The sequence below is a fragment of the Ensifer sp. 22521 genome (genome assembly GCF_052044795.1).
GTDB lineage: Bacteria > Pseudomonadota > Alphaproteobacteria > Rhizobiales > Rhizobiaceae > Ensifer.
In genome coordinates this window covers 67,336-125,006 of sequence record NZ_JBQENM010000009.1, presented here as the reverse complement: position 1 = coordinate 125,006, position 57,671 = coordinate 67,336, and the positions used below count along the sequence as shown (strand labels likewise).

45 protein-coding genes, 1 tRNA gene and 1 riboswitch (1 of these 47 running past the window's edge) are annotated in these 57,671 nt (G+C 61.4%); of the genes, 17 read left to right on the top strand and 29 right to left on the bottom strand.

Going from position 1 to position 57,671, the window contains the following annotated elements; translation table 11 throughout:
* The 3 genes in view from gcvP to gcvT are tightly spaced (at most 16 nt apart) and all read right to left on the bottom strand, a layout consistent with a single transcriptional unit that may run on beyond the window.
* Positions 1 to 788, bottom strand: partial view of an aminomethyl-transferring glycine dehydrogenase gene (gcvP, locus tag ACTJKE_RS15655; protein ID WP_058324155.1) — the start only. 2,077 nt of this gene lie to the left of the window's left edge; 788 of the gene's 2,865 nt are visible here — the first part of the coding sequence; the start codon lies at positions 786 to 788; its stop codon lies off the left edge, out of view.
* The gene (gene gcvH / locus ACTJKE_RS15650; RefSeq protein WP_057250234.1) at positions 788 to 1,150 is read right to left on the bottom strand and encodes a glycine cleavage system protein GcvH; all 363 of its coding nucleotides are present in this window, start codon (positions 1,148 to 1,150) and stop codon (positions 788 to 790) included. The genes gcvP and gcvH overlap by 1 nt, the downstream gene beginning before the upstream one ends.
* A 16-nt stretch (positions 1,151 to 1,166) precedes the next feature.
* Entirely contained in the window at positions 1,167 to 2,306 is a 1,140-nt protein-coding gene (gene gcvT, locus ACTJKE_RS15645; RefSeq protein ID WP_440691952.1) for a glycine cleavage system aminomethyltransferase GcvT, read from the bottom strand.
* A gap of 141 nt (positions 2,307 to 2,447) precedes the next feature.
* A riboswitch (glycine riboswitch) is annotated at positions 2,448 to 2,535 on the bottom strand.
* A 162-nt stretch (positions 2,536 to 2,697) separates the two neighbouring features.
* Between gcvT and ACTJKE_RS15640 the strand changes: the two genes are divergently transcribed.
* Positions 2,698 to 3,087: a hypothetical protein gene (locus ACTJKE_RS15640; protein ID WP_058324198.1), complete on the top strand. Its 390-nt coding sequence runs from the start codon at positions 2,698 to 2,700 to the stop codon at positions 3,085 to 3,087.
* Between the two features lie 76 nt (positions 3,088 to 3,163).
* Positions 3,164 to 4,150, top strand: a complete 987-nt coding sequence (locus ACTJKE_RS15635) for a DUF1775 domain-containing protein (RefSeq protein ID WP_058324156.1) — start codon at positions 3,164 to 3,166, stop codon at positions 4,148 to 4,150.
* Between the two features lie 18 nt (positions 4,151 to 4,168).
* Here the strand turns inward: ACTJKE_RS15635 and ACTJKE_RS15630 are convergent, their stop codons facing one another.
* Positions 4,169 to 4,525, bottom strand: a complete 357-nt coding sequence (locus ACTJKE_RS15630) for a hypothetical protein (RefSeq protein ID WP_113479525.1) — start codon at positions 4,523 to 4,525, stop codon at positions 4,169 to 4,171.
* A 209-nt stretch (positions 4,526 to 4,734) separates the two neighbouring features.
* Between ACTJKE_RS15630 and ACTJKE_RS15625 the strand changes: the two genes are divergently transcribed.
* The gene (locus ACTJKE_RS15625; protein ID WP_058328229.1) at positions 4,735 to 5,196 is read left to right on the top strand and encodes a nuclear transport factor 2 family protein; all 462 of its coding nucleotides are present in this window, start codon (positions 4,735 to 4,737) and stop codon (positions 5,194 to 5,196) included.
* On the opposite strand, the gene ACTJKE_RS15620 is transcribed toward ACTJKE_RS15625, so the two are convergent.
* The gene (locus tag ACTJKE_RS15620; protein WP_058328228.1) at positions 5,160 to 5,474 is read right to left on the bottom strand and encodes a chaperone modulator CbpM; all 315 of its coding nucleotides are present in this window, start codon (positions 5,472 to 5,474) and stop codon (positions 5,160 to 5,162) included. The two genes, ACTJKE_RS15625 and ACTJKE_RS15620, sit on opposite strands and share 37 nt — an antisense overlap.
* Positions 5,471 to 6,391, bottom strand: coding sequence for a DnaJ C-terminal domain-containing protein (locus tag ACTJKE_RS15615; RefSeq protein WP_058328227.1), 921 nt, complete (start codon positions 6,389 to 6,391; stop codon positions 5,471 to 5,473). Before ACTJKE_RS15615 ends, ACTJKE_RS15620 begins: the two co-directional genes overlap by 4 nt.
* A 269-nt stretch (positions 6,392 to 6,660) precedes the next feature.
* On the opposite strand from ACTJKE_RS15615, the gene ACTJKE_RS15610 reads away from it, so the two are divergent.
* Complete coding sequence (locus ACTJKE_RS15610) at positions 6,661 to 6,903, top strand: hypothetical protein (RefSeq protein ID WP_058328308.1); 243 nt, start codon at positions 6,661 to 6,663, stop codon at positions 6,901 to 6,903.
* A 217-nt stretch (positions 6,904 to 7,120) separates the two neighbouring features.
* Positions 7,121 to 7,246: a hypothetical protein gene (locus ACTJKE_RS15605; RefSeq protein ID WP_255571446.1), complete on the top strand. Its 126-nt coding sequence runs from the start codon at positions 7,121 to 7,123 to the stop codon at positions 7,244 to 7,246.
* 175 nt (positions 7,247 to 7,421) lie between these two features.
* On the opposite strand, the gene ACTJKE_RS15600 is transcribed toward ACTJKE_RS15605, so the two are convergent.
* The 6 genes from ACTJKE_RS15600 to ACTJKE_RS15575 form a co-directional block, all read right to left on the bottom strand.
* Positions 7,422 to 9,098 carry an ABC transporter ATP-binding protein/permease gene (locus tag ACTJKE_RS15600; RefSeq protein WP_440692028.1) on the bottom strand — a complete coding sequence of 559 codons (1,677 nt, stop codon included), beginning with the start codon at positions 9,096 to 9,098 and terminating at the stop codon, positions 7,422 to 7,424.
* A gap of 26 nt (positions 9,099 to 9,124) precedes the next feature.
* Positions 9,125 to 10,444 (bottom strand): glucoamylase family protein, encoded by a 1,320-nt coding sequence (locus ACTJKE_RS15595; RefSeq protein ID WP_058328225.1) that lies wholly within the window; start codon positions 10,442 to 10,444, stop codon positions 9,125 to 9,127.
* 2 nt (positions 10,445 to 10,446) lie between these two features.
* Positions 10,447 to 14,298, bottom strand: coding sequence for a GH36-type glycosyl hydrolase domain-containing protein (locus tag ACTJKE_RS15590; RefSeq protein WP_440691951.1), 3,852 nt, complete (start codon positions 14,296 to 14,298; stop codon positions 10,447 to 10,449).
* A 22-nt stretch (positions 14,299 to 14,320) separates the two neighbouring features.
* Positions 14,321 to 16,783: a phosphoketolase family protein gene (locus tag ACTJKE_RS15585; protein WP_113479520.1), complete on the bottom strand. Its 2,463-nt coding sequence runs from the start codon at positions 16,781 to 16,783 to the stop codon at positions 14,321 to 14,323.
* Positions 16,784 to 16,994: 211 nt separating this feature from the next.
* A complete protein-coding gene (locus ACTJKE_RS15580; protein WP_113479519.1) occupies positions 16,995 to 17,660 on the bottom strand; it encodes a CBS domain-containing protein in 666 nt (221 codons plus the stop codon).
* Positions 17,661 to 17,869: 209 nt separating this feature from the next.
* Positions 17,870 to 17,945, bottom strand: a tRNA-Ala gene (locus ACTJKE_RS15575).
* A gap of 184 nt (positions 17,946 to 18,129) precedes the next feature.
* On the opposite strand from ACTJKE_RS15575, the gene ACTJKE_RS15570 reads away from it, so the two are divergent.
* From ACTJKE_RS15570 to ACTJKE_RS15560, 3 genes are all read left to right on the top strand, one after another.
* Positions 18,130 to 18,813, top strand: coding sequence for an RNA ligase family protein (locus ACTJKE_RS15570; protein WP_440636013.1), 684 nt, complete (start codon positions 18,130 to 18,132; stop codon positions 18,811 to 18,813).
* Positions 18,814 to 19,484: 671 nt separating this feature from the next.
* Positions 19,485 to 20,510 carry an alcohol dehydrogenase AdhP gene (adhP, locus tag ACTJKE_RS15565; RefSeq protein WP_058328222.1) on the top strand — a complete coding sequence of 342 codons (1,026 nt, stop codon included), beginning with the start codon at positions 19,485 to 19,487 and terminating at the stop codon, positions 20,508 to 20,510.
* A 205-nt stretch (positions 20,511 to 20,715) separates the two neighbouring features.
* Entirely contained in the window at positions 20,716 to 23,064 is a 2,349-nt protein-coding gene (locus ACTJKE_RS15560) for an ethanolamine ammonia-lyase (RefSeq protein ID WP_057250258.1), read from the top strand.
* A 245-nt stretch (positions 23,065 to 23,309) separates the two neighbouring features.
* Here the strand turns inward: ACTJKE_RS15560 and ACTJKE_RS15555 are convergent, their stop codons facing one another.
* From ACTJKE_RS15555 to uvrA, 4 genes are all read right to left on the bottom strand, one after another.
* On the bottom strand, positions 23,310 to 27,113 hold the full coding sequence (locus ACTJKE_RS15555) for a vitamin B12-dependent ribonucleotide reductase (RefSeq protein WP_112996152.1): 3,804 nt from the start codon (positions 27,111 to 27,113) through the stop codon (positions 23,310 to 23,312).
* Positions 27,114 to 27,894: 781 nt separating this feature from the next.
* Positions 27,895 to 28,698, bottom strand: coding sequence for a DUF72 domain-containing protein (locus ACTJKE_RS15550; protein ID WP_057250261.1), 804 nt, complete (start codon positions 28,696 to 28,698; stop codon positions 27,895 to 27,897).
* Positions 28,699 to 28,740: 42 nt separating this feature from the next.
* Positions 28,741 to 29,196: a GNAT family N-acetyltransferase gene (locus ACTJKE_RS15545; protein WP_440636010.1), complete on the bottom strand. Its 456-nt coding sequence runs from the start codon at positions 29,194 to 29,196 to the stop codon at positions 28,741 to 28,743.
* Between the two features lie 42 nt (positions 29,197 to 29,238).
* The gene (gene uvrA, locus ACTJKE_RS15540) at positions 29,239 to 32,160 is read right to left on the bottom strand and encodes an excinuclease ABC subunit UvrA (protein ID WP_440691950.1); all 2,922 of its coding nucleotides are present in this window, start codon (positions 32,158 to 32,160) and stop codon (positions 29,239 to 29,241) included.
* Between the two features lie 279 nt (positions 32,161 to 32,439).
* Between uvrA and ACTJKE_RS15535 the strand changes: the two genes are divergently transcribed.
* Positions 32,440 to 32,997, top strand: coding sequence for a single-stranded DNA-binding protein (locus ACTJKE_RS15535; protein ID WP_057250266.1), 558 nt, complete (start codon positions 32,440 to 32,442; stop codon positions 32,995 to 32,997).
* 122 nt (positions 32,998 to 33,119) lie between these two features.
* Here ACTJKE_RS15535 and ACTJKE_RS15530 read toward each other — a convergent pair whose 3' ends face one another.
* Positions 33,120 to 33,749, bottom strand: coding sequence for a MarC family protein (locus ACTJKE_RS15530; protein WP_057250268.1), 630 nt, complete (start codon positions 33,747 to 33,749; stop codon positions 33,120 to 33,122).
* A gap of 422 nt (positions 33,750 to 34,171) precedes the next feature.
* Between ACTJKE_RS15530 and gyrA the strand changes: the two genes are divergently transcribed.
* Both gyrA and ACTJKE_RS15520 read left to right on the top strand, forming a co-directional pair.
* Complete coding sequence (gene gyrA / locus ACTJKE_RS15525; RefSeq protein ID WP_058324169.1) at positions 34,172 to 36,949, top strand: DNA gyrase subunit A; 2,778 nt, start codon at positions 34,172 to 34,174, stop codon at positions 36,947 to 36,949.
* 274 nt (positions 36,950 to 37,223) lie between these two features.
* Positions 37,224 to 37,619 carry a YybH family protein gene (locus ACTJKE_RS15520; protein ID WP_112996154.1) on the top strand — a complete coding sequence of 132 codons (396 nt, stop codon included), beginning with the start codon at positions 37,224 to 37,226 and terminating at the stop codon, positions 37,617 to 37,619.
* A 110-nt stretch (positions 37,620 to 37,729) separates the two neighbouring features.
* Here the strand turns inward: ACTJKE_RS15520 and ACTJKE_RS15515 are convergent, their stop codons facing one another.
* A complete protein-coding gene (locus ACTJKE_RS15515) occupies positions 37,730 to 38,659 on the bottom strand; it encodes a LysR family transcriptional regulator (protein WP_440636004.1) in 930 nt (309 codons plus the stop codon).
* Positions 38,660 to 38,751: 92 nt separating this feature from the next.
* Here ACTJKE_RS15515 and ACTJKE_RS15510 point away from each other — a divergent pair, with 92 nt between their 5' ends.
* The gene (locus tag ACTJKE_RS15510; RefSeq protein WP_440636002.1) at positions 38,752 to 39,768 is read left to right on the top strand and encodes an NAD(P)H-binding protein; all 1,017 of its coding nucleotides are present in this window, start codon (positions 38,752 to 38,754) and stop codon (positions 39,766 to 39,768) included.
* A gap of 49 nt (positions 39,769 to 39,817) precedes the next feature.
* Here ACTJKE_RS15510 and ACTJKE_RS15505 read toward each other — a convergent pair whose 3' ends face one another.
* Positions 39,818 to 40,780, bottom strand: a complete 963-nt coding sequence (locus ACTJKE_RS15505) for a lytic transglycosylase domain-containing protein (RefSeq protein WP_440636000.1) — start codon at positions 40,778 to 40,780, stop codon at positions 39,818 to 39,820.
* 80 nt (positions 40,781 to 40,860) lie between these two features.
* Positions 40,861 to 41,370: an N-acetyltransferase family protein gene (locus tag ACTJKE_RS15500; RefSeq protein ID WP_440691949.1), complete on the bottom strand. Its 510-nt coding sequence runs from the start codon at positions 41,368 to 41,370 to the stop codon at positions 40,861 to 40,863.
* 37 nt (positions 41,371 to 41,407) lie between these two features.
* Between ACTJKE_RS15500 and ACTJKE_RS15495 the strand changes: the two genes are divergently transcribed.
* Positions 41,408 to 41,977 carry a helix-turn-helix domain-containing protein gene (locus ACTJKE_RS15495; RefSeq protein ID WP_058328306.1) on the top strand — a complete coding sequence of 190 codons (570 nt, stop codon included), beginning with the start codon at positions 41,408 to 41,410 and terminating at the stop codon, positions 41,975 to 41,977.
* Between the two features lie 2 nt (positions 41,978 to 41,979).
* Here the strand turns inward: ACTJKE_RS15495 and ACTJKE_RS15490 are convergent, their stop codons facing one another.
* The 5 genes from ACTJKE_RS15490 to trxB form a co-directional block, all read right to left on the bottom strand.
* The gene (locus tag ACTJKE_RS15490; protein WP_058324175.1) at positions 41,980 to 42,783 is read right to left on the bottom strand and encodes an aminoglycoside phosphotransferase family protein; all 804 of its coding nucleotides are present in this window, start codon (positions 42,781 to 42,783) and stop codon (positions 41,980 to 41,982) included.
* Between the two features lie 66 nt (positions 42,784 to 42,849).
* Positions 42,850 to 43,989, bottom strand: coding sequence for an alkene reductase (locus ACTJKE_RS15485; protein ID WP_440636148.1), 1,140 nt, complete (start codon positions 43,987 to 43,989; stop codon positions 42,850 to 42,852).
* Between the two features lie 45 nt (positions 43,990 to 44,034).
* Positions 44,035 to 44,325 (bottom strand): ArsR/SmtB family transcription factor, encoded by a 291-nt coding sequence (locus tag ACTJKE_RS15480; RefSeq protein ID WP_058324177.1) that lies wholly within the window; start codon positions 44,323 to 44,325, stop codon positions 44,035 to 44,037.
* A 618-nt stretch (positions 44,326 to 44,943) separates the two neighbouring features.
* Positions 44,944 to 45,840, bottom strand: a complete 897-nt coding sequence (locus ACTJKE_RS15475; RefSeq protein ID WP_034791460.1) for a LysR family transcriptional regulator VtlR — start codon at positions 45,838 to 45,840, stop codon at positions 44,944 to 44,946.
* Positions 45,841 to 45,957: 117 nt separating this feature from the next.
* Positions 45,958 to 46,932: a thioredoxin-disulfide reductase gene (trxB, locus tag ACTJKE_RS15470; RefSeq protein WP_057250287.1), complete on the bottom strand. Its 975-nt coding sequence runs from the start codon at positions 46,930 to 46,932 to the stop codon at positions 45,958 to 45,960.
* Between the two features lie 657 nt (positions 46,933 to 47,589).
* Between trxB and ACTJKE_RS15465 the strand changes: the two genes are divergently transcribed.
* Genes ACTJKE_RS15465 through ACTJKE_RS15455 form a run of 3 tightly spaced genes read left to right on the top strand, consistent with a single transcriptional unit; the run spans position 47,590 to position 49,921 of the window.
* Positions 47,590 to 48,060 carry an Lrp/AsnC family transcriptional regulator gene (locus tag ACTJKE_RS15465; protein WP_053247447.1) on the top strand — a complete coding sequence of 157 codons (471 nt, stop codon included), beginning with the start codon at positions 47,590 to 47,592 and terminating at the stop codon, positions 48,058 to 48,060.
* Between the two features lie 9 nt (positions 48,061 to 48,069).
* Positions 48,070 to 48,891, top strand: coding sequence for a glycosyltransferase family 2 protein (locus ACTJKE_RS15460; RefSeq protein WP_110878593.1), 822 nt, complete (start codon positions 48,070 to 48,072; stop codon positions 48,889 to 48,891).
* Positions 48,892 to 48,898: 7 nt separating this feature from the next.
* Complete coding sequence (locus ACTJKE_RS15455; RefSeq protein WP_440635993.1) at positions 48,899 to 49,921, top strand: glycosyltransferase; 1,023 nt, start codon at positions 48,899 to 48,901, stop codon at positions 49,919 to 49,921.
* Between the two features lie 41 nt (positions 49,922 to 49,962).
* On the opposite strand, the gene ACTJKE_RS15450 is transcribed toward ACTJKE_RS15455, so the two are convergent.
* Positions 49,963 to 51,021 (bottom strand): glycosyltransferase family 4 protein, encoded by a 1,059-nt coding sequence (locus ACTJKE_RS15450; RefSeq protein WP_440635991.1) that lies wholly within the window; start codon positions 51,019 to 51,021, stop codon positions 49,963 to 49,965.
* Positions 51,022 to 51,107: 86 nt separating this feature from the next.
* Positions 51,108 to 51,584, bottom strand: a complete 477-nt coding sequence (gene greA / locus ACTJKE_RS15445) for a transcription elongation factor GreA (protein ID WP_058324180.1) — start codon at positions 51,582 to 51,584, stop codon at positions 51,108 to 51,110.
* A 280-nt stretch (positions 51,585 to 51,864) separates the two neighbouring features.
* Here greA and ACTJKE_RS15440 point away from each other — a divergent pair, with 280 nt between their 5' ends.
* Complete coding sequence (locus ACTJKE_RS15440) at positions 51,865 to 53,355, top strand: MFS transporter (protein WP_113512776.1); 1,491 nt, start codon at positions 51,865 to 51,867, stop codon at positions 53,353 to 53,355.
* Between the two features lie 116 nt (positions 53,356 to 53,471).
* Here ACTJKE_RS15440 and ACTJKE_RS15435 read toward each other — a convergent pair whose 3' ends face one another.
* Both ACTJKE_RS15435 and carB read right to left on the bottom strand, forming a co-directional pair.
* Positions 53,472 to 53,747 carry a hypothetical protein gene (locus ACTJKE_RS15435; RefSeq protein ID WP_440691948.1) on the bottom strand — a complete coding sequence of 92 codons (276 nt, stop codon included), beginning with the start codon at positions 53,745 to 53,747 and terminating at the stop codon, positions 53,472 to 53,474.
* Positions 53,748 to 53,965: 218 nt separating this feature from the next.
* Positions 53,966 to 57,457, bottom strand: a complete 3,492-nt coding sequence (carB, locus tag ACTJKE_RS15430; protein ID WP_112996161.1) for a carbamoyl-phosphate synthase large subunit — start codon at positions 57,455 to 57,457, stop codon at positions 53,966 to 53,968.
* Positions 57,458 to 57,671: the final 214 nt, after the last annotated feature.

Genomic DNA, 57,671 nt, shown 5'->3' with positions numbered 1-57,671 from the left:
TCTCCGGGCGACTTCAGCAGAGCCAGCGCCAGCGGATCGGCGGCGACGGTTGCGATCGCGCCGGTCTGGTGCAGGCGGGCGATCAGGCCGGTGAAATCGTTCACGTGGCCGTAGGTGCCCGGATACTGGAAGATCGCGCCGAAAACATCGACCGGATCGAGATCGGTGAAGGGATTGCCGATGACGATCTGCCAGCCGAGCGGCTCGGCGCGGGTCTTCAGGAGAGCGATCGTCTGCGGGTGGCAGTTCTCGTCGACGAAGAAGGTCTTGGCCTTCGACTTCGAGACGCGCTCGGCCATCGCCATGGCTTCAGCTGCGGCGGTCGCTTCGTCGAGCAGAGAGGCGTTGGCGACGTCGAGGCCGGTCAGGTCGCAGACCATGGTCTGGTAGTTGAGCAGCGCCTCGAGGCGGCCCTGGCTGATTTCCGGCTGGTAGGGCGTATAGGCCGTGTACCAGGCCGGGTTTTCCAGGATGTTGCGCTGGATCACCGGCGGCGTGATCGTGCCATAATAGCCCTGGCCGATCAGCGACACGAGCTTCTGGTTGCGGTTGGCCGTTTCGCGCATCTTGTCGAGCGCCTCGCGCTCGGTCATCGGCGCGGCCCAGGCGAGCGGCGTCTTCTGGCGGATCGACGGTGGCACGGTATCGTCGATGAGCGCGTCGAGTGACGGGTAACCGACGACCTTCAGCATCTCGTCCATTTCGGCCGGCGACGGGCCGATATGACGCCGGTTGGCGAAGTCATACGGCTTGTAGTCGGTAAAGGTGAAATCCTTGGGCATGCTCATCAGGCGACGAGCTCCTTGTAGGCCGCTTCTTCGAGAAGGGCGTCGGCTTCGCTGGGATTGGCAAGCTTCAGCTTGAAGAACCAGGCAGCACCCTGCGGGTCGCTGTTGACGAGCGACGGGTCGTCGACGATCGCCTGGTTCACTTCGACGATTTCGCCGTCAAGCGGACAATAGACGTCGGAGGCTGCCTTGACGGATTCGACGGTGGCGGCGGTATCGCCCTTGGCGAAGGTCGAGCCGGTTTCCGGCAGCTCAACGAAGACGAGGTCGCCAAGCTGGCCGGCGGCGTGCTCGGTGATGCCGACGGTTGCGACACCAGCTTCGATCTTCAGCCACTCGTGTTCCTCAGTGAACTTCAACATGTGCGCTCTCTCCTGATCAGCGTTTGTAGGTTTGTTTGACAAAGGGCAGGGCGGCGACCGCTATGGGCAGGTACTTGCCGCGCACTTCCGCAAAGAGGGTGGTGCCGATTTCGATGTGGCCGGCATCGACGTAGCCCATGGCGACGGGGCCATCGACGGAGGGGCCGAAACCACCCGACGTCACCTGGCCGACAGGCGTCTTGCCCTCGGCATCGGCGAACAGATTTGCGCCGCCGCGCACGGGCGCGCGTCCTTCCGGCTTCAAACCAACGCGGCGGCGCGAAGCGCCATCGGCCAGCTGGCCGAGGATGCGATCGGCACCGGGGAAGCCTCCCTCACGGGCGCCGCCGGCCCGCCGGGCCTTCTGCATCGCCCACTCGATGGCGCCCTCGACCGGCGTGGTCGTAGTGTCGATGTCGTTGCCATAAAGACAAAGACCCGCTTCCAGACGCAGCGAATCACGCGCGCCAAGGCCGATCGGCTTGACATCGGGATGCTCGAGCAGCCGCTGTGTGACATCCACTGCGGATGCGACGGGAATGGAGATTTCGAAACCGTCTTCGCCGGTGTAGCCGGAGCGGGAAATGATGCAGGCAACATCATGCAGATCGGCTTCGGCGACGTCCATGAAGCGCATGGCCGAGACATCGGCCCACAATTCGCCCAGCACGGCTTCGGCATGAGGACCCTGCAGCGCGATCAGCGCGCGGTCGTCGAGCATGGTGACTTCGCAGGTGTCGGCAAGCCCCTTTTTCAGATGCTCGAAATCCGCATCCTTGCAGGCGGCGTTGACGACGAGGAACAGGTGGTCGCCACGGTTGGCGATCATCAGGTCGTCGAGGATGCCGCCTTCGACATTGGTGAAGATCGCATAACGCTGCCGGCCTTCGCCAAGGCCGAGCACATCGACCGGCACCAGCTTTTCAAGCGCAAGCGCTGCGTCTTCGATCTTGCCGGACTTCGGCCGGACAATGACCTGGCCCATATGGGAGACATCGAAGAGACCAGCGGCAACGCGGGTGTGCTGGTGTTCCTTCATCACGCCATCAGGGTACTGCACCGGCATGTCGTAACCGGCAAAGGGCACCATGCGCGCGCCCAAGGAAAGGTGCAGCGCATGCAGCGGCGTATGCTTCAAATGGGGATTCTGTTCCAAATCCGGCCTCCAGGTCTGGCGCTCCCGCGCCGGCTCACACTTCCGGCGTCAATCGCCGTCGATTCGAGCCCCCTCTGTCCCTTTGCCTGAGATTGTTATCCCTTCGGCGAGCGCAAAAACGCTTCTCTCCAGAGTCCTACCGGCACCTTGCTGGTCCTTTGGCCTGAGAGTTTCCGGGGCGGTTGCTCCTTCGGCACCGGTTTGAGCCGGCTTCTCCCAACAAGATCGTCTCCAGATAACGGCGAAGGCGGGAGCTTGGCAAGGGGGCGGTGTCGCGGTGAAACACATTTTTGTCGCACGACCAAAGGCCGCAGCCCGGGCGGGTGCGGCAATTCTGTCTTTGCATTCTTCTCCGGTTGAGGATAACCCAAGTGAAATACCGGGGATGACCATGACAGGGCGCGAAGGAAAATTCGGGATAGCAGTGCGGCTCGTCGCCGTATTCGCGCTCGTTTTCCTGGCCTTTGCCCACAAGCCGCTCATGGCCAAGACGCTGACGCCGGCCGAGATCGCCGCCTATCAGCTGCCTGACGGTTCGATCGCCGAAATCTGCTTCGGCCTGGACGGCGTCGACCACCAAAGCGGCAAGGGCCAATCGATGGCCCCGATCTGCGAAGCCTGCCGGCTCTCGGGTTCGATCCTCCTGCCAGTTCCGCCGACCGAGAGCGTTCGCGCCGATGCCGGCGAATGGCAGCTATCGCCGGTTCTCGCTGAGAACGCCACGCCCCATCAGCATCTGCGCCTGCTGCCGCATTCGCGCGGGCCGCCTGTGCGTTCGTAATCCTCCTCTCGCATTCCCATTACAATTCGCCGCCCTCAAGCGGCTTGGACCACCCCCGTGGTCAGGAGATTACGACATGAACACGACCAGACTGGCTTCGCTTTCGCTCGGCCTTAGCCTTGCCGCAAGCGGCATTGCCCACGCGCACGCCACCTTCGAAAACGACACGGCGCCGGTGGAGAGCACCTTCAAGGCGGTGCTGCAGGTGCCACACGGCTGCGACGGCAAGCCGACGACGGAAGTGCAGATCAAGCTGCCCGAAGGCTTCGTCTTCGCCAAGCCGCAGCCGAAGCCCGGCTGGGAGCTCGAGGTGATCAAGGGCGATTACCAGAAAACCTATGACAATCATGGCGAGAAGGTCTCGTCCGGCCCGGTGGAAATCCGCTGGAAGGGCGGCAACCTCTCGGACGACTACTACGACACCTTTGTCGTACGCGGCAAACTCTCGGGCTTCGACAAGGAAACCGTGCTTGCGTTCCCGACCACGCAGCTTTGCGGAACCGAAGGCAAGGTCGTCTGGGATCAGGTTGCTGCCGAAGGCCAGAACGCGCATGACCTGAAGAGCCCGGCGCCGACCGTGACGGTAACCATGGCCGACGCTGCCGATCCTCATGCCGGCCATGGCGGGCATATGGCTGCTGCCGACGGGGCAGCGAAACTTGGCGACCTCGAGATATCAGGCGGCTCGGTTAAGGCCATGTTGCCGGGCGCCAAGGTCGGCGGCGGCTTCCTGACGATCAGGAATGGCGGGGCAGGCGAGGATCGGCTCGTGGCCGTCGAAAGCCCCGCGGCTGCTCGCGTCGAGATCCACGAGATGAAAATGGAAAACGACGTGATGAAGATGCGCAAGCTCGATGACGGCGTTGCAGTACCGGCCGGTGAAACAGTCGAGCTCAAGGCCGGCGGCCTGCATCTGATGTTCATGGACGTGAAGACGCCGTTCAAGGAAGGTGATGCCGTTCCCGTCACGCTCGTCTTCGAAAAGGCTGGCAAGGTCGATGCGGCATTCCCGGTTGGCTCGGCCAAGGGCGGCGCGGCGGCCGGCGGCCACAAGCATCACTGATTGAGAGATTGCGACGCCTCAGGCGGCGTCGCTTTCATCCTCTTGGCCGGCCGGTTCATCCTGCCGGTCTTCGTTTTCGCGGCTCTCGGCTCCGTCGTCGTCATCGCGCATGAATTCGAGATAGCGGCGCAGCGCTTCGGCTTCCGAACGTTCCGGCAACCGGCCATCGGCGCTCATGAGCATGAAGGAGAGGGGCAGGGCGCCCTTGGTCTTGGGGATCGAGACCGGCGTCAGTGCGGGCTCCTCGGCGCGCCGGATCGAAAGCAGCGTGATCGCTTCGTCGGTCGGACCGTCACCCCGCACGCGTGCAGACGGCTTCAGCGCTTCCGCTGCATAAGCCGCTGTCGTCGCGGATACTGTGACGACCTGTGTCACGTCTTTCCTGCTTTCCCGTCGTTCAATCCTTTCTTGTCGCTCAACTCCACTTGCAGGCGTGTAAAAGCCAGCACCTGCCTTTTAATAAAATCCTAACGACAGCCAGATTCGTGGCACTTGCGGTGAACGAATCCCGAAGCGCGAACCTGTACTTGCGATATCACTAAAGTTCGCGCACACTCGCCCAGATAGAAACGGGGAGGCTTCAAATGACCGAGCGAAGCGTGTTGGAAACCAGGATTCGGGCCCTCTACCTTGCCCGCAACGTCAACGACCTCGACACCATGATGGCGCAACTCGATCCAGACTTCAGCTTCCGCATCGTCGGAAACGGCAGGCTCGGCACGATGGCGCTCGGGGTCAACACGCCGGAAACGGTGCGCAGCAGTTTCCAGGCCCTCGTTGAGAACTGGGACCTGAGCGAGATGGAGATGGTTGGCGCTTACGCTGACGGCGATACTATCGTCGTCCACCGCGCCGGCGTCGTTTGCTTCATTCCATCGCAAATCCGTCAACGGACCGAAATCATCGACAAGTTCACGTTCCGTGACGGGCGGATCGTCGATCTGACGGAGTTCGTCGACACCTTGTTCGTCGCCGAAACGATCGGGCTACTGGACGCGCGGGACGGCGACTATTCGCTCTCAACTCTGGACAGGATGAGCCTTTGAACTTCCGGCTCCTGGGCTCGGATGGCGTTCATCAACACGGCGAGGCGGCCACGCAGGCCGTGGATCTGGTCGAGCAGTCGCATGGCGACATCAACGCCGTCGTCGTTGACGCCCATTGGACCTGTCAGATCCTGGATCAGACGGGCGCGGGCAAGATCAGCGTCTTCGAAAAGCCAGCCTGCTTCCGCCTCGCGCGGCATCAGCCAACGCTGTTCGATCCAGATGCGCAAGACCTTCACCTCGATGTCGAGGTGTTCGCAGAATTCGCGGTCGTTCATGCTTGCCCTCCCATGCCTTTGCGCGGGTCTTCCGCCTTTCCGTCTGCCCAGCTTTCAACGAAGGCGGATAGCGCCGGATCGGGGGTCTGCGGCAGCACGATCTTCAGGCTGACATAGGCATCGCCATGGCCGCCACCGGACTTGTGCAGGCCCTTGCCCTTCAAACGCAATGTCTTGCCGGTGTTGGAGTGCGGCGGGATCGTGACATTGACCGCCCCGTCGATCGTCGGAACCCGGATCTTGCCGCCGAGCACCGCTTCACTCAGTGAGATCGGCACCTCATAGCGAACGTCGTCACCATCGGTTGCAAAAAGAGGATGCGGCCTGACGCGGATATCGATCAGCGCGTCGCCGGCCGGCGCACCGTTGAACCCGGGTTCGCCCTTGCCACGCAGCCGCAGCGTCTGGCCGTCGCGCGTGCCGGGCGGGATGGTGAGATCGAGCGCCGGTCCGCCGCCCGGCAGGCTGATCTCGGTCTTGGTGCCGTTGGCCGCGTCGAGAAAGCCGATCTCCATGGAAAAGTGCTGATCACGGCCGCGCTGGCGTTGCTGCTGGCCGCCGCTGCGACGGGAAAAGAAACTCGAGAAAATATCGTCCGCATCCGCGAAATCCGAAAAGCCATGTGCGCTCTCGTAGCGTCCCGCCGTATCTCCAGACGAGGCATAGTCGCGGTAGTAGTGGCGGGGTGCAGTCTCCGCACCCGTCTCGTCAATTTCGCCGCGATCGTATTTGCCGCGTTTCTCCTCGTCACTGAGGAGGGCGTAGGCCGCCGAAACAGCCTTGAAGCGGTCCTCCGCTCCTTTGTCTCCCGGGTTAAGATCCGGGTGCAATTTCTTGGCGAGCTTGCGATAGGCGCTCTGGATGTCCTTTTGTGTCGCTTCGCGGCTGACGCCGAGCGTTTCGTATGGGCTCGTCATGCGGTCTCCCTCAGGCGGCATCGATTGAGGTCGCATCGCCGACGCTCTGCGTGCGTTGCGATCATGCGTCTTCAATCACTCGCCTAAGAGCATAGGGCGGATTTTCGCGCGCGACAGGGGCGGCGCACCATGCGTGACGCATTGTCGCCGGCGCGGCCGGTTGCGGCTCTGCACCTTCGACCATTTCGCGAATTCGCGATCTCTGATACAATCAACGCCGGAAAGTTTTCTTTGGGTGCAACGTTGCCTCGAAGCTCGGGGAGGTCGAAATGTCCGTCCGCCTGCAACTCGCCATCATGGTCGGCCTGATGATCAATGCCATCCTGTTCGGGATCGGCATCGTAACGGTTTTGTCGATCCCGGTTCTCGCCGACAACGCGAAGTATTCGATCCCGGCCCTGGTCGTCGCCTGTTTTGTCACGACGCCGTTCGTCGCCTGGATCATGGCGCCACGGCTTCGCCTCAGATACTGGCAGGAGCGGGAGCAGGGGAACAAGCAGCAGCCGATCTAGCCCGCGCGCTCATCGATCATTGACCAAGATTTACACAAATTCATGGAGATTCTGGATGCGCGAGCGGCCAAGTGGTCGCCGGTACAAATTACATCTTCAACGATCAAGCGTTTTGCTATACCACCGACTAGATGCTGCCTGTCCCGTACGCTAATCCTTATATACCCACTAGTCTCAAGGACATAGCCGCTGTTAAGGCCCGAAAGGAACCGACTTCATGAGAACGATCGTATTGCTGTTCGCACTCGTCACTCTGGCCGCCTGCTCGCAGACCGGCGGCGGTGGCACGCACTATGTTGGCGGTGACGGCGATTACTACCAGGGCATCGTCGCCCCCCGGTAACAGCGGTCGTTTTCCATCGATCACTTGGCTGCCGCGAGCGCGCCTTCGCCAGAGGGAAAAGGCTCGGCTAGTCTGGTGGGCCAGCGGCCGTCGGGCCCAAAGTGACAGGCTTTGGCCGCCCCCGCATCGCGCTTGATGTCGTCCCGAGCAAGGAGTGCGGTGCGAGGCGAAGCGGTCATGCTCGGCGATGGGTCCATGTCCAACGGCCATCCTCCTGACAATCCAGCACGGCTTCGTAGAGATCACGCGCGTCGCCTTCTTCGCCATTGTTGATGCAGGTAATCGCGTTCTTGGAGAGCAGGTTCAGCACCTTCCGAAACGTTTCATGACCGAGGGTTGCTTCAAGCCGGTCAAGAAAGACATATCGCGGTCTGGCGAGAAGCACCTTGGCGACAGCCAGGAGCTGTTGCTCGCCTAAGGACATTTCTCGGTCCTGTTCCTTCTCGAGCCCGAGCGCGTCGTGAACAAGGCCGTCGAGGCCAACGCTGCGCACGACCTCGAGCATTTGACTGTCGGAGGCATCGCCCGGGTTATCCGGAGGCAGAAGAATTTGCCGAAGCGACCCCGGCGGCAGATATGGGCGCTGCGGAAGAAACATCAGGTCGTTCGGGCGCAGAATCCGCCCGGCGCCGGCGGTCGGAATTCCGGCGGTTGCCCTGAAGAGCGCTGCACCTGCAGCCCCATGCGATCCCGATATCAACACCGGTGTTCCCGGCGGGATCGTTACCGACAGATCATGTAGCAATGCGTGGCCGCCAGCCGAGCCCAACGTCACGTGGTCGAAGGCCAAATTGCCATCTTGCTTGACCAGTTCGATGCCGGTCCCACCACCCCTTGTTCGGCTCTTTTCAATGGCTTCGAGCAGGGAACTCAGCCGGGAAACCACTGCGGCGAAATTTGAGATCGAATTGAATTGCCGAACGATCAAGGAGAACGCGCCCACGAGCATGGCAAAGGCCGCGCCGGATTGCGTGATCACTCCGAATTCGATTTCCCCCCGCATGAAAGCCGGAGCAATGATCAAGTCCGGGATGATCTGAATCATCCAATTGTAGCCGCTCGTAAAATAGGCCAGGTTCCGGTTGACCGCGGTAATGGTGAGGATGTTGGCGATCAGATCATCGAGGCGCTGCATCAATCGCGTTTTTTGCTGGCCTTCAACGCTGGCCACCATCACCGATTCAGCGTTTTCGCGCACATGCATGAGGCTGGACCTGAAGCTCGCTTCCTTGTCGAGTCGCTCATAGTTCAGGCCGATGAGAGGGCGCCCCAAAACGATCGTCATGTAGGAGCCGCAAGCCGCATATAGCACGGCTACGACAAACAGCAGGGGACTTATGGACCAAAGCACGCCTGAGAACGTCACCACCGTCAGTGTACTGCTGAACAACATGATGATGTAGGAGAGGGTGGTGACCGTGAATGCCTGGATGTCTTCGGATATCCGCTGGTCCGGGTGGCTCAGCGTCCCTGAGACCTCCAGGCGATAGTAGGCCTCATTCTCCAGATAGAGATCGACGGCGCGTCTCGTCAGGAACCCGCGCCAAAGCAGCGCCAGCCGTTCTTCGACAAAGCGCGCGATGACGCCGACAACGGTGAGGACGGCAAAGACGCAGACGTAAAAGACCGCTTGCCGAACGAACTCATCCATCTGGCGCTCGGCGATCGCAGTCATGAAATTGCGGCCGACGTAATTGTTCACCACGTTGAGGCCATTCAAGCCGAAGAGCAGAGCCATGAGCCCGGCAAACATCCACCTGGCCCTGCCGCCGACTTCGGATGTCAGGAAAAATCGGACAGCTCTTGCGAAACGAAATGCGGTCGTTCTGATCGGTACTGGCTGGCTGTCCATCTGAGTACCTTTTGTTGGTTTGGCCCTCAGAGCCAGCCGCCGGAAAAACCTGCACGCCTCAATCCCACCACCACAGGCGCGCACCGGCGCATGATGTTCCACAGCAAGCCTGTTCGGTAGTTCTCGATCATCAGGACGACCGGGCCCTGGTCGATGCCGAAGTGGTAGGGGCTGACCCACCAACCGGCTTCGGTTCCTTCCACCGGAAAGCTTCGGTTGAACGATGGCTTGAAGCCGTAAAGCCTGGTCATGCCGAGCTTCATGCGGGCGCAGTTCCAGATTGTCGGGATGACGATCTCCGGCGCGAACGGCAGCGAGGCGACGACGGCCCAGGGCGACACGGTTCCGTCATCCGGGCCGAAGGGCGCGCCGCGGGCGAGATAATCGAAAAACTCCCTTTCGCTGCCGTTCACGGTACGCTTGGTCCAACCCGGCCCGTCGCTCGCCGTGAAGCCCCAGCAATGCTCGCCGTAGCCGACGAAATTCTGCGGATTGCGGATGGCATATTCCTGCTGGACGAATGTCGCGTGCCGGCTGTTCTGGAAATAGTCGCTGTTGTGCTCGCGCATGAACTCGTCACGGATCCCACGGAAATCGATCCACATATGCGAGAGCTGGTGAGTGAAGAGAGGGCCCGAATAGAGCAGCTCGCGACCATAAAGGTTCCGCCAGTCGTAGCTTTCGGTATAGGCGGCGTAAGCTTCGGCCGGCAGCGGATGGGTCGGCGAGCCGAGGCCGAGTATGTAGAGAAGCAGGCCCTCGTCGTAGCCGCGCCAGCGATAGGGAATGAAGCCGTTCTCCGGCCGCCAGCCATGGGTCAGCGTAAGTCCGTGATCGCAGGCCCAGTTCCAGTCGGCACGCTCATAGAGCGCATTTGCCGACCGGCGAATTTCGATTTCATCCGGCGTATCGCCATCAAAATAGGCGGCCACCGTCAGTGCACCAGCGAAAAGGAAGGCGGAGTCGATCGTCGACAATTCGCATTCCCAAACGCGTCTGCCGGTCTCAATGTCCAGGAAGTGATAGAAGAAGCCCTTGTAGCCGGAAGCATCCGGCTCCGGCCCTTGCGGGCATTGCAGGAGAAACTGCAGCCGTCGACGCGCGATCTTTGCGGCGAACTTGCGAATGACAATGCCCCGCTCGATAAGCACGGGGATCGTCGCCAGCGCCATGCCGATCGCCGCAATACTTGCGGGTGCATCTTCCTGTGTCTTGTCGCGCACGAGGCCGTTGTCGGGATTGGTGCAATGCAGATAGTACAGCAGCGTCGTGAACTGCAGCCGGGCAAGATCCTGCTCGGTCGGCATCCGGTTCAATTCGGGGTCTGTCGACAACAATCCCGGCATGGCTAGGCCACCACGAGGCGGACGTCGTGATCTCGTCCGTCGTCCACGAGTGGAACACTTCGGTCAGCGACCTTCCTGCCATCAAGGCTCAGCGAATAGTGCTTCTGTCCTCGTTTGGAATCTCGGCTCACCTTGATACGGTATGTTGATCTCCCATACCGAAAATCAACATCGTATGTCGACCACCCGGTGGGAATGCACGGCTCGATAAAAAGCCGGGGCCCCTGACGGCGAATGCCGAGAATGGCCTCAAGACCAACGCGGTACAGCCAGCCCGCCGATCCCGTATACCAGGTCCAGCCACCGCGGCCGGTGTGAGGAGCGGCGCCATAGACGTCGGCGCTGACAACATATGGCTCGACCATGTAGCGGTCGGTGTCTTTGGGTGACAGGGCATGGTTGATGGGATTGAGCATGCTCCAGAGCTGAAACGCCCGATCGCCATCCCCCAGCAATGCTGTCGCCAGCGCCACCCACGTGGCCGCGTGGGTGTACTGGCCGCCATTCTCCCGAATTCCGGGCACATAGCCCTTTATGTAGCCGGGCTGCAGCGCGCCCTTGTCGAACGGCGGATCGAAAAGCTGTATCAAGCCGCTGTCGGTACGAACGAGCCGCTCCCAAACCGCGCGCATTGCCTGCGCGGCGCGCTCGGCATCTGCAGCACCCGAGATAACTGCCCAGGCCTGCGGGATCGCGTCGATCTGACACTCGTCGTTCGACTGGGACCCGAGGGGAGTGCCATCGTCGAAGTAGGCACGGCGATACCAGGCGCCATCCCAGGCGTGGGTCTCCAGGGATATGCGCAGGGTCTCGGCGCGCTCCTTGCACCATTTGGCCCGTTCGTCATCTGCCATCGCCGATGCGATGGCGGCAAAGGATCCAAGGACGGTCAGAAAGAACCATCCGTTCCATACGCTCTCGCCTTTGCCTTCCGCGCCGACCCGGTTCATGCCGTCGTTCCAATCGCCCGTTCCCATAAGCGGAAGCCCGTGGCTGCCTAGCCGCAAACCTCGGTCAAGTGCCCGACAGCAGTGCTCATAGACGGTCCCGCTCTCCTGGCTGGCCGGAGGCACCTCGTAGCGCTCCTCCTCCTCGTCCTCTAGAGGCGGCGAGACGATGAAAGGAACCTGTTCGCTGAGGAGCCCGTAGTCTCCGGAGACCGATACATAGTGATGGACGACGTAGGGCAGAAAGTAGAGGTCATCCGTCATGCGTGTGCGCACGCCGGCACCCGATGGCGGATGCCACCAATGTTGAACGTCTCCCTCGGCAAACTGGCGCGAGGCAGCGCGAAGGATGTGCGTTCGCGCTTCATCGTGCGCGCAATGGACGAGGGCTGCGACGTCCTGGAGCTGGTCGCGAAATCCATAGGCGCCGCCGGATTGGTAGAACCCTGTTCGCGCCCAGATACGGCAAGCCAACACCTGATAGAGCAACCAGCGGTTCATCATGAGGTTGAAGGCCGTATCTGGCGTTCGGACCGTGACGGCGTTCAGCAGATGATCCCACTGTTGTGAAACGGCTGCCAGCGCGTTCCTGGCGCCCCTCGGTTCGGCATGTTCGCGGACGAGCCTGCGCATTTCCTCGCGGCTTTCGGCCTGCCCGAGCACGAATACCAGCTCGACGGTCACCGCCGGCGGGATTGAAACGCTGACCATGAGGGCTGCGCAGGGGTCGAGCAGAGAACCGGTTTGTCCCCCGAGATCGAAGCCTTCCAATCCCACCGGCTGAGCGATGGAACCGTTTCTGCCGAGGAACGCGCGCCGATCGCATGTGAACGATCGGACAGGCGCGCTTGAGGCGGCGAATGCGAGCGTTCCGGAAAAATCCCCTTCCCAGACGTTCCGGGCAACGATAGCACCGATCTCGCTGTCAAATTCGCATTCGACCCGGGAGCATGCGCTTTCGCGCAGCGTGCCGAGGACCCATTCAACGAAGTAGGTGGCGGTAAGGCGGCGAAGTCGTTTTCCGTCGTTGCGAATAGCAAGGCGGACAACCTTGATCGCTCCCGAGGCCGGCACGTGGACAGTCATTTCATGATGCAATGGTCCGCGACTGCTTTCGTAGCACGTGTAACCTTGACCATGCTTCGTCCTCGTCGTCGATGTCTGGCCGAGAGGCAAAGGCGTCGGCGTCCATAGCTCCGCCGTCTGCTCATCGCGCAAGTAGATAACTTCACTCGGCGGGTCCGAGACCGGATCGTTAGACCAGGGCGTGAGCCTGTTCAGTTGGCTGTTGCCCGCCCAAGTGTACCCAAGACCGCTGTCGCTCGTCAGGCAGCCAAACGCGCTATTGGCAAGGACGTTACACCACGGCGTTGGCGTCGCATCCGCTCCGATCACATATTCGCGCCCGTCTTTGGTAAACCCTCCACGGCCATTCCAAAAAAGCAGGCCATCTCGTGGGGCCTCGTGACGCCTTCCGTGCGCGGCGGAAACATTCGTCCTGGTCTCCCTCAGCGTCGGAAAAGTGGTGGCCGATCTCGCCGAAAGTTGAGCTGAAAGGGATCCTTGACTGCAGCAAAGGACGAGGCGCGCGGCGGCCGTGATCGCATTTTCTGCACTGGCCGAAACACCGGCCCTCGGTGGGAAATGAACACCCCCGGCTTTGCCGAGGGTTTGCTCCACATGGACCGTCGCCTTGGCGCTCAACTGCAAGCTTTCGCTCGCTTCCTCTTCATCAAGGACCGCGAGATCGAAGGGAAATCCGCGACTGGCAAGGAATGCGTGGGCATTGATGACATTGTCGACGAGAGCGTCCTCGTCGGTTTTGTCGATACGCAGCAGGAGAATTGGGATGGCTCCCGATAGTCCCGCCGATCCCAAGTCGTCGCGGTTCAGCCGCCTCGTGTCGGGCGCGCTGCCTTCCCTTAAGCCGGCAACAGAAAATGCCAGATGTGCTACGAGCCGATTGTAGACGGCCAACTCTTGAGGAGAGGGTGACTGGGGCGGGCCTTCATTGTTTTTCTCGGCGTCCACCAACGCTTGACGCGCGGCGTCGATATTGGCGAAGCGTCTTGCTATTGCGGCAGCGTCTACATCACTATCGGCTGAGCCCGTTACGAATGCGATCAGTTCCATTCCGGAGGGTTCCAGATCGACTGTCCGGCGCAGGCTGAAGATAGGGTCGAGCACGGGGCCCGTCGTCCCTGATAAACGGCTCCCCGGCACCAGGGCGTCAGGGTTTGAGGCCGTCCGCCGCCGGCCAAGAAATCTGTAGCGGTCCGTTTCATATTCCACCACATGGCCCTGGCGGCTTGACGCAGACACGTGTACCGCCCAGACGGGGCGCTCCGATGCACTGCGCGGCCGGCGCCGTGCGAACAAAGCGGTTGTTTCGGTATCGAACCAGGTTTCGATGAAAAGCTTGGCAAATGCCGGATGTGCGCTATCGGCGCTTCGACCATTCAGGCAGACTTCGGAATAGCTTGTCAGCTCAAGCTTTCTCGCTTTCTCACCCTTATTGCAGAGTTTCAGCAAACGCACCTCGGCATCGCAATCCAGTGCGACCGCCACGTCCCATCGAAGATCGATGTCTCCGAGCAAACAGCGATACTCGGCACGATCACCGTGAAACGTGTGTTCGTAGATCGCATCCGGATGGCAGATCGGCTGCCGGCCAATCGTCCAGACCTCGCCGCTCTCAAGGTCGCGGATGTAGCAGAACTGGCCCCAGCAATCGCGTGTGCCGTCCTCACGCCAACGCGTGATGTCGAGGCCGCGCCAGGTTTCATACCCGGCACCGGCCTCGGTCAGAAGCACGTTGTAGTGCCCATTCGAAAGCAGGATCGTGTCAGGAGGCACGCCTGCCGGACGTGTCGCACTGACGTCAACCTTGCCAGCTGGCCGGACCATCAGACCGATCCTTCATTGCGGGCTACACATTGTCACCCTCAGTCGACGTCCTGGGCTTCGCCTGTTGCGCACCCGGAACGCCCCATTTCCAACCGCTGATCGACGGCATGTCGTCACCATGCTTCTCGATATATTCGCGATGCTCGATCAGCTTGGCTTGAATTGCCTGCTTGAAATAGGCGGCGCGCGCCCCGAGCTGGGGCAGGCGGTCGATGACATCGCCGGCGAGATGGAACCGATCGAGCTCGTTGAGCACCACCATGTCGAACGGCGTCGTCGTCGTACCTTCCTCCTTGTAGCCACGAACATGCAGGTTGCCGTGGTTGGTGCGGCGGTAGGTGAGGCGATGGATCAGCCACGGATAGCCGTGGAAGGCAAAGATGATCGGCTTGTCCCTGGTGAAGATACCATCGAAGTCACGGTCCGTGAGGCCGTGGGGATGTTCTTCTGCCGGTTGCAGTTTCATCAGGTTGACGACATTGACGACCCGCACCTTCACTTCCGGAAGATGCTCGCGCAGCAATTGCACCGCGGCCAGCGTTTCGAGCGTCGGAACGTCGCCGCAGCAGGCCATGACGACATCCGGTTCGCTGTCGGCATCGTTGCTCGCCCAATCCCAGATGCTGACGCCCATGCTGCAATGGCGCACCGCCTGTTCCATTGTCAGCCATTGCGGCCCGGGTTGCTTTCCCGCCACGACGACGTTGATGTAGTTGCGGCTGCGCAGGCAATGGTCGGTGACAGACAGCAGCGTGTTGGCATCCGGCGGCAGGTAGACGCGGATGACGTCAGCCTTCTTGTTGACGACGTGATCGATGAAGCCGGGATCCTGATGGCTGAAGCCGTTGTGGTCCTGCCGCCAGACATGGGAACTCAGGAAGTAGTTCAGCGACCCGACGGGCCGGCGCCAGGGAATTTCGTTGCAGACTTTCAGCCACTTGGCATGCTGGTTGAACATCGAATCGATGATGTGGATGAAGGCTTCGTAGCAGGAGAAGAAGCCGTGGCGGCCGGTCAGCAGATAGCCTTCGAGCCAGCCCTGGCACTGGTGTTCGCTGAGCACCTCCATGATGCGGCCGTCCGGTGAGAGGTGGTCGTCCTCCGGATAGATTTCGGCCATGTAGCAGCGATTGGTGACCTCCAGCACGTCCTGCCAGCGGTTCGAGTTGTTTTCATCCGGACTGAACAGGCGGAAGTTCCTGGCGTCCATGTTGGATTTCATCACGTCGCGCAGGAACTTGCCCATGACGCGGGCCGCTTCCACATTGGTCCCGCCGGGACGGGGAACCTCGACGGCATAGTCGCGGAAGGCCGGCATCTTCAGATCGCGCAGCAACAGGCCGCCATTGGCGTGCGGATTGTCGCTCATGCGGCGATGTCCCGTTGGCGCAAGTGCTGCGATCTCCGGCTTCAGCCGGCCTTGATCGCTGAAAAGCTCCTCGGGGCGATAGCTCTTCATCCATTGCTCGAGGATGCGGATGTGCTCGGGCTTGTCCATCTCGCCCATCGGCACCTGATGCGCCCGCCAGTAGCCCTCGCATTTCTTGCCATCGATCTCCGGGGGGCAGGTCCAGCCCTTCGGCGTGCGGAAGACGATCATCGGCCATGCCGGCCGCTTCAGATTGCCCCTCACGCGGGCATCGTCCCAGATCTGCCGGATCTCGGCCATCGCCGTATCCAGCACAGCGGCGAGTTGCTGATGCACGCTTGCCGGATCATGCCCTTCGACGAAGTAGGGCTTGTAGCCCATGCCCTCGAAGAACTTCTGCAGCTCGTCGCGCGGAATGCGGGCGAGGAAGCACGGATTGGCGATCTTGTAGCCGTTCAGATGCAGGATCGGCAGCACGCAGCCGTCGCGGGCCGGGTTCAGGAACTTGTTGCTCTGCCAGCCGGTCGCAAGCGGCCCGGTCTCGGCCTCGCCATCGCCGACGATGCAGGCGACGACGAGGTCCGGGTTATCGAAGGCGGCGCCATAGGCGTGGCTCAACGCATAACCAAGTTCGCCGCCCTCATGGATGCTGCCGGGCGTTTCCGGCGCCACGTGGCTCGGGATGCCACCTGGAAAGCTGAACTGCTTGAAGAGCCGCTGCATGCCCTCGGCATCTTCACCGATGTTCGGATAGAACTCGGTGTAGGTCCCTTCGAGATAGGCATGCGCCACCAGCGACGGCCCGCCGTGCCCCGGCCCGATGATATAGATCATGTTGAGATCGTCGCGCTTGATCACGCGGTTGAGATGCACATAGAGCATGTTGAGGCCAGGCGAGGTGCCCCAGTGGCCGAGCAGGCGCGGCTTGATGTGTTCGCGTTTCAGCGGCTCGCGCAGGAGCGGATTGTCGAGCAGATAGATCTGGCCGACAGAAAGGTAGTTCGACGCGCGCCAATAGGCGTCCATCAGTCGGAGTTCGTCTGCCGATAATGGCGTTGTTGAATGCGAGCTCCCGGATGCCGTCTCTTTCATCGATACCGTTTCAGGCGAAACCATCTGAACCTCCCGATCATTAGGACATTGCCTGGATTTCTCCGACTTGCAGTCGTGCAAGCCACTGCAGTCTCTTGAATTCGCTACGGTCGTTGCTGTTTGCCGGCGACGGGCAGAATGATGGAACACCTGTCTTCGGACGACAGCGGCTGGGATCGTCTTGCCAACTCGGTGTCGCGAACACCTGCGTGTCGCGGCACAATTAAAAGGGGCGCTATTGCGGATATGGTTCCGAGAAATGCTCGACCACGCCCCGAACGCCGCGGACATTTTCGGCAACGATCCGTGCGGCCCTCCGGCACTCGGCCGTCTCCACGTTGCCCCAGAGATGAACGATGCCATCGGTCACTGCGACCTTCACATCCAGACCTTCGAGGCCGGTGTTCTCGCCGAGGCGCACGAGAATGCTGCGCCGGATCGCTTCATCACCCGCGGCCGTCTCGTCCTGCTTTGCCGACAAAACCGCCTGCAACAGATCGGCGCGGCTGACGATGCCGACCAGTACGCCGTTCCTGAGAACGGGAAGGCGCTTGATGCCACGTTCCTGCATCAGCGCCGCCACCCGCGCGAGCGGCGCATCCTCGTCGATGGTAACGAGATCGGCTGTCATGGCGTCGCCCACCCTCCAAGAGGATCGGCGTATATAGGCGTGGGCCCTGTCGTCGGCCGCAAGCGTCGCGTCCGCCAGCGGTCCGCCGCCACCGAGTTCCGTGCGCCGGATCAAGTCGCCCTCGCTGATCAGCCCAATGAGACGGCCTTCATCGTCAACGACCGGAAGGCCGCTGACGTGGCTGTCGAACATGATCCGGGCTGCCTGTCTGACGCTGTTGTCAGGCGAAAGCCTGACGATCTTTGTCGTCATCACATCTTTGACGCGCATGTCGATCCAACTCCGAAAAGGACCTTGGTACCGTCATTAGCGGGCGTAAGGTAAACCTATCGCGGCGGTTCGACAACCTGTTCGTGGGGGAGATGTTCGAGTTGAGCGCTGGCGCTGGCAGAACCCGTGCTGCAGCTTCTAGTCGAGCCCAAACACTCGTGCACAGCCCGATTGGATTTAACTAGCTCTCGACGCGCGCGGTTGTGTTCTGGTGGAGCCGAAGGGAGTCGAACCCTCGACCTCCGCAGTGCGATTGCGGCGCTCTCCCAACTGAGCTACGGCCCCATTGCAAGTGGGATCATGAACAAATCCACGGTCTTTGCAAGGGCAACGTAGCAGACCTTGGTCCGTTCGAAATACAAGGGTCGCGGCAGGTCATTCGCCAAAGTCGTGTTCGCGCGTGCAACTTTGACAGGTAGAGCACATTCCCATATCGACAACGCCACACCGTTCGTGCAGAGACGTTCTGATGGATGATCTGAAATACCCGCGTACCTATCACCTGCCGACAAGTCCCGGGCTCCAAAGCGACGACAAGCGGATACCGGACCTTGCGCCCTTTCGGGGGGAACGTGTGATCATTACCGAAAAAATGGATGGCGAATGCACGACTCTGACCACGGTCAGGTCCTATGCCCGATCGCCGGACAGCGGCTATCATCCGTCACGTGACTGGCTGCGCGCTTACCACGCGCGCCGTGCACCGCATATCCCGGATGATTGGCGGATTTCCGGCGAGTATCTCTATGCCCGGCACTCGGTTGCCTATACCCGCATATCCGGCAACGCCCTGCGGTCGTTCTTTTACGGCTTTGGCGTCTGGGATGACAGCAATGAGCTTCTGAACTGGGATACCACGCTCGAAATCCTGGAAATGTTGGAAATCGAGCCGGTTCCGGTCCTCTATGATGGACCGTTCAGCGATGACGTCATCCAAAATGTGGTAGCGGGCTTGGATACGTCGCGCCAGGAAGGCTTTGTCATCCGGCTCGCCGACCGGATGCCTTACCCCGCGGGCGCGGGCAGCGCTGCTCGGTTCTTTGATGGCATCGCCAAGTGGGTGCGATCTAGCCACGTTATAAATGAAAAACACTGGATGGCCGGCCCGGTCGTGCCGAACGAGTTGCGAGAGGGGCTTGACGCGACGCCATAGGCCGGAAGTCCGCGCCGCTGCTCGGTGCTCGATTTCAGGATCGCTTTTTCAGGAATAGCGCCTAATCGCGCCCCCAGTCCTCCTGCGAGCTCGCCGAACACTTCGAAACCGAGCTTCTCATGAAGGGACGGGCCTGGAATTCGAACGTGTCAAGCCAAGGCCCTGGCCGCGATACTGCTCGGCAATGGCGAGATAGTGGACGAAGGCCCAGCCGTTGCCATCCGTGGCGTCGAGCCCGCCGGTCGCGGCCCCGGTCTCAGCGCGCCAGATTCGAAGCAGAGCCAGCCAGGTTTTGGGCGGGTCTGATGCCTTCTCGAGCGCCGAGCTCGATCGTTCTGAACGCGTCGCGCCACAGGCTAGGACTGCGCGTTTGTAGCTGCACGGGCGTCATTGACGCGTGCCGCCGTATGTTACCGTAGGCCACGTCCCCATGCGCTTGTCGAACCATGCTCGCGGGTTTACGCTGATGCGTAACGAAAGCACCGCCCGAACCTCGCTGAAATTCTGACGGTGCGTGTCAACGATGAGATGACGCCCGAATCCCGGCCGCGAACGTCCATGGCGCCCGGATGAATGTGGAATTCTTCTGTATCCGACATGGGCGCCTGCCGGCTCCGCACTTCCCTTAATGGGCCTCTCAGTGGGCCCGGCGATTTGGAGGAGGATTAGCAATGGCCCAGACGATGAAGGCCGCCGTCGTTCGGCAGTTCCGCACGCCCCTTGTGATCGAGGAGGTGGCGGTGCCGACGCCGCAACCTGGGCAGATCCTCGTCAAATATGAAGCAACGGGCGTCTGCCACACCGACCTCCATGCAGCAAATGGAGACTGGCCGGTAAAGCCTAGCCCGCCGTTTATTCCGGGACACGAGGGCGTCGGCTATGTCTCGGCAGTGGGTGCTGGTGTCAAGAGAGTGAAAGAGGGGGACAGGGTCGGCGTTCCCTGGCTTCACAGCGCATGTGGTTACTGCCCGCATTGCCGTACCGGTTGGGAGACACTCTGCGCATCACAGTCGAACACCGGATATTCCGTCGACGGAACATTTGCCGAGTATGGACTGGCGGATCCCGACTTCGTCGGCAGCCTGCCCACCGGGCTGGACTTCGGCCCTGCTGCGCCGGTTCTTTGCGCCGGCGTGACCGTTTACAAGGGATTGAAGGAAACGGAAGTACGGCCCGGCGAATGGGTCGCCGTCTCCGGCATCGGTGGCCTTGGCCACATGGCTGTGCAGTACGCAAAGGCGATGGGCATGCATGTCGTCGCCGCGGACATCTTCGACGACAAGCTGGCACTTGCAAAGCAGCTAGGCGCCGACATTACAGTCAACGGCAAGGCGAAGGATGCCGTAGAGCAGGTAATCAAGGCGACCGGCGGCGTGCATGGGGCGCTCGTAACTGCGGTTTCACCTGCTGCAATGGAACAGGCGTTCGGATTCCTGCGATCGCGGGGCACGATGGCGCTCGTCGGCCTTCCCCCTGGGATGATCTCCGTGCCGGTCTTTGAAACGGTGCTCAAGCGCATAACGCTGCGCGGATCGATCGTCGGCACCCGCCAGGATCTGGAGGAATCGCTGCAGTTTGCCGCTGAAGGCAAGGTCGCGCCGCATTTCTCATGGGACAGCCTCGAGAACATCAATGAGATCTTCCACCGGATGGAGGCCGGCAAGATCGACGGGCGCATCGTCATGAGCCTGCAGTAGCTGGCCCAGCCGTGCCCGTCCGGTCGAGAGGCCCCGCTTCGTTTCCGCCAAAGGAACGGTGCCGCATCGATCGATGGGAATAGCGGGCCCATGCCCGGAGTGGAGAATGTATTGCGCACCCAAACTGCGCGCCTCCTCAAATCGCCGTCCTCACCAGGGCCGTTTGGCGAAATGCCCGGAGACCTTTTGCAGAAAGGAAATGGCAATGAGCAAGGGCATGTTCTCGGATCAGCACGGTCTGTCCAGACGAGATCTCCTGCTGGTGGCAGGGACTGCGGCGGCCACGCTCGCCACATACAGCCAGGCTGCCCGGGCAGCACCGGGCGGAGGCACCCTTGTGATCGATGAGGTGAAGCAGGGCGAGGACGTCTTTGCCTATATCAGCAGGATCAAGGGCGGTTTTGACGAGACGACCTATCGGCAGGTGCTGGGGTGTGCGAACGCGTTCAAGGAAGGAGATCAGACGATCGGGGTGGTGGCGGAAAATGACACATCGCGAACGAACGCCCGGACCCTTCTGGCAAGCACGAAGATCGGAGACCTTCACCAGCGCCCGCTGCTTGAGGACGATCTGCAAAGGCTGATCTGGCAGACAACGGACCAGGCCCAGCACGAAAAGGTCAAAGACTGGACCATGGGCCAGCTGAAGGAGTTTCTCCTGACTGCATCGGAAGAAGAGATCAAAGGCATCATGAATGGGCTGACCAGCGATACGATCGGTTGCGTGCCGAAACTGATGAGCAACGAAGAGCTTATCTCCGTCAGCCAAAAGATCTTCAACGTCATGCCCGGCACCAAGTTGGGGGCCAAGGGGTATATGGGCGCGCGTATTCAGCCGAATTCGCCAACCGACCACCCCGACGACATCATGTGGCAGGTCTTCGACGCATTCTCCTATGCGACTGGCGACATCGTCATCGGCACCAACCCGGTGGACAGTACCGTCAACAGCGTCGTCACGGTGGAACGTGCCCTCAAGGATATCGTCGATACCTTCAAGCTTGTTGACGTCATTCCCTGGTGCGTGCTCGCCCACATCGACGTTCAGGCCGAGGTGAGCGAGAGCTTCCCCGGAACGGTTTCCACGGTGTTCCAGAGCCTCGCAGGAACGGATGATTGCAACAAGATCTTCGACATCACCAATGAGAAGATCCTGAAATATGCAAGCGCGAAGGCAGGGGAAAGATATGGCCTCTACTTCGAGACCGGGCAGGGCTCGGAATTCACCAACGGCGTGGCAAACGGCGTCGACATGATGGTGCTTGAGTCTCGAAAGTATGGCTTCAGCAGAGCGGTCAGCATGGAGCTTGCGAAGGTGCAGCCCAAGGGCGCATGGCTCCATGTCAACGATGTTGCCGGCTTCATCGGGCCGGAGGTCTTCAAGAGTCGCGAACAACTCGTACGGTGCTGCCTCGAAGACATGGTCATGGGCAAGCTCCATGGGCTGACCATCGGCCTCGATATCTGCACCACCCTGCATATGACTGTCAGCCTGGACGATCTGGATTGGTGCCAGGACCAGATCATGCCGGCCAATCCGGCCTACCTAATTGCTCTGCCCACCAAAAATGACCCGATGTTGAGCTATCTCACGACCGCGTTTCAGGATCACGTGCGCGTACGGGAGAAATTTGGCTTCAAGGTCAACGATGCGATGTGGGATTTCTACAAACGCATCGGGATCGTCGGCAACGACAACAGCTACACGTCAAACTACGGGGATCCCCTCTGGGTCTACTATCAGTACCGCCTCGCCAAGGGTGACAAGCGGCCAAAGGAAACTGTCTACGCCGAAGGCAGGCAGATGATGATGGAGGTCGAAGCGAGAGGCGTCGACCTGGCGACGGGCCACGGAGAGAAGATCTGGGATCTCAACCCTGCGCTCGCGACGAAAGTAAGGGGTCTATATGACGACGCCAAACAATCTCTTTGGGCCGAACTTACGCCGGAGTTTATCGCTGCCGTGCCCGGCGTCGTCCCGGTTCGCACCCTGTCCAAGGACCGAAACGACTACATTGCGCACCCGACCACCGGTGAAACGCTGAGCCCGGATTCCATCAAGGAGATTGAGCGGGTAAGGGCTTCGTGGAAGGCCGACATGCCCAAAGGTCAGATCGTCATATCGGACGGTCTCAATGCCAAGGCCATCATGGATGACGGGCATCTAGCGCCTTACCTCGAAGAGATGCGAAGGTTGCTTGGAGACGCCGGTGTCACGGTGAGCGACAAGAACATCCTGGTGACCAGCGGCAGGGTGCGGGCCGGCTACAGGATCGGCGAGATGCTCTTTAAGGATGCCGACCCCAACAGTTTCCGCGGAATTCTCCACATCATCGGCGAGCGGCCCGGAACCATGCACCACGCCTACTCGGTCTATATCACCGTCGCCAAAGGCAAGCGTTGGGCTGAGAAGGACATCGATCACGACATGACGAAACTGGTCAGCAACGTCGCCGATACCGCGCTTGCACCTAAAGAGGCGGCGAGGGAGACCCTGACCATCATCCGGGAGATCATCGGCAAGGATGTGAACGGCAGCCGACGATATGGATGATCGCGCATCGTGCTGCAGGACAGCAGAGCGGTATCTGCCCTGGGAGCGGCAACAGCGGCGTCAGCTTTGCACACAAGCACGACAGGACGCGCTGACTGACCGAGTCACGTCCCATCCACGAAAAAACCCAGGGGCACGGCTCAAACGCCCCTGGGCAAAATTCTGGTCGGGGGACAGTCACGCGTTCCATGAAAACCGCGTGACTGATTGATACGTCACCACAACCACCATCTCGGTGGAGCAGGTTAGCTGCAGCCGCTCGTCGCACCGCAGGTGTCGCACTTCTCGCAGGTGCCGTTGCGCACCATCGTGAAGTTCTGGCACTCGGTGCACATGTTGCCGGTGTAGCCCTGCATGATCGAGCGGGCGCGGCGCTCGGCCTCCACCTTTTTGGCGTCCGTCTTGGCCGATGCCGCTTCGGCGGCTGCCTTGTCGGAGAAGAGAGCCGTCACTTCCGTAACCGTCTCAGCCGTTTCCTCGGCAATCTCTTCGGCCAATTCCGCCGCACGTTCTTCGTAATCGCGCTTGAAGGCGACGATTTCGGAGGTCGCGATGGCGGTTGTCGTCTCGATCTTGCGCACCGTGTTGCCGGCGATCGCCGTTACGGTTGCGCCAGAAGAGGCGCGGGCAGGAGCAGCCGTTGCCGAGCCCTTCGGCTCGCCGGCGCGTTCGGCCGTGCCACCGACGATGGTCGGCTTGTAGCCACGGGTCCAGCCTGTCGAAATCAGGTTGGTCTTGCCTTCCTGGATCCCCTTGCCGAGCGCCGTGTTGCTGAAATCGGACGTGTCGACATGGGCGAGGTCGTGGCGGCCGAGATAGGAGACGGCGAGTTCGCGGAAGACGTAGTCGAGGATCGACGTCGCGTTCTTGATCGCATCGTTGCCCTGGACCATGCCGGCCGGCTCGAACTTGGTGAAGGTGAAGGCCTCCACATATTCTTCGAGCGGCACGCCATATTGCAGGCCGAGCGAGATGGCGATGGCGAAGTTGTTCATCATCGCACGGAAGGCAGCGCCTTCCTTGTGCATGTCGATGAAGATCTCGCCGAGGCGGCCATCACCGAATTCGCCGGTGCGCAGATACACCTTGTGACCACCGACAACGGCCTTCTGGGTGTAGCCCTGGCGGCGGTTCGGCAGCTTTTCGCGGGCGCGGATCACCTTTTCGATGACGCGCTCGACGATCTTTTCGGTGATGGTCACGGCCTGGGCGGCGGCCGGCGCCTGGATCAGATCCTCCAGCGCATCCTCGTCCTTGTCGTCCTCGATCAGCGAGGCGTTCAGCGGCTGCGACAGCTTGGAACCATCGCGGTAAAGGGCGTTCGCCTTCAGCGCCAGCTTCCAGGAAAGCATGTAGGCGTTCTTGCAGTCCTCGACGGTCGCCTCGTTCGGCATGTTGATCGTCTTGGAGATGGCGCCCGAGATGAACGGCTGGGCAGCCGCCATCATGCGGATGTGGCTTTCGACCGAGAGGTAGCGCTTGCCGATCTTGCCGCAGGGGTTAGCGCAATCGAAGACCGGCAGGTGCTCGTTCTTCAGGAACGGCGCGCCTTCAAGCGTCATCGCGCCGCAAACGTGGATGTTGGCTGCTTCGATGTCCTTCTTCGAGAAGCCCATATGGTCGAGGAGGTTGAAGTCCATCGCGCCGAGCTGCTCGTCGGTGACCTTCAGCGTGCCCTTGAGGAAGTCGGCGCCCAGCGTCCACTGGTTGAAGACGAACTTGATGTCGAAGGCACTCTTCAACGCGGCGTTGACCGCTTCGACCTTCTCGTCGGTGAAGCCCTTGGCCTTCAGCGTTGACGGGTTGATTGCCGGCGCCTGGTTCAGGTTGCCATGGCCGACGGCGTAAGCCTCGATCTCGGCGATCTGGCTTTCGCTATAACCGAGCGAGCGCAGCGCTTCCGGTACGGCACGGTTGATGATCTTGAAGTAGCCGCCGCCGGCGAGCTTCTTGAATTTCACCAGCGCGAAGTCGGGCTCGATGCCGGTCGTATCGCAGTCCATGACGAGGCCGATCGTGCCGGTCGGCGCGATGACGGTTGCCTGGGCGTTGCGGTAGCCGTGCTTTTCGCCGAGTTCCAGCGCCTTGTCCCAGGCGCTCATGGCGTGGATGACGAGGTCCTGGTCCGGATTGTCGCCATGGATGAGGGCGACCGGGTTGACCGAGAGCGCCTCGTAGCCGGTCGTCTCGCCATAGGCGGCGCGGCGATGGTTGCGGATGACGCGCAGCATGTTGTCGCGGTTCGGGGCAAAGCCCGGGAACGGACCCAGCTTCTCGGCCATTTCGGCCGAGGTGGCGTAGGAAACACCAGTCATGATCGCCGTCAGCGCGCCGGCGATGGCGCGGCCTTCGGCGCTGTCATAGGGAATGCCCGAGGACATCAGCAGGCCGCCGATGTTGGCATAACCGAGGCCGAGCGTGCGGTATTCGTAGGAGAGTTCGGCAATCTCGCGGGACGGGAACTGCGCCATCATGACCGAGACTTCAAGGACGACGGTCCACAGGCGGACGGCGTGCTCGTAGTCGGCGATGTTGATGCGCTTGGTCGCCGCATCCTTGAACATCATCAGGTTCAGCGAGGCGAGGTTGCAGGCGGTGTCGTCGAGGAACATGTACTCCGAGCACGGGTTCGACGCGCGGATCGGGCCGGCGGCCGGGCTCGTGTGCCAGTCGTTCATCGTCGTGTTGAAGTGCAGGCCCGGATCGGCGGACGCCCAGGCGGCGTAGGAGATCGACTCCCAGAGGTCACGGGCCTTCAGCGTCTTCATCACGCGGCCGTCCTTGCGGGCGGTCAGCTGCCAGTCGCCATCGGCTTCGACGGCGCGCAGGAAGTCGTCCTTGATCGAGACCGAGTTGTTGGAGTTCTGGCCGGAAACCGTGAGATAGGCTTCCGAATCCCAGTCGGTGTCATAGGTCTTGAATTCGAGGTCCTTGTAGCCCTGCTTGGCGAACTGGATGACGCGCTGGACGTAGTTTTCCGGAACCAGCGCCTGCTTGGCGGCGCGGATCTCGCGCTTCAGCGCCGGGTTCTGCTTCGGGTCGTAGCAGGCGTCGTCGGTGCCGTCGCAGTTGACGCAGGCCTTCATGATCGCCTTCAGATGCTTGGCGACGACCTTGGAACCGGTGACAAGCGCAGCGACCTTCTGCTCTTCCTTGACCTTCCAGTTGATGTATTCCTCGATATCCGGATGGTCGATATCGACAACGACCATCTTGGCGGCGCGGCGGGTGGTGCCACCCGACTTGATGGCGCCGGCGGCGCGGTCGCCGATCTTCAGGAACGACATCAGGCCGGAGGACTTGCCGCCGCCCGAGAGCTTTTCGCCTTCGCTGCGCAGATGCGAGAAGTTGGAGCCGGTGCCCGAGCCATACTTGAACAGGCGCGCTTCACGCACCCAGAGGTCCATGATGCCGCCTTCGTTGACGAGATCGTCAGCGACCGACTGGATAAAGCAGGCATGCGGCTGCGGATGCTCGTAGGCCGACTTCGACTTGGTCAGCTTGCCGGTGAAGGGATCGACATAGAAGTGGCCCTGGCCGGGGCCATCGATGCCATAGGCCCAGTGCAGGCCGGTGTTGAACCATTGCGGCGAGTTCGGCGCGACGCGCTGGGTGGCGAGCATGTAGGCGAGTTCGTCCTGGAAGGCGGAGGCGTCTTCTTCCGTGTCGAAGTAGCCGCCCTTCCAGCCCCAATAGGCCCAGGTGCCGGCCAGGCGATCGAAAACCTGGCGGGCATCGGTCTCGGAACCGTAGTGTTCTTCCTTGGGCAGAGCCTTCAGCGCATCCGTGTCAGGGACCGACCGCCAGAGGAAGGAGGGGACGTCGTTCTCCTCGACGCGCTTCATCTTGGCCGGAACGCCGGCCTTGCGGAAATACTTCTGGGCGAGAATGTCGGCCGCGACCTGGCTGAACTGAGCCGGAACGTCGATATCGGCTAGGCGGAAGACGATCGAACCATCAGGGTTCTTGATCTCACTCGTAGCCTTGCGGAATTCGATCTCCGCATAGGCGGATTGCCCGGCCTTGGTGAAACGACGTTCGATCTTCATTGTCCCTGGTCCTTCGTGTTGCCTAGCGCCCGCCACAGGCGCAATTGTCCCCGCCCGGCCGCGAGGGTCATCCCGCAGCCAGTCTCAGCTTCCGTCCTTGGAGAGAAACCCATAACTGGGTGACCCTGTATCTTGTGAGATAGGCTGGCTGCAAGCACTAAATATAGTGTTAACAGCATCTTTATGCCAGCCAAATATTGCCCCAGCAGGCCCAAAAAATCGCACAGAAATCCTCACGGCGACCGCATGGTGAAATCCATGACTGCCGCCTGTCAGAACCGACGATTTGGTGAGATGAACCGGGCGCTAAACAATCCGGTCCGCCGCCGTCGCAACGTGAAATCCATTAACCGTGAATCGTCCGGGGGCGTCAAGGGGTGGTTTGTGACGGAAGTTTGAGCGCTAGATGTTGTGTCGACCGACTGTGGAAAACGGGGACATCGGCCAACCCCATGAAAATCAGGCACTTCCAGAGGTTGCCTGTGAGACTAACGCAACGGTCAGCGCCAGATCAAAAAATTGACGGGTAAAAAACCGCATAAAAACCATCCCCAACGGTACCCTCGGTTGCGCTTAGGAAAACGATATGGGGTGGCCGTGGTGATTCGCGCCTTACGCCTTGAGGCCGCTCGCCTTTTGGGTCGCGAACGGAGTATCGGCACTACCTATAGTGCTCTACACCATCCCGCTCCCGGCCGACGATACTGGCGCAGGTGCAAAGACTGGCAGGTTCGTGAGGGGTGAGCGGGATCAGCGGCACGCACTGATCCCGCCTTGGAACTCAATCGACGCGCTTCTGCAACTCGCGGGCACCATTCGGCGCATTCACCTTGCCCTCGGTGATGAAGTAGGCAAACACATCGCGCGGCTCTTTCTTGGCCTTGCGGTCCGGGGCGCTCTTCTCAAGCCCACTCGGTTCGTCGCCACTGGCAAAGCTCTTGGCGCGCTCGGCCCAGAGGTCGAGCTTGTCGGCCGCATAGCAGGTCTCGATATCGTCGCTGCCCTTCTGCAGACGCAGATAGACGAAGTCGGCGGTGACATCGGCGATCATCGGATAGTCCGCATGTTCGGCGAGCACCACGGCAACGCCGTATTTCTCCAGCAGCGCCACGAACTCCAGAACCTGGAAGGTGGGATTGCGGACCTCGACCACATGGCGGAGCGGCAGCCCATCCTGTTTTGCCGGCAGAAGTTTCAGAAAACCCTCGAAGTCGTCAGGTTCAAACTTCTTCGTCGGCGCGAACTGCCAGAGGATCGGTCCGAGATGAGGCCCAAGCTCGGTCAAGCCCTGCGTCAGGAATCGCTCCATGGATTCACCGGCTTCCGAGAGAACCTTGCGGTTGGTGACGAAGCGGCTCGCCTTCAACGAAAAGATGAAATCCTCGGGCACTTCGGAGGCCCACTTGGCGAAGGTCTCGGGCTTCTGCGACGAATAATAGGTGCCGTTCACCTCGATCGCGCGAAGCTGCTTGCCGGCGTATTCGAGCTGGCGCTTCTTTGCCAGCGTGCTCGGATAGAAGGTGCCCTCCCAGGGCTCGAAGGTCCAGCCGCCGATACCAACGCGGATCTTTCCGGATTTTGCCATGCCATCCTCCTCAACAACGGTCGTCGGTTGACCGCGTGCTTTTCAGTCTTTGATCGATTTCGTCATGTCCACGAGTGTCCACCCTGGACGATAGGGATTGGGTCGGCGACCCGTTTCTTGAAATCCATAGGCGCGATAGAGCGCGATATTTCGCTCCATGCGTGAATTGGTATAGAGCCGCACCTCCGGCAAGCCCCACTCGGCCGCCTTGCCGTCCAGAAATTTCAGCAGCTCGATGCCGAGCCCCTGGCCCTGACAGGCTGGGACAACGGCGATGCTGAAAATCAGCAGGTGATCGGCTTGCCGCTCGAAAACGGCAAGCGCCGCAACAACTTCATCTTGCTCCCGAAGCCAAACCTCGCTGCGAAGAATGCGAGGCGCGTAGTCTTCGGTTACCGGGAGCGGCGGCCCGCCAAGGAGCGCCCGATAGGGCTCGTAGGCCGCCGCCGTCACGCTTTGCACCGCAGCCAGGTCTTCCAGACGAGCAGGCCGCATCATGCCGCGATCACTCCTTCCGGTCGCCGATCGGCGTCGAGGCGTTCACTCCGCCGCCTCGACCTTTTTCATCGGCCGGCGATCGAGAAGCTCCTTCAGGAACTGGCCGGTATAGGAGCGCCTCTCCTTGACCACCTCTTCGGGCGTGCCCTTGGCGATGACCTCGCCGCCACCATCGCCGCCCTCGGGACCGAAGTCGATGACCCAGTCTGCGGTCTTGATGACTTCGAGATTGTGCTCGATGACCACGACGGAATTGCCCTGGTTGACGAGCTCATGCAGAACTTCAAGAAGCTTGGCTACGTCATGGAAATGCAAGCCGGTCGTCGGCTCGTCGAGGATATAAAGCGTACGGCCGGTGGAACGCTTCGACAGTTCCTTGGCGAGCTTGACGCGCTGGGCTTCACCGCCTGAGAGCGTGTTTGCCTGCTGACCGACCTTGATATAGCCGAGGCCCACCTGGTTGAGCGTCACCAGCTTGTCGCGCACCGCCGGGACAGCGGCAAAGAACTCCACGCCTTCCTCGACCGTCATGTCGAGAACGTCGGCGATGGACTTGCCCTTGAAGTGCACGTCGAGCGTTTCGCGGTTGTAGCGCTTGCCGTGGCAGACGTCGCAAGTGACGTAGACGTCCGGCAGGAAGTGCATCTCGATCTTGATGACGCCGTCGCCCTGGCAGGCCTCGCAGCGGCCGCCCTTGACGTTGAAGGAGAAGCGGCCCGGCTGGTAGCCGCGCGTCTTTGCCTCCGGCAGACCGGCGAACCAGTCGCGGATCGGCGTGAAGGCGCCGGTATAGGTCGCCGGGTTCGAACGCGGCGTGCGGCCGATCGGCGACTGGTCGATGTCGATCACCTTGTCGATATGCTCGAAGCCGTCGATACGGTCATGCTCGGCCGGGTTCTCACGCGCCCCCATGATGCGGCGGGCGGCGGCCTTGTAGAGCGTTTCGATCAGGAAGGTCGACTTGCCGCCTCCGGAAACGCCGGTCACGGCGGTGAAGACGCCGAGCGGGATCGAGGCGGTGACGTTCTTCAGGTTGTTGGCGCGCGCGCCGACGACGGTGATTTCCTTTTTCTTCTTGGGCTTGCGGCGTTCTCCAGGCACGGCAACCGCAAGCTCGCCTGAGAGATACTTGCCGGTCAGCGATTTCGGGTTGGCCATGACGTCGGCAGGCGCCCCTTGCGCGATGACTTCGCCGCCATGGATGCCGGCAGCCGGGCCGATATCGACGACATAATCGGCGGTCAGGATCGCGTCCTCGTCGTGCTCGACCACGATCACGGTGTTGCCGATGTCGCGCAGATGGCGGAGCGTTTCGAGCAGGCGGGCATTGTCGCGCTGGTGCAGGCCGATCGACGGCTCGTCGAGCACATAGAGCACGCCCGTGAGGCCCGAGCCGATCTGCGACGCAAGCCGGATACGCTGGCTTTCACCACCCGACAGCGTTCCGGAGTTGCGCGAAAGGCTGAGATATTCGAGGCCGACATCGTTGAGGAAGCGCAGGCGGTCGCGGATTTCCTTGAGGATGCGAACCGCGATCTCATTCTGCTTGGTGTTGAGATGCGCCGGCAGCGCTTCGAACCAGTCGCGCGCGATGCGGATCGACATCTCGGTGACCTGGCCGATGTGCAGCTTGTCGATCTTGACCGCAAGCGCCTCAGGCTTCAGCCGGAAACCGGCGCAGGCCGGGCAGGGCGCCGCCGACATGTAGCGCTCGATCTCCTCGCGCGCCCAGGCGCTGTCGGTTTCCTTCCAGCGACGCTCGAGATTGGGCACGATGCCCTCGAAATTCTTGGTGGTGTTGTAGGAGCGGGCGCCGTCCTCATAGTGAAAGACGATCTTCTCTTCCGTTCCGTGCAGGATCGCATTCTGCGCCGCGGGCGATAGTTCGTTCCAGCGATTGCCGAGCTTGAAACCGAAGGCCTTGCCGAGCGCTTCGAGCGTCTGGTTGTAGTAAGGTGAGGAGGACTTGGCCCAGGGCGCGATCGCGCCGTCGCGCAGCGTCCGATGTTCCTCCGGCACGATCAGCGCGGTATCGATCTTCTGCTGACTGCCGAGGCCGTCGCAGGTCGGGCAGGCGCCGAAGGGGTTGTTGAAGGAGAACAGGCGCGGCTCGATCTCGGAGATCGTGAAGCCGGAGACCGGGCAGGCGAATTTTTCCGAGAACAGCACGCGCTCATGAGTCTCGTTGAGCGACTTGTTGGCCGAACCGCCGGCGGCGGTTTCTTCCGGCGGCAGCGGCTTGTCGGCGAACTCGGCCACGGCGAGACCATCGGCCAGCGTCAGGCAGGTCTCCAGGCTGTCGGCGAGGCGCGAGGCAAGGTCGGGCCGGACGACGACACGGTCGACCACCACATCGATGTCGTGCTTGTATTTCTTGTCGAGTGCCGGAACCTCGGCGATCTCGTAGAAGGTGCCGTCAACCTTGACGCGCTGAAAGCCCTTCTTCATCAGTTCGGCGAGTTCCTTCTTGTATTCGCCCTTGCGGCCGCGAACGAGCGGCGCAAGAATGTAAAGGCGCGTGCCTTCGCCGAATTCCAGCACGCGGTCGACCATCTGGCTGACCGTCTGGCTTTCGATCGGAAGGCCCGTCGCCGGCGAATAGGGAACGCCGACGCGCGCGAAGAGCAGGCGCATGTAGTCGTAGATTTCGGTGACCGTGCCGACCGTCGAGCGCGGGTTGCGCGAGGTCGTCTTCTGCTCGATCGAGATCGCCGGCGACAGGCCGTCGATCTGGTCGACATCCGGCTTCTGCATCATCTCGAGGAACTGACGCGCATAGGCCGACAGGCTCTCGACATAGCGGCGCTGCCCTTCGGCATAGATCGTATCGAAGGCGAGCGAGGACTTGCCGGAGCCGGAAAGTCCGGTCATCACGATCAGCTTGTTGCGCGGCAGATCGAGGTCGATGCCTTTCAGATTGTGCTCGCGCGCACCACGAATGGAGATGGTCTTGAGTTCACTCATCGGAAGCCAGCTTTTGCATGTCGGTTGAAAGCCCCCTATGTAATGACGCTAACGCCCATGTCGAGGCGCAATCGGCAAAACAGGCGGCCAATTCGAGTCGGTTGACAGGATCATAGCCAAATACTAGAACAAAGAAAGAACAAATCGCCCATAAAACGACCAAATCTGTTGTGGATTATGTGCGAGGCGGGGCGTATCGGCGGCATCGGACCGCTAAGATGCGCGCTCTTGAAATTCCAAGCTGGGCCGGCGGCCCGGTGAAACCACGGGAAAAGCAACATGGCTGGAAGCGTCAACAAGGTAATCTTGATCGGAAATGTCGGGGCAGACCCGGAAATCCGGCGCACGCAGGACGGCCGGCCGATTGCCAACCTGCGCATCGCAACCTCGGAATCCTGGCGCGACCGCAACAGCGGCGAGCGCAAGGAAAAGACCGAATGGCACACGGTCGTCGTCTTCAACGAGGGCCTCTGCAAGGTCGTCGAACAATATGTGAAGAAGGGCGCCAAGCTCTATATCGAAGGCGCGCTGCAGACGCGCAAGTGGCAGGACCAGAACGGCAACGACCGTTATTCGACCGAAATCGTGCTGCAGGGCTTCAACTCGACGCTGACGATGCTGGACGGTCGCGGCGAGGGCGGCGGCTCCGGCGTCAGCCGCGGTGGCGGCGGCGACTTTGGCGGCAGCAACTACGGCGGCGGTGGCGGCGGTGGTTACGACGACTACGACCAGTCGCGCCAGTCTTCCGGCGGCGGACGTTCTGGCGGCGGCCAGGGTGGTCAAGGCGGCCAGGGCGGTGGCTTCTCGCGCGACATGGACGACGACATCCCGTTCTGATCGCCCATCGATCAGTGTCGATCAGTATTGACGCAAAACGCCATGTCCTCTGGGACATGGCGTTTTTTGTTGTCCGTTCTCTTTGTCGCTCGTTCGGCGACGAAAGGCGATCAGCCGCGGCTCTAAAGCGCCATTGCCGATTTGACGCCGTCGACAACGAACTGCACCGCCAGCGCCGCCAGGATGACGCCGAGCAGGCGCGTCAGGATGGCGCGGCCGGTGACGCCGAGAAAGCGATCGATGCGCTCGGCGATGACGAGCGCAAGGAACAGGCTGAGCATAGACAGCGCGATGACGATCAAGAGTTGCGTGCGCTCGACCGCCGTCGGGAACGAGCCGGCGAGGAGGATCGTCGCGGAGATCGCGCCTGGCCCGGCAATCAGGGGAAGCGCGAGGGGAAAGACCGCGATGTTATGGATGTGATCCTTGGTGGTCGCGTTCTCGCCGGTCTTTTCCTTGCGTTCCTGCCGCTTCTCGAAAATCATCTCGAAAGAGATCCAGAACAGTAGAAGACCGCCGGCGATGCGGAAGGCGCCGATCGAGATGCCGAGCAGCCCGAGGATGCCGTTGCCGAACACCGCGAAGGCGGCAAGGATGAAGAAGGCGATCAGCGAGCCGCGGGTGGCCACCTGAAAGCGCTCCTGCCGGCTGAGACCGACCGTCAGGCTTAGGAAGATCGGCGCGAGGCCGGGCGGATCGAGCGTGACGAGAAGCGTGGTGAGTGCATTGACCAGGAGGTCGACATTGAACATCCGTTTCCCCTTCCGGATTTCGCCCCGGGTTTTCCCGGTGGCATGAAGGCATTGTTAGGCAAGCGGCACGGGCTTGGGAAGAGGGCGGCAAACAAAGTCTCAGCAATGACTTAATGAGCAATCCCTTGCGGCAATCGGACCGCAAATGCGCGGCGTCGCGGCGATTGGCGGCAGGGGTCTTCCGATTTCCCGCGCGATGCCCTAGAAAAGCCTGCTCCGGCGGCAAAAGACTGTTCACAACTGCCGCATGGCTCTTCGGCTCCTGATCTGAACTGTCGAACGAATCATGCAGCGAATCAAAGCGTTACAGTGACATCTTCACAGGTTGGCGGGTGAACGGCGCGAAGGGCCGCAAATTGGCGCTTCCCGTGGCAATCCGCTATAAATATCCGACTGATTCTGAACAAAGATCGTGATCACCATTGACTGAGCAAAGCACTCCCGGCGGCGGAAAAACTCCGCCAGGCATCGAGCCGATTTCCATCATCGAGGAAATGCAGCGGTCCTATCTCGATTACGCGATGAGCGTCATCGTCAGCCGCGCGCTTCCCGACGTGCGTGACGGTCTGAAACCCGTGCACCGCCGCATCCTCTACGGGATGAGCGAGCTCGGCATCGACTGGAACAAGAAATACGTCAAATGCGCCCGCGTCACCGGGGACGTGATGGGTAAGTATCACCCGCACGGCAACGCAGCGATCTACGATGCACTGGCGCGTATGGCGCAGGACTGGTCTCTCCGCCTGCCGCTGATCGACGGCCAGGGCAACTTCGGTTCGGTCGACGGCGACCCGCCGGCAGCCGAGCGCTACACCGAATGCCGCCTGCAGAAGGCGGCCCATACGCTGCTCGACGATCTCGACAAGGAAACCGTCGATTTCCGCGACAACTATGATGGCACGCTGAGCGAGCCGTCCGTCGTCCCCGCGAAGTTCCCCAACCTGCTCGTCAATGGCGCCGGCGGTATCGCCGTCGGCATGGCGACGAACATCCCGCCGCATAACCTGGTCGAAGTCATCGACGGCTGCATGGCGCTCATCGACAATCCGGCGATCGAACTGCCGGAATTGATGGAGATCATCCCGGGCCCGGACTTCCCGACCGGCGCATTGATCCTCGGCCGCTCCGGCATCCGTTCGGCCTACGAGACCGGCCGCGGTTCGGTCATCATGCGTGGCCGTGCGCATGTCGAGCCGATGCGCGGCGACCGCGAGCAGATCATCATCACCGAGATCCCCTTCCAGGTGAACAAGGCGACGATGATCGAGAAGATGGCCGAACTGGTGCGCGAGAAGCGCATCGAGGGCATCTCGGATCTGCGCGACGAATCGGACCGTCAAGGCTATCGCGTCGTCATCGAACTGAAGCGCGACGCCAATGCCGACGTTATCCTGAACCAGCTCTACCGCTACACGCCATTGCAGACCTCGTTCGGCTGCAACATGGTGGCGCTGAACGGCGGCAAGCCGGAACAGATGACGCTGCTCGATATGCTGCGTGCTTTCGTCTCCTTCCGCGAGGAAGTCGTTAGCCGGAGAACGAAGTACCTGCTGCGCAAGGCGCGTGACCGCGCCCACGTCCTGGTCGGTCTCGCAATTGCCGTTGCCAACATCGACGAAGTGATCAAGCTGATCCGGCATGCGCCCGATCCGCAGACCGCACGCGAACAGTTGATGGAACGCCGCTGGCCCGCCCATGACGTCGACAGCCTCATCCGGCTGATCGACGATCCGCGCCACCGGATCAATGAAGACAACACCTACAACCTGTCGGAAGAGCAGGCCCGCGCCATCCTCGACCTGCGCCTCCAGCGCCTGACTGCGCTCGGCCGCGACGAAATCGGCGACGAACTCAACAAGATCGGCGAGGAAATCAAGGATTACCTCGACATCCTGTCCTCGCGCCTGCGCATCATGACCATCGTCAAGGACGAGCTCATCGCTATCCGTGACGAATTCGGCACCCCGCGCCGAAGCGAGATCATGGAAGGCGGCCCCGACATGGACGATGAGGACCTCATCGCCCGTGAAGATATGGTCGTGACCGTCTCGCATCTCGGCTACATCAAGCGCGTGCCGCTGACGACCTATCGGGCGCAGCGCCGCGGCGGCAAGGGCCGCTCGGGCATGGCGACCAGGGACGAGGATTTCGTTACCCGGCTATTCGTCGCCAATACCCATACGCCTGTTCTGTTCTTCTCCTCGCGTGGCATCGTCTACAAGGAGAAGGTCTGGCGCCTGCCGATCGGCACCCCGCAATCACGCGGCAAGGCGCTGATCAACATGCTGCCGCTGGAACCCGGCGAACGCATCACGACGATCATGCCGCTGCCCGAGGACGAGGCGACCTGGGAAAACCTCGACGTCATGTTCTCGACGACCCGCGGCACGGTTCGCCGCAACAAACTGTCGGACTTCGTCCAGGTCAACCGCAACGGCAAGATCGCGATGAAGCTCGAGGAGGAGGGCGACGAGATCCTCTCCGTCGACACCTGCACGGAGCATGACGACGTCATGCTGACGACGGCGCTCGGCCAGTGCATCCGCTTCCCGGTCGACGACGTGCGCGTCTTTGCCGGCCGCAACTCGATCGGCGTTCGTGGCATCAACCTCGGCGACGGCGACCGCATCATCTCGATGGCGATCCTTGGCCATGTCGATGCCGAGCCGTGGGAACGGGCAGCCTATCTGAAGCGTGCAGCCGCCGAGCGGCGCACGACGAATGGCGAAGAGGAAGAAATCGCTCTGGTCGGCGAGGAAGTCACCGACGGCGGCGAACTGTCGAACGAACGCTTCGAAGAACTAAAGGCGCGCGAACAATTCGTGCTGACGGTCTCGGAGAAGGGCTTCGGCAAGCGCTCGTCGTCCTACGATTTCCGCACCTCGGGCCGCGGCGGCAAGGGCATCCGCGCCACCGATACCTCGAAGACGACGGAAATCGGCGTACTCGTCGCGGCCTTCCCGATCGAAGACAACGACCAGATCATGCTCGTCTCCGATGGTGGTCAGTTGATCCGCGTGCCGATCAATGGCGTCCGGCTTGCGAGCCGCGCGACCAAGGGCGTCACCATCTTCTCGACCGCCAAGGACGAGAAGGTCGTTTCGGTCGAGCGCATCAGCGAGCCTGAGGGCGACGAGGAAGGCGAGGAGGCGGCCGTCGAGAACGGAGCGCCGGAAACGCCAGCCGAATCCGAGGGTTAACTACCCACGCGATAGAAGCGCCAAGGACTTTGAAAGCCCGCCATCTTGGCGGGCATTTCTATTGGCGGCGCACGCGTCCCTTTGCGAGCGACGCAACTTGCCCACGAGATCGAAGCGTGTTACGCGCGAACCATGGAAAATGTCGGCAACGTCAACGCTTCGATTATTCGCACCATTCATCGAATGGTGGGTTGACGCGCGCTCCTTTTCCTAAAGCAGCAACCCGCCGCAAGGCGGGTTTTGTCTATCCGTCTTGCGCCTCTAGGAGACGGACATGTCAGATCACGAACTGAAACAGGTTATCCAAGCTGCCGACCGTGCGATCACGGCGGAAGATTTTGAGAGCCTTATGGATTTCTACGCCGACGACGCGACGCTGGTCGTCAAACCCGGTCTCTACGCGACCGGAAAGCCCCAGATCCAAAGGGCGTTCGTGGCGATCGCCGCGCATTTCAAGAACCAGATGAAAGTCCGCCAGGGCGAGATGAAAGTGATCGAAGGTGGCGACACCGCGCTCGTCATCATGGAAACGGTGCTCGATACGGTGGACGCGGAGGGCGCCGATGTCTCCATCGTGAGGCGGGCAACCTATGTCTTCCGCAAGACGGATGCCGGCAAATGGCTTTGCGTCATCGACAATTCCTACGGCACAACGCTGCTTGATGGGTAGTCGCCGCGCTAGATCATTTCAGTGTTTCATTGAAACACTGAAATGACCTAAGTCTTTGAAATTACGCAATTCCGGACGGAAAACCGTTTCGCACTTTTCCTGGAGTTGCTCTAAGTGGAAGCATCCCCGTCCTGGGCCGCGGGTGCGACACCGCGAATGTAGTCGCGCAGCCCCTTGGCGAGCGCATCGAAAGTGACGCGGCAGCGCGGCGCCGTCTTCAGGTTCTCGTGCATCACCAGCCAGGTATCGAGCTTCATCTCGAAGAGACCGGGCAGCACCGGGAGAAGGTCGGGGTCGCGCGCTGCCAGCCCGTTCTGGCAGATGCCGATGCCGAAGCCGGCGCGGATCGCTGCGAGCTGGGCAAGGTTGCTGTCGGCCTTGAGCGCAAACCGTGCCGTCGGCAGTTCGGGCGACCGGGCGATGATCGCCCGGATCGCGGCGGTTTCCCGGTCGTAGCCGATCAGGCTGTGATCGGCGAGATCGGTCAGAGCCTGCGGCATGCCGCGCCGCGCGATGTAGCTGCGGTGGGCGTGAAAACTGATGGGGACGACGCCGAGGTGGCGGGCGATCAATGCATCCTGCGCGGGCGCGACCATACGCACAGCGATATCGGCCTCCTGACGCAGCAGGTCCTCCACGGTGTCGGAGGCGGAGAGTTCGATCATCAGCTCCGGATAGGCCTCGTGCAGCTTCGCCAGGATCGGCGGCAGGACCTCGATGCCGATGACCTCGCTGGCGCTGATGCGCACAGTACCGCTGACGGCATCACGCTGGCTGGACGCGGCACGCAAGAGTGCCGCAGATGTCGCGGAGAGCGTCTCGGCATAGGGCCGGAGCGCCAGCGCGGCATCGGTCGGCAGCAGGCCATGCGGGGAGCGCACGAAGAGCGGATAGCCAAGTGCCGCTTCCATGGCGTCCACGTGCCGGCCGACGGTCGGCTGCGTCAAGCCAAGCTCGCGGGCGGCCGCCGATAGCGACCCCTCCCGCAGCACAGCGAGAAACGTTCTGTAGAAATCCCAGCTCAAATCTATTCTGCTCATATATTTCAGTATATCTGATCAAGATTTTTCGGCAATTCCGTTTAGCTCTGCTTTGCGTGATCCTGTCTTCATCGAAACGGATGGAGCGAGACATGGCCGAGATGCAGGAAAGAACAAAGAGCGCGCTGGTGCTCGGCGCGACGGGCGGTATTGGCAGCGCCGTGGCACGCGGGCTCAGCAGGCGCGCCTGGCAGGTGCGCGCCTTGAACCGAAACGCCGAGAAGGCAGCGCAGGCGGAGCCGGCGTTCGACTGGCGGCAAGGCGATGCCATGAACGCGCGCGACGTTCGCGCTGCGGCGGAAGGGGTCGATCTGATCGTGCATGCCGTCAATCCGCCCGGCTACCGCAACTGGGGAACCCTGGTGCTGCCGATGCTCGACAACACCATCGCGGCTGCGAAAGCCTCAGGCGCGCGCATCCTCCTGCCGGGAACGATCTATAATTTCGGCCGGGATGCCTTTCCCATTCTGACCGAGGACGCCCCGCAGAACCCTGACACCGACAAGGGCCTGATCCGCAAGGAGATGGAGCGTCGCCTGAAGGGCGCGTCCGAGGCAGGCATCGGCGTCATCATCGTTCGGGCAGGAGACTTCTTCGGCCCGGGAGCCGCCAACAACTGGTTTTCGCAAGGGCTGGTAAAGCCCGGAAAACCGGTGACGGCGATTTCCTATCCCGGCCATGAAGGCACCGCGCACCAGTGGGCCTATCTACCCGATGTCGCGGAAACCATGATCCGCCTCGTCGAGCGTGCCGAAAGCCTGCCGCGCTTTGCCGTCTATCACATGCGCGGCTTCCTCGACCGGAACGGAACGGAGATGGTGGCGGCGATCCTCCGCGTCGTCGGTAAGCCGGAGCTACCCGTTCGGGCTTTTCCCTGGTGGCTGATCGGCCTTGCCGCGCCCTTCGTCCCGCTGTTCAGGGAACTGCGCAAGATGCGCTACGTTTGGCGCGAGCCTCTGAGAATGCCGAACGAGCGGCTGTTGGCGGTTCTCGGCGAAGAACCGCATACGCCAATCGACGAGGCGGTTGCAACGACGCTCAGGGGACTTGGTTGCATGCCGACAGAGGCAGAGGGCAGCACAGCCACCGGTGATCGCGTTCTTGCGTGAATCCCTTCGCTAACCGCATGGCTAGCGCGTCGAACCGTTGCAGCCGGCGTTAGTTCTTGAAGACAAGGCAGGCGCCGCCGCTCTTGCGAATGGTGGCGCAGAGCTTGTTTGCTTCCGCCTGGGTCTCGCGGCCGATGCGTGCGGCGTAGCGGATCCTGAGGCCAAAGCTGGCATTGCGCTCCCTGAGCAGGAGGGCCTTCTCGCTGCGGATCGGTTCCGGCAGGCGCTTGGCAGCACGCACAAACAATCGCTGCGCCACCGACTTCTGGAAGTGCGCGGCGAGTTGCACGCCCCAGGGCGCCCATTCGGCTTCGTCGATCACCTCGATATCGCGAAGGTTGCGGGTGCTGGCGAGCGCCACGCAACCATCGAGAAAGGTCTTGCCCTTGTCGAGCGTCAGGTCGAGCGTCTTCGGTGGATTGTCGCGCCAGTCCTCGACGCTGTAGGCGGTGATCGCCAGGACGTAGTTGCGCGTCTCAGTCGGCAGCCAATCGACCTCGAGAAAACGCTCCAGCCCGTTTTCTCCGGCATTGTAGGCGGCGGCGGCAAAGCCGAGATTGCCGTAGCGCGACTTGAGCTCGTTCAGATATTCCGCGGACTTGCCCAGCGCTTCGACGACATCGAAGCTGTTGTTGAGCCCCCGCATCTTCGCCGTTCTAGGCATGAACTGCGCGATCCCTTCGGCCCCCTTGGGGCTGACCGCATTCGGCCGGAACAGGCTTTCACGCCAGATCAGGCGGGCGAAGAAGGCCGCGGGCAGGTCGTTCACCGTCGCGTAATGGTCGATCACGCCGCAAACATCGCGGGCGAAGTTCTCCTTGCTGATGCAGAGCGCCTTCGCGGGATCGATGACAGACCGCCCTGAATAGACGCATTTCGGTTGGGGGAGGAGCTCATCGATACGAGCGGCCGCGGGGACCGCTCTGTATGCCGGAAGGCTGACAAGCAGCGCCAGCGCCGCTCTCGCGACCCGTGCCCAAGCGCCCGCTCTCACCTTCCGCCGAAGACCCACGTTTAAGTGTTTCCAGAAACAGTCCTTGCGCGTTCATAGCATCTAAGACCGCCTCGACAAACGGTCATTGTCGAGACGGTCTAGCGCGGCGAACCTGTCGGGAGCACCAATTGCATGAATGTCAGATCGAGCCAGCGGCCGAATTTCGTGCCGACTTCGCGCATGCGGCCGGTGTCGACAAAGCCCAGTTGGGCATGAAGGCGGATCGAGGCCGTGTTTTCCGATTCGATGCCCGCGATCATCACGTGTTTGCCCAGCCGCTCAGCCTCGGCGATCAGCGCGACCATAAGCTCGCGGCCAATGCCACCGCCGCGCCGATCCTTGTGAACATAGACGGAGTGCTCGACCGTGTGGCGATAACCGTCGAAGGCGCGCCAATCGCCAAAGGACGCATAACCGACGACGTCGCCTTCATCGGAGACGGCCACCAGCACCGGATAGCCCGCGTCCACGCGCGCCTTCAGCCAGGCCGTCCGATTGGCGACGTCGACCAAGGTCTCGTTCCAGATCGCCGTCGTGTTTGCCACGGCGTCGTTGTAGATCTCGCAGATGACTGGCAGATCGTCTTGGATGGCCGCTCGGATCAGCATGCTTGCTCCTCACATTCGTTCACTATATGACTACGATATGGATACTAAAGTAGACAGCCTGGATCAACGGCTCAGTGAACGAATTCGGCTCGAAAGAGAAGCGCGCGGCTGGTCGCTGAGCGAGCTTTCGGAGCGCTCGGGTGTCTCGCGCGCAATGATCCACAAGGTCGAGCGGGGCGACAGCAGCCCGACGGCAACATTGCTCGCCAAGCTTGCGGGCGCGTTCGGGCTCACCATGTCCAGCCTGATCGCGCGCGCAGAAATGAGCCAGGGCAGGCTGTCGCGACGCCGGGACCAATCGGTCTGGCGCGATCCACAAACAGGATATCTCCGGCGCCACGTGTCACCGATGTCGGAGCTGCCGCTCGAACTGGTCGAGATCGAGCTTCCGGCAGGCGCCGACGTGTCGATCCCGGCATCCGCCTATGCGCTTCATCGTCGATGGATATGGGTGAAGCAGGGCAGCCTGACCTTTGTGGAAGGCCTCGATACCCATGTTCTCGGCGAGGGGGATTGCCTGGAGCTTGGCCCGCCGCAGGATTGCGTTTTCCGCAACGCCAGCGGCGAGACCTGTATCTACGCCGTCGTCCTGTTGAGGACCGGCTGAACTTAACGGTCGAGCTCGGCGATTGCGATCTGCGCCATCGCCAGGTCGCTCTCCACGCCGAAGTCGTCACCATCCTCCAGGAACCAGGCGGCGGAAAGCCCGGCATAGGCCAACACCCAATTCAGGATGCGGCGCGGGTGAAGGCCGGTCTCCTCGGCGACGATGGGCAGGTGCCGCTGCAGCCGGCCCGGCGCGGTGACCAGGGGCAGCTCCGGATTGCAGAACAGGTTGGCATAGTCGTAGCCGCGATCGCCAAGGACGCGCTTCGGGTCGATTGCCAGCCAGCCGCGGTCGCCGAAATCGAGGATGTTGGCGTGATGCACGTCGCCATGCAGCACGACAGGTGGTTCCGGATCGGCAAACAGGCCTTTCGCCGCCTCGAGCGCACGGACAAAAAAGCCGCCTTGAGCAGGAGCGGCCGCCTCAAGTGAAGCGAACCATTTGTCGAGCGGCACGAGATCCTGGGGAACGGGTGTCGAACGCGGAGCATGAAGCTCGGCAACGGTGCGGCAGATGATGCGCGTCACGTCTTCATCGCTTCCCGTCATCGCCATGTGAAAGAGGTTGCGCTGGCTGTCCGTGCGCTCCATCAGGACGGCATCGCCATCGGACTCATAGACTTTTGCCGCACCGTGCCCGTTCCAGTAGAGCATCGGCAGGCGACCGAACTTTTCCTCGGGATCCTGCGCGACTTTCAGCATCGCCGACTGGTTGCGGTAGCGGACGGGTTGAAGATGGCTGGAAGGCGTGACGATAATTTCGCCGTCAGGCTGCAATGACCATTTTTCAAAATATCTAGAAAACATAAGGAGTTAATTTCCCAATGGACAAATGCCCCGTCGGGTGACGGGGCATTTGTCCATGTGGGAGCGTCAGGCAACCTGTTCAAGGGCCGGATAGTCGGTGTAGCCCATGGCGCCGCCACCATAGAAGGTCGTCTGATCCGGCGTATTGAGCGGCGCGTCGAGCTTCAGCCGCTCGACGAGATCCGGATTGGCAATAAACGATTTGCCGAAAGCGACGAGATCGGCTTCGCCGTCCTTGATCGTCTTCACCGCCAGCGCCCTGTCATAGCCGTTGTTCGTCATCCAGGCAGCCTTGCCGCCCGCCGCGACATAGGTGGAACGCAGCGCGTCATAATCGAATGGCCGGTCGCCCTGCTGATGGTCACGTGGACCACCCGTCGCGCCTTCGATGATGTGGATGTAGGCGAGGGGATAACGAGCGAGGTTCTTGACCGCATAGCCGAAGAGCGTTTGCGGCTCCGGATCGAAAACGTCGTTGGCCGGCGTGACGGGCGAAAGGCGGATGCCGACGCGTCCGGCGCCGATTTCCTTCGTCACGGCATCCATGACCTCAAACAGGAAGCGGGCACGGTTCTCGATCGAACCGCCGTAGGCATCCGTGCGGTGGTTCGAGCCGGAACGCAGGAACTGGTCGATGAGATAGCCGTTGGCCGCATGGATCTCGATGCCATCGAAGCCGGCGTCGATCGCAGCGCGCGCAGCCTTGCGGTAGTCCTCGACGATACCTCCGATCTCGGCGACATCAAGCGCGTGCGGTTCGGAGGTTTCGGCAAAGGAACCGGTACCGTCAGAATTGATCAGATAGGTCTTGGACTTGGCACGGATTGCAGAGGGCGCAACCGGCTTCAAACCATCCGGCTGCAGCGAATTGTGCGAGATACGGCCGACATGCCACATCTGGACGACGATCCGGCCACCCTTCGCATGCACCGCATCCGTCACCTTGCGCCAGCCTTCCAGTGCCTCCGGCGTATAGAGACCGGGCACGTCGGCATAGCCCTGGCCCTGCTGGGTGATCGCCGTTCCCTCGGTGATCAGCAAGCCGGCCGTCGCGCGCTGCTCGTAAGTCGCGCGCTGCTCGTAATAGGTGACGTTCAGTGTGTTCGGAACGGCGCCGGGAGAACGATTGCGTGTCAACGGCGCCATGACGATGCGGTTCTTCAGCGCGATGTCGCCAATGGTGATGGGGTCGAAAAGCGAGGCCATGGGAGGTCCTTTCATGGAGGTCTGCTTGGGAGGAGCTGTTTGCTTTTAGAGATCGCCGATGCTTTTGAGGAAGGCGGCAATCGTCTCTTCATCGCGGCGGTAGAAGATCCACTGGCCAACCCGGCGCGTTGTCACGAGGCCGGCGCGCTGAAGCACTGCGAGATGCGAGGAAACGGTCGACTGCGACAGGCCGCAGCGTTCGAACTGACCGGCGCATACGCCGAGATCGAGCGGATGTTCCTGTGTTGGGAAATGGAGCTGGGGCTCTTTCAGCCAGGCGAGGATGTTCACCCGCACTGGATGGGCAAGCGCCTTCAATATCTCGTCTCGGTCCATCGTATATCGCCATATCGAGTTTTATCGATAGATGTATCGCTAAAACCCGATATTCAAATAACAAGACCGTGAACACCATGAAGGCAAAAAAAGAGGGCCTCAAGAAAACTTGGGCCCTTGTAGTTGTGAAGGTAATAAGAACCTCCAGAGGGGAACAGCTAATGCGGTGGCGGGGGAGGAGGAGCCACCAAGAATGCATCAGCTGCATTTTGATATGGGAAGCGAAGTATCGGCTTTCAATAGCCGACTGTGATTTTCGTCACGGCTCGCTCGTCTTCAAACAGTAGACAAAAAAAGAGGGCCACAAGATGACTTGGGCCCTTATAAGTTGTGAAGGTAATTAAACCTCCAGAGGGGAACAGCTGCTGCGGTGGCACTGGGAGGAGAAGCCACCAAAGATGCATCAGCTGAGTTTGGTATGCTGCTTTTTTGGGCGGGCAGCAATCATTTAATATGCATGACAGCCATGTCATGTGCGCATCCCTGCCTATTTTTGCATCGCACAATGAAAATGCGCCGCACAAAAGTGAAGGCGCATTCAAAAATCTTACATCAAAAACAAATAGTTACGATAACGATAAAGAAATGCTCACAAAAAGAGCATTTGCCGATTGAACGTCAGAAGTTCCAGTTCCGGGCCTTGGCGACGATGTAATCGCGGAAGACCTTGAGCTTCGCGGCATTCTTCATCTCGTCTGGATAGCAGAAATAGGTATCGAACGAGGGGATGTCGGCGCTGATTGGAAGCTGTATGAGGCCCGGGTCGCGGCCAACGATATAGTCAGGCAGCATCGCAACGCCGATGCCCAGGAGGCAGGCGCGCTTGATCGAGGTCTGGCTGTTGATCTGCAGGTGCGACACGCGCGGATTGTCGGAATCGCGGCCTGCGATTTCGAGCCAGTTGACATCGAGCAGATAGTTCGGCGCCGGTTCACCGAAGGTGATGATGCGGTGATTGTCGAGATCCTCGACCGACTGCGGCTCGCCGTATTTGTTGATATAGGAGGGTGCTGCATAGACGTGCATGTGCACTGTGAACAGCTTGCGCTGAATGAGGTCCGACTGCTGCGGCTGGCGCAGGCGGATGGCGCAGTCCGCATGGCGCATGTTCACGTCGAGCTCTTCATTGTCGAGGATGAGCTGGACTTGCACGTCCGGGTGCAGCGACATGAACTCCTGGATCTTGTCGGTGAGCCAGCCCTGGCCGAGGCCGACGGTCGTGGTGATGCGCAGCTTGCCGCTTGGCTTGTCCGTGGTTTCGCTCAGCTGGACCTTGACGCTTTCGAGCTTCATCAGCACTTCGTGCGCCGTCCGGTAGAGGATCTCGCCCTGTTCGGTGAGGATCAGGCCGCGCGCATGGCGGTGGAACAGCTTGATGCCGACGTCCTGCTCAAGTGAGCTCACCTGCCGGCTGATCGCCGATTGCGAAAGATGGAGCTTGTCTGCCGCATGCGTGAACGACCCAGCCTCGGCCGCCGCGTGAAAAATGCGCAGTTTGTCCCAGTCCAGCGACATGAAGTCCCCCATAAGAAACCACTCCGGAAGACGGGGTCCTGTCTTCCGGATGTGGCTGATGCGTCTGTTCCCACACGGGGCGAGGTACCTCAGCGGCACCACCCCGATTCGCAGCTTCTATTCGGCTGCAATTGCGACGGGCATATGACCCGCCAGGTATTTCTCGGTCTCGAGCGCTGCCATGCAGCCCATGCCGGCCGCCGTCACCGCCTGACGATAGATGTCGTCCGTCACGTCGCCTGCGGCAAAAACGCCGGGCACGTCGGTCGCCGTCGAATCGGCCGCGGTCCACAGATAGCCGTTGGACTTTTGCCGAAGCTTGCCTTTGAAAAGTTCGACCGCCGGGGCGTGACCAATCGCGACGAACACCCCGTCGGTGACCATGTCGGAGGTTTCGCCGGTCTTGGTGTTGCGCAGCTTCACGCCGTCGACCGAGGCGGGCATCGGCGGCTTGGCCGGTGCGCCCAGATATTCGACGACCTCGTGGTCCCAGATCACCTTGACATTCGGCTTGGCGAACAGGCGCTCCTGCAGGATTTTCTCGGCGCGGAAGGAATCGCGGCGGTGCACAACGGTGACGGTCTTGGCAAGGTTCGACAGGTAAAGCGCTTCTTCGACGGCCGAGTTGCCGCCGCCGACGACGATGACATCCTTGTTGCGATAGAAGAAACCGTCGCAGGTGGCGCAGGCCGAGACGCCGAAGCCCATGAAGGTCGGCTCGGTCTCGATCCCGAGCCACTTCGCCTTGGCGCCGGTGGCGATGATCAGGGCGTCCGCCGTCCAGTCGGTGCCGCTATCGGTCTTGATGCGGAACGGACGCACGGACAGATCGACGTCAGTCACGAGATCGTTGACGATCTCGGCACCGACATGGGTCGCCTGCTTCAGCATCTGCTCCATCATCCACGGGCCCTGGACCGGGTCGGCATAGCCCGGATAATTCTCCACGTCGGTGGTGATCATCAACTGGCCGCCCTGTTCCAGGCCGGCGATCAGCACCGGCTCGAGCAGGGCGCGCGCCGTATAGATGGCGGCCGTATAACCGGCCGGGCCGGAGCCGATGATCAGCACTTTCACGTGACGGGCAGTCATAGTCTTGTCCTTCGTTCACGGGGAGAGGGAACGCTCTCGTCCGATTCCATTGCGTCAATGGGAAATAGTTCCATAGTTTAGGTATTCCCTACCACGACTTTCAAGGGCGTCGGCCCTGATACACACAAGTGCTTGAGCGCCAAGCCTAGTTTTGCCACCAGATGACGCGTTTGTGCACCAGGTTTCGGCCATGCGATCCGTCTTTACCGAGCCATGCGCCGGGAGCAGTGCGACAGCGGAATTAATGCCGCATCGGGCCAAGCCGATGCCGCTTCGGACGGTGGCGGCCCATTTTTGCGGTAAGACCGGTGTCAGCCATGCCATTTTCCCGCGAATAGTCGGCGGGACTGCTTGTTGTCCAGCGGGTTTGGCGATATTTCACGCGGATTCACTTTGCTGGAGAAGCATATGGGGTTGAATGCCGGCCGTGCTTGGTTCCATCGCGCTGCGCTCGGCCACGCACCGACTCGAGACGACCTCGCCCTTCTGGAGCGCGCCTTGCCGAGAATCTCGACCGAGATGATCGCCGCTGCGCCGGGATAGGGGACGCACCAGTCAACATCGCCGGCCATCGGGGCCAGCTCAACCGTCAGCAAATACAAAGTTTTTGACTTTGCCCTCGCGCAAAAAGTCACCACGCAAAAAGGACGAACGTTCATGACGAAACAAGTCGAGCTCGACGCAATCGATCTCAAGATCCTTCGCGAGCTCCAGCGTGATGGCCGGATGACCAATGTCGATCTCGCCCAAAGGGTTGGCATCTCTGCGCCGCCGTGCCTCAGGCGCGTGCGCAAGCTCGAGGAAACCGGCGTCATCAAGGGCTATCACGCGCTGCTGAATGCACCGGCACTCGGCTTCGATCTCGTCGCCTTCTGCATGGTCGGTCTGAAGCGCCAGTCGGAAGCGGACCTGAAGGCTTTCGCGGCCGCCACCGCCGAATGGCAGATCGTCCGCCAAGCCTGGACAGTTTCCGGCGAAAGCGACTTTTTGCTGCATTGTGTCGCCGAGAATCTGACAGCTTTCCAGGATTTCGTCATCGAAGTGCTGACGGCCAACGAACGAGTAGACACGGTGCGCACGATGCTGACCATTCGCCAGGTCAAGGATATCGGCCTCGTTCAGATCTAAGGCCCGCCCATGAACAAGCTTCCGCTTTCCGCCTTCATCATCTGCCAGAACGAAGAAGCCTACCTCGGCAATTGCATCGAGAGCCTCGAGCAATGCGCGGAAATCGTCATCGTCGATTCCGGTTCGAGCGACGGCACGCCGGTACTCGTGCAGTCCTATATCGACAAGGGTTGGCCGATCCGTTTCCTGCATGAGCCGTGGCGAGGGTATGCCGGCCAGAAGCAGTTCGCCCTGGATCAGTGCACGCAGCCGTGGTGCCTCAACATCGATTCCGACGAGCGCCTGGATGAGCCGCTGAAGGCGCTGCTGCCATCGCTGCTCGATGCACCGGCGGAGACGGTCGGCTGGCGCGTCGCCCGCAGGCCCTATCTGATCGGTTACGGCTACACGCCCGAGCGGGTGCACGAGCGGCGGAACCTCAGGCTGATCCGCCAGGGCAGGGGACGCTACGACCTCAATCAGAAGGTCCATGAGGGGATCGTTCCGGATGGCGCCGTCAGTGCCGCACGCAAGGGAAGCCTGCTGCATTACCGGCCGCTGATCATCGACGAGCAGATCCTCAAGGAAAACAAATACTCGACGCTGAAGGCAGACCAGCAGTTTGCGGCCGGAAAGTCCGCGCGACCCTACAAGATGCTGTTCAGCCCACCGCTCTATTTCTACCGGCTCTATTTCCGCAATGGCCTTTGGCGCTGCGGCTTTCCGGGTTTCATCGAAGCGACGACGGGGGCGGTCTACGCCTTCCTGACCGCAGCCAAGATCTATCAGAGGCACGCGCTGAAGCGCCGTCCGAACCATGACGACATGGATCGGCGCCAGACCAGCCCGTGAGGTTCCCATGAAAATCATGCACTTTCATTTCGGCAAGGACGGCGGCGCAGAGCGCTTCTTCGTTCATCTGGTGAATGCGCTTGGCGAGCGCGGCGTCGAGCAGACCTCGGTCATCCGGCCCGGACGCATCTGGCGGAAGGATATCGAAGGTGCAACGCGCATCATCGAAAGCAATTTCCGCAACCTGTCGCTCGACCGGATCCTTTTGCCGATGAAGGTCAGCAGCATGGCGCGCCGCGAGAAGCCGGACGCGCTCTTTGCCTGGATGCCGCGCGCCAGCCGCCTCATGCCGAACTACAAGGGCTGCATCAAGATTTCCCGCCTCGGCGACTATCCGCTGCGTCTCGACTATTTCCGCAATACCGATTGTCTCGTCTGCAACACGCCCGGAATTGCCGAGCATGTGCGCAAGATCGGCTGGAAACGCGACGTCGAGGTGATCTCCAACTTCACCGGGACGGAACGCGTCGCGCCAGTCAGTCGCGCCACGCTCGACACGCCGGAGAATGTGCCGGTCGTCATGTCGATGGGCCGGTTCGTGCCGCGCAAGGGCTTCCACACGCTGATACAAGCCATCGCCAAGGTGCCGGACGCCTATCTCTGGATGGTCGGCGACGGCGAGGAGCGGGAAAACCTCGAGAAACTTGCGGCCGACCTCGGGGTGGCAAAGCGTGTGCGCTTTGCCGGCTGGCAGAAAGATACGCGGCCGTTTCTCGCCGCTTCGGACATTTTCGTCATGGCATCGAGCCATGAACCGCTCGGCAATGTCATCCTCGAGGCTTGGGCACAGGGCACGCCTGTTGTCTCCAGCCGTTCGGAAGGGCCGCAATGGTTCATGCGCGATGGCGAGAACGGCTTGATGGTCGATATCGGCGACGCCGACGGTTTTGCCCAGGCGATCGACCGCATCGCGAGCGACGCGTCACTGGGCGAACGCCTCGCCGAACGCGGCCACGAGACCTTGATGAACCAGTTCTCAAAACAGGCGATCACTGACGCCTACTTGAAGCTCTTCGCTTCAAAACGCTGAGCTAATTTCGCTCGCGCGGCTGCCACACGAATGGCAGCCGATCAGGAACGCATCAGCCGTTCATAGACGGCGTTGATCGCACGGGCCTCGCCCTCGATGGCGAAGGAGGCGCAGGTCAGCCCCAGGCCGTTGGCGCCTGCCATCGTACGACGGCGATCATCGTCCATGAAGCCGGCAGTCGCCTCAACCATCGCCTGCAGATCGTTTGCCGCAATGACCGTGCCGGTTTCCTGCTCGCCGACGACGACCAGTTCCGAAAACGCACCGACATCGGTCGCAATAACCGGCACACCGGTTGCCATGGCTTCGAGCGGCGTCAGACCAAAACCTTCCCAGCGCTGCGGCGCGATGAAGAGGTCGAGCGCGCGATACCAATCGGGAATGTTGGTGTGCTCGCCGACGAAACGGATGCGGTCCGTCAGACCGGCTTTTGCGACCCGTTCCTTCAACTCGTTCTCGAACGCCACATGCGGGCCGGTCGCGCGCCCCGCGACGATGGCACTCCAGCCCGGCCGGCAGGGGAGCAACGCGATCATGCTATCAACGAAGAGGTCGGTTCCCTTCTGCTTACGCACCCGTCCGAAGCAGCCGACATATTTCTGCTCCGGATCGAGCCCGAGCGCAGACTTGGCGGCGACTGTATCCGCCGGCGGCTGGAAGCGTTTCGTGTCGATGCCGTGCAGGATGACCGTGTTCGGTACTTCGAGATAGGCGGCGGTCTTGCCGCTCGTCGCGATCACCGCATCCATCCTGGAGATCAGGAACTTGCTCCAGCCAGTGTGGCGCCGCTGCGAAGCCGAGGTGAAGACGATCTTCAGCTTCATGCCGAGCAGATCGCGCAGCACGATCGCCGGCAGCATCTCGACGTTACGGCGTGCATGCCAGACCCGGCAGGGCCGACCATCCGGTGCGCTCCACAAGCGCAGGAGATCGCGGAATCGGATCGAGGGCAGGGTGTCCGGCAGCCCCGGGCCAAGCACGGCGACCTTTTCGCCAAGCGCGCGCTGGATCGGAACCAACTGGATAATGGTGGACGTCACGCCCGAGAGGCGGCGCTTGAAATTGGGAGCGATGACCTCGACGTTCCGGATATCGGCCACGAAAGCGCACTCCTTGCGCGAGCAACGATCGTCTTTTGGAAAGAGAGAAATGGGGCGAAGGGAGGCTTCGCCCCTGCCGGGGCTGATCAGCCCCAGTTGACCGCGAGAATTTCGTAGGCCTTGGAGCCGCCGGGGGCGTTCACTTCGATGGAATCGCCGACTTCCTTGCCGATCAGGGCGCGCGCGATCGGCGACGAGATCGAGATGCGGCCAGCCTTCACGTCGGCTTCCTGGTCGCCGACGATCTGATAGGTCTTTTCCTCTTCGGTGTCCTCGTCAACGAGCTTGACCTTGGCGCCGAATTTGATCTTGGAGCCGGACATCTTCGAGAGATCAATGACTTCCGCGCGGGCGATCAAGTCTTCGAGCTCAGTGACGCGGCCTTCGTTGTGGCTCTGCGCCTCCTTGGCGGCATGGTATTCGGCATTTTCCGACAGGTCGCCATGTGCACGGGCTTCGGCAATCGCCTCGATGATTCGTGGTCGTTCTTCCTGCTGGCGCCAGCGCAGCTCCTCCTGCAGGTTGACGAATCCACCCTGTGTCATCGGCACTTTTTCGACCATTTCATTGTCCTTCATCAAGCACGAGGCGCNCGCCAACGCAAAAGAAAACGGTCTCCGGCGCGTAAACACCGGAACCGTCCGAAACTTCGAACCTTCGTTATAGCAGAAACGGAAGCGCGAAAGCCAGATATTTCGCCACCATCCACCGAAGCCAACAAACCATCCGCAACTTGTAGACGAAGGAAACCGGTGGCAAGTTTTGCAGAAACAGCTTTACCTCAACTGCGGTTGAGGTCGTATCAGAACTGCTCCTGCAGAATATCACGAGGAAGCATGGCCCATGGATCTTGCCAAGGACCACCACATCAAGACATGCCCGAACGCGGAGCCGCAAGCGGATGGCCGCTGGAGCGAACTGCTCCGGCCCGACTATCTGGCGGCAACGGTCACACTTTGCCTTGGGGTCGCACTCTTTGCGTTCAATGAATTTTTCATTTCGACGGCGCTACCGACGGCTGTCGCGCAGATCGGCGGCGCCACGCTGCTTTCATGGGCGGTTACGCTCTATCTCGTCTTTGCGATTCTCGGCGGGGCGCTTGCCGCCAATCTGAAGGCGAGGTTCGGCGCACGTGGCACGCTGATTGCTGCCGCCGTCGTATTTGTCGCCGGAACCATGATCGCGACGACCGCGAGCAGCATGCCGCAGGTGCTTGCCGGACGGGTGTTCCAGGGATTCGGCGAAGGTATCATCGCCGCGGTCTGCTACGCACTGATCCCGGAACTCTTCCCGCCGCGGCTGGTGCCGAAGATCTTCGGAGCCGAAGCCATCGTCTGGGCAATGGCCGCCTTCGGCGGTCCGCTCGTCTCCGGATTCCTGACGGAGCATTGGTCCTGGCGGGCGGCCTTCGGCGTCAATATTCCGGCAGCCGCAATCTTTGTCGTGCTCGTCCTCGCCATCGTGCCGGCACAAAAGCCACCAGCCAGCAAGCCACGTCCGATCCCGCTCCTGCGGCTGATTGTAGTCGGCGCCGGAATATTGCTGATATCGGTATCGACCACGGCCAGAAGCGTTCCCTTGACGGTCGCGGCGCTGGCGACAGCGCTGACGATCCTCTGGGCGGTGGTCCAGACCGACCGGCGCGCAGAACATTCGATCCTCCCTGCCGGCGCTTTCGCGCTCGCGAAGCCGCTTGGCACCGGCCTTTGGGTGGTGCTGCTGATGCCGCTGGCGCAGGCATCCGGCTCGATCTACCTCATCTATGGCCTGCAGCATGTGTGGAACTTCAGCCCGACGGCTGCCGGCTTTTCCGGCGCGCTGATGGCGATCTCCTGGAGCCTGACCGCAATTCTCGTTGCGAGCCTGCGCTCACATGATCTGCGCGTGAAGCTCACCCAGATCGGGCCGGCACTTCTCAGCCTCGGACTTGTCGGCCTGACGATCGCGGTCGCCATCGACGAATTCCGGCTGGTCTTTCCGAGCCAGATCGCGATTGGCGCCGGCTTCGGCATCTCCTGGGGCACGCTCAGCCAATTGATGATGGATGTATCGCCGCATAAGGAACGCGACAAGACGTCGGCCTTTTTGCCGACGCTGCAATCGGCCGGCTACGCTATCGGCGCTGCAATCTGCGGGCTTACCGCGAACCTTCGCGGCTTTGACGAGAAGGCAAGCGTCGCGACGATGCATGGCGCATTGTTCACCGTCTTCGTGGTCGCGTCCGTGATATCGACGGCAGCGCTCTATTTCGGCGTCAGAACCGTGCGGCTTGCAGCCAAACGATCGCGGCACACTCAAGGAGGAGCGGCGCTCGGGGCGCTCGCAGGAGACTAGAGCACCGTGCGTTCAGACAGGTGACGTTCTACAGCGCCGCGCGTCTTATCAGACGCGCAAAGGTCGCTGTAGCACTTTGATTTTCTGCATGTCTTTGTCCTTAAATCGAGGTCGATTTAAGGAGACATGCAGTAGGCAGCCGCGTGGAGCGGTGTACCGACGTGGNCCCGCTGCTCGCCGCCGCGCCCGATCGACGGAACGATCGTCGCCAACAGTCTGCGATTGCTGGAGAAAACTTCGACGTTCAGCGATCCATAGTCCGCGTCGCGGCCGATCTTGTCGGCGATGCGCTGACCATAATAGAGGGCCGAGCCCTCATCGAAATGGATGATGCCGTCCTCGTCGACGAAGTGCTCGTCGCCCCAATGCAGATCGAAGAAATAGAGTTGCACGATCTTGCCCTATATCGCGCCTTGCCGGAGGTTTCTCCGATCCCGAAGTGCGCAGGCGTATAAGAGCATGGTGCGGAAGAATGCAGGCTGAACCGCTCGTTCATCGGGCATTCAGCCGGAGATTCCGGACAAAGGTCGCGCCATACGGCATTCCCACACGGACGATCGTTTCGCGGAGCGAAAACGGCGCGCGAGATTGTCGCGCGCCGCTCTTCGTATCAGGCCTTGAAGTAGCTCTGCAGCGGACGCACTTCGAGGCTGCCGGCCTTCAGCGCCTTGATTGCATGAGCTGCCGCTTCCGCGCCGGCCATGGTGGTGTAGTAGGGCACCTTCTGCATCAGCGTCGCGCGGCGAAGCGACTTGGAGTCCGAGATCGCCTTGTTGCCGTCGGTCGTGTTGATGACGAGCTGGACGTGACGGTTGCGGATCGCGTCTTCGACGTGTGGCCGGCCTTCCTGGACCTTGTTGACCTTGGTAGCGGCAATGCCGTTTTCACCGAGGAAACGAGCGGTGCCGGCCGTGGCCATGACCTTGAAGCCGATATCGACCAGAATGCGGATTGCCGGAAGAACCCGCGTCTTGTCCTCGTCGCGCACCGAAACGAACACCGTTCCATCGCGCGGCAGGTCGACGCCGGCACCGAGCTGCGACTTGGCAAAGGCCAGCGCATAGTCGGTGTCGAGACCGATGACTTCGCCGGTCGAGCGCATTTCCGGACCGAGCAGGGTATCGACGCCGGGGAAGCGGGCGAAGGGGAAGACCGCTTCCTTCACCGCAATGTGCTTCAGGTTGCGCGGATCCGGCTTCTCGCCATAGGCGGCGATCGCGACATCCAGCGCTTCGCCGGCCATCACGCGGGCTGCGATCTTGGCGATCGGCGCGCCGATTGTCTTCGCCACGAAGGGCACGGTACGCGATGCGCGCGGGTTCACTTCAAGCACGTAGATCGTGCCGTCCTTGATGGCGAACTGCACGTTCATCAGGCCGCCGACATTGAGCGCCTTGGCAAGCGCTGCCGTCTGGCGTTCGAGTTCGTCGACCATGGCCGTGTCGAGCGTATGCACCGGCAGAGAGCAGGCGCTGTCGCCGGAGTGGATGCCGGCTTCCTCGATGTGCTCCATGATGCCCGAGACGAAAACGTCCTTTCCGTCGCAGAGGCAGTCGACGTCCACTTCCGTGGCATTCGTCAGGTAGCTGTCGAAGAGCAGTGGGTTCTTGCCGAGCAGCGTGTTGATCTGGCCGGTCTTGTCGTTCGGGTAGCGCTGCTTGATGTCTTCCGGAACGAGCCCCGGAACCGTGTCGAGCAGATAGGTCTGCAGCATGCTTTCCGAATGAATGATCTGCATGGCGCGGCCGCCAAGAACGTAGGACGGGCGCACGACCAGCGGGAAGCCGATCTCGGCAGCGACGAGGCGGGCCTGCTCGACCGAGTAGGCGATGCCGTTGCGCGGCTGATTGAGGTCGAGCTTCATCAAAAGCTTCTGGAAGCGATCGCGGTCCTCGGCAAGGTCGATCATGTCGGGTGCCGTGCCGAGGATCGGGATGCCGTTCTTTTCCAGCGCTTCGGCCAGCTTCAGCGGCGTCTGACCGCCGAACTGCACGATGACGCCGACAAGTTCGCCCTTTTCCTGCTCGGCGCGCATGATCTCGATCACGTCTTCGGCCGTCAGGGGCTCGAAATAGAGGCGATCGGAGGTGTCGTAGTCGGTCGAAACCGTCTCCGGGTTGCAGTTGATCATGATCGCTTCGTAGCCGGCGTCCTTCAGAGCGAAGGCCGCGTGGCAGCAGCAGTAGTCGAACTCGATGCCCTGGCCGATACGGTTCGGACCACCACCAAGGATAACGACCTTCTTGCGGTCGGAAACCCCGGCTTCCGACCGGGCGGCACCGACGAAGGGCGTTTCGTAGGTCGAGTACATGTAAGCGGTCGGCGAGGCGAATTCGGCGGCGCAGGTATCGATGCGCTTGTAGACCGGGCGAACATTCAGCGCGTTGCGCAGTTCGGCCACTTCCTTCGGGCGCTTGCCGCCGAGCGTGGCGAGGCGCGCATCGGAGAAGCCCATGGCCTTCAGCATGCGCAGGTTCTCGGCATCCTGGGGCAGGCCGTGCTCGCGGATACGTGCCTCCATGTCGACGATCGCCTTGAACTGGGCGATGAACCACGGATCGATCTTGCTCGCCTCGTGAACATCCGCCTCGCTCATGCCGAGGCGGAGCGCCTGGGCGACCATACGCAGCCGGTCCGGCGTCGGCGTGCCGATCGCGGCGCGGATGGCGTTGCGGCCATCGCCGTTGTCGTCCATGTCGGGGATTTCGATTTCGTCGAGGCCGGTGAGGCCGGTCTCAAGGCCACGCAGCGCCTTCTGCAGCGATTCGGCAAAGGTGCGGCCGATCGCCATAACTTCACCGACCGACTTCATCGCGGTCGTCAGAACTGGCGAGGCGCCCGGGAACTTCTCGAAGGCGAAGCGCGGGATCTTGGTGACGACGTAGTCGATCGAAGGCTCGAACGAGGCGGGCGTCGCGCCGCCGGTGATGTCGTTGTCGAGTTCGTCGAGCGTGTAGCCGATCGCGAGCTTCGCCGCGATCTTTGCGATCGGGAAGCCGGTCGCCTTGGAGGCGAGCGCCGAGGAGCGCGATACGCGCGGGTTCATTTCGATGACGACCAGACGGCCGTCCTTTGGGTTGACGGCAAACTGCACGTTCGAGCCGCCGGTCTCGACGCCGATCTCGCGCAGCACCGCGATCGAGGCGTTGCGCATGATCTGGTATTCCTTGTCGGTCAGCGTCAGCGCCGGCGCAACGGTGATCGAATCACCGGTGTGCACGCCCATCGGGTCGATATTCTCGATCGAGCAGATGATGATGCAGTTGTCCGCCGTGTCGCGGACCACTTCCATCTCGTATTCCTTCCAGCCGAGCACCGATTCTTCGATCAGCACTTCGGTGGTTGGCGACGCGTCGAGGCCACTGCCGACGATGTCGAAGAATTCCGTGCGGTTATAGGCGATACCGCCACCGGTGCCGCCGAGCGTGAAGGACGGGCGGATGATCGCGGGCAGGCCGACATCGTCGAGCGCCTGCGCGGCGATCGCCATCGCATGGTTCAGATAGCGCTGCTTGCGGTCGCCTTCACCGAGGTTCCACTGGTTCTCCAGCTCGTCGAGCGCCTTGTCGAGGTCCGGGCCGGACAGGCGGCCCTTCAGTTCGGCGCGCTCGGCCTCATGAACCTTGCGGTCGTGGTCCTTGATGTCGGTGGCGTTCGCCAGCCGCGACTTCGGTGTCTCAAGGCCGATCTTGGCCATCGCCTCGCGGAACAGTGCGCGGTCTTCGGCCTTGTCGATCGCGTCGGGCTTCGCGCCGATCATCTCGACATTGTAGCGGTCGAGAACGCCCATACGGCGCAGCGACAATGCGGTGTTGAGCGCGGTCTGGCCGCCCATGGTCGGGAGCAGCGCGTCCGGGCGCTCCTTCGCGATGATCTTGGCGACGACTTCCGGGGTGATCGGCTCGACATAGGTCGCATCGGCGAGGCCCGGATCGGTCATGATCGTCGCCGGGTTGGAGTTGACGAGGATGACGCGGTAGCCTTCCTCCTTCAGCGCCTTACAGGCCTGGGTGCCGGAATAGTCGAATTCGCATGCCTGACCGATGACGATCGGCCCCGCGCCGATGATAAGAATGGACTTGATATCTTGGCGCTTCGGCATGGTCGGTCATCCGTTTCTAGCTGCGCGAAAAACCGGCCAAAGTGGGAGGTCACCGGCCGGGTACGCATTGATGGTCTTTTCAGGCTAGAAGCGGCTTATAGGCAAATGTATCTGCAAGCGAAACCCCGAAAATACCGGAATCGACAAGAAGCCGGCATATTTGCGCGTCCTCTGCTTTATCGCTCGCTCGGCGGCACTAAAACCGCGCCAAGGC

Excerpts from the sequence above, each read along its gene's own strand:
- ACTJKE_RS15615 (WP_058328227.1), bottom strand. The coding sequence starts at position 6,391 with ATGACGAGCCCATACGAAACGCTCGGCGTCAGCCGCGAAGCGACACAA.
- ACTJKE_RS15585 (WP_113479520.1), bottom strand. The coding sequence starts at position 16,783 with ATGGTTTCGCCTGAAACGGTATCGATGAAAGAGACGGCATCCGGGAGC.
- ACTJKE_RS15440 (WP_113512776.1), top strand. The coding sequence starts at position 51,865 with ATGGATCTTGCCAAGGACCACCACATCAAGACATGCCCGAACGCGGAG.
- trxB (WP_057250287.1), bottom strand. The coding sequence starts at position 46,932 with ATGACTGCCCGTCACGTGAAAGTGCTGATCATCGGCTCCGGCCCGGCC.
- ACTJKE_RS15475 (WP_034791460.1), bottom strand. The coding sequence starts at position 45,840 with ATGTCGCTGGACTGGGACAAACTGCGCATTTTTCACGCGGCGGCCGAG.
- ACTJKE_RS15555 (WP_112996152.1), bottom strand. The coding sequence starts at position 27,113 with ATGAAGATCGAACGTCGTTTCACCAAGGCCGGGCAATCCGCCTATGCG.
- ACTJKE_RS15490 (WP_058324175.1), bottom strand. The coding sequence starts at position 42,783 with ATGTTTTCTAGATATTTTGAAAAATGGTCATTGCAGCCTGACGGCGAA.
- ACTJKE_RS15580 (WP_113479519.1), bottom strand. The coding sequence starts at position 17,660 with ATGCGCGTCAAAGATGTGATGACGACAAAGATCGTCAGGCTTTCGCCT.
- greA (WP_058324180.1), bottom strand. The coding sequence starts at position 51,584 with ATGGTCGAAAAAGTGCCGATGACACAGGGTGGATTCGTCAACCTGCAG.
- ACTJKE_RS15520 (WP_112996154.1), top strand. The coding sequence starts at position 37,224 with ATGTCAGATCACGAACTGAAACAGGTTATCCAAGCTGCCGACCGTGCG.
- ACTJKE_RS15480 (WP_058324177.1), bottom strand. The coding sequence starts at position 44,325 with ATGGACCGAGACGAGATATTGAAGGCGCTTGCCCATCCAGTGCGGGTG.
- ACTJKE_RS15550 (WP_057250261.1), bottom strand. The coding sequence starts at position 28,698 with ATGGCAAAATCCGGAAAGATCCGCGTTGGTATCGGCGGCTGGACCTTC.
- ACTJKE_RS15600 (WP_440692028.1), bottom strand. The coding sequence starts at position 9,098 with ATGGACAGCCAGCCAGTACCGATCAGAACGACCGCATTTCGTTTCGCA.
- adhP (WP_058328222.1), top strand. The coding sequence starts at position 19,485 with ATGGCCCAGACGATGAAGGCCGCCGTCGTTCGGCAGTTCCGCACGCCC.
- uvrA (WP_440691950.1), bottom strand. The coding sequence starts at position 32,160 with ATGAGTGAACTCAAGACCATCTCCATTCGTGGTGCGCGCGAGCACAAT.
- ACTJKE_RS15590 (WP_440691951.1), bottom strand. The coding sequence starts at position 14,298 with ATGGTCCGGCCAGCTGGCAAGGTTGACGTCAGTGCGACACGTCCGGCA.
- ACTJKE_RS15605 (WP_255571446.1), top strand. The coding sequence starts at position 7,121 with ATGAGAACGATCGTATTGCTGTTCGCACTCGTCACTCTGGCCGCCTGC.
- ACTJKE_RS15515 (WP_440636004.1), bottom strand. The coding sequence starts at position 38,659 with ATGAGCAGAATAGATTTGAGCTGGGATTTCTACAGAACGTTTCTCGCT.
- ACTJKE_RS15610 (WP_058328308.1), top strand. The coding sequence starts at position 6,661 with ATGTCCGTCCGCCTGCAACTCGCCATCATGGTCGGCCTGATGATCAAT.
- ACTJKE_RS15620 (WP_058328228.1), bottom strand. The coding sequence starts at position 5,474 with ATGAACGACCGCGAATTCTGCGAACACCTCGACATCGAGGTGAAGGTC.
- ACTJKE_RS15545 (WP_440636010.1), bottom strand. The coding sequence starts at position 29,196 with ATGATGCGGCCTGCTCGTCTGGAAGACCTGGCTGCGGTGCAAAGCGTG.
- ACTJKE_RS15510 (WP_440636002.1), top strand. The coding sequence starts at position 38,752 with ATGGCCGAGATGCAGGAAAGAACAAAGAGCGCGCTGGTGCTCGGCGCG.
- ACTJKE_RS15495 (WP_058328306.1), top strand. The coding sequence starts at position 41,408 with ATGGATACTAAAGTAGACAGCCTGGATCAACGGCTCAGTGAACGAATT.
- ACTJKE_RS15570 (WP_440636013.1), top strand. The coding sequence starts at position 18,130 with ATGGATGATCTGAAATACCCGCGTACCTATCACCTGCCGACAAGTCCC.
- ACTJKE_RS15625 (WP_058328229.1), top strand. The coding sequence starts at position 4,735 with ATGACCGAGCGAAGCGTGTTGGAAACCAGGATTCGGGCCCTCTACCTT.
- ACTJKE_RS15485 (WP_440636148.1), bottom strand. The coding sequence starts at position 43,989 with ATGGCCTCGCTTTTCGACCCCATCACCATTGGCGACATCGCGCTGAAG.
- ACTJKE_RS15635 (WP_058324156.1), top strand. The coding sequence starts at position 3,164 with ATGAACACGACCAGACTGGCTTCGCTTTCGCTCGGCCTTAGCCTTGCC.
- carB (WP_112996161.1), bottom strand. The coding sequence starts at position 57,457 with ATGCCGAAGCGCCAAGATATCAAGTCCATTCTTATCATCGGCGCGGGG.
- ACTJKE_RS15535 (WP_057250266.1), top strand. The coding sequence starts at position 32,440 with ATGGCTGGAAGCGTCAACAAGGTAATCTTGATCGGAAATGTCGGGGCA.
- ACTJKE_RS15560 (WP_057250258.1), top strand. The coding sequence starts at position 20,716 with ATGAGCAAGGGCATGTTCTCGGATCAGCACGGTCTGTCCAGACGAGAT.
- ACTJKE_RS15500 (WP_440691949.1), bottom strand. The coding sequence starts at position 41,370 with ATGCTGATCCGAGCGGCCATCCAAGACGATCTGCCAGTCATCTGCGAG.
- ACTJKE_RS15465 (WP_053247447.1), top strand. The coding sequence starts at position 47,590 with ATGACGAAACAAGTCGAGCTCGACGCAATCGATCTCAAGATCCTTCGC.
- ACTJKE_RS15455 (WP_440635993.1), top strand. The coding sequence starts at position 48,899 with ATGAAAATCATGCACTTTCATTTCGGCAAGGACGGCGGCGCAGAGCGC.
- ACTJKE_RS15530 (WP_057250268.1), bottom strand. The coding sequence starts at position 33,749 with ATGTTCAATGTCGACCTCCTGGTCAATGCACTCACCACGCTTCTCGTC.
- ACTJKE_RS15595 (WP_058328225.1), bottom strand. The coding sequence starts at position 10,444 with ATGCCGGGATTGTTGTCGACAGACCCCGAATTGAACCGGATGCCGACC.
- gcvH (WP_057250234.1), bottom strand. The coding sequence starts at position 1,150 with ATGTTGAAGTTCACTGAGGAACACGAGTGGCTGAAGATCGAAGCTGGT.
- ACTJKE_RS15460 (WP_110878593.1), top strand. The coding sequence starts at position 48,070 with ATGAACAAGCTTCCGCTTTCCGCCTTCATCATCTGCCAGAACGAAGAA.
- ACTJKE_RS15640 (WP_058324198.1), top strand. The coding sequence starts at position 2,698 with ATGACAGGGCGCGAAGGAAAATTCGGGATAGCAGTGCGGCTCGTCGCC.